Genomic DNA, 57,671 nt, shown 5'->3' with positions numbered 1-57,671 from the left:
CGATCGCCTCGCGTTCCAGAAGGACATCAGCGTGGCGGAGAGCCGGGTCCGCGCGATGCAGCTGCTCTACCGCGACGCCGTGGCACAGGGCTGGGAGATCGCGCGCACCGGCGCGGACGCCTCGGACGTGCTGGTCACGCGGCTGCGCGCCCAGCACACGCTGATCGTCGAGGAGTGCCTGGATGTGGTCTCGCGGATCTTCCGATACGGCGGCGGGCGCGCCCTCTCGCTGAAGAACCCGATGCAGCGCCACCTGCGCAACCTGACCGCCGCGATGCAGCACGTCTACATCTCCGACGAGAACTACGAGGTCGCCGGCCGGGCCCGGATCGCCGAGGTCGCGGCGGGGCGCCCGTGAGCACGGCGAGCTGCGACACCAGCGCCGTCCCGTTCGGTGACGACCACGGGGACCTCGACTTCTCCCCCATGTTCACGCCGGTCACGGTCCGCGGAATGACGCTCGCCAACCGTTTCGTCCTGCCCGCGATGCAACGCAAGTGGTGCGCGAACGGCGAGCCGATGCCCCAGCTCATCGAGTACTACCGGCGCCGGGTCCTCGGCGGCAGCGCGCTCGTGATCACCGAGGCCTGCGCCGTCGACCACCCGACGGCCACACAGGTGCCGCACTACGGGTGGATATCCGAGGCCACCCGCGACGCCTGGGCCGACGGCGTGCGGCGGGTCCGCTCGGCGGGCGGGCACATGTTCGTCCAGCTCTTCCACGAGGGTGCGTGCCGCTCGGAGGGCGGGGACGGGCCCCTCTCCGCGTACCCGACGCTCAGTCCGTCCGGGCTGGAGCACCCGGACGTGCCGAGGGGGCGCGCCGCGACGGGCCGGGAACTGGAGGAGATCAAGGACGCGTTCGTGCGCGGCGCCCGCATCACGAAGGAGATCGGCGCGTCCGGCGTCGAGGTGCACGCCTGCCACGGCTACCTGCTCGACCAGTTCCTCTGGGCCGGCACCAACCGGCGCACCGACGGGTACGGCGGACCGGACATCCGCGACCGCGTGCGGTTCCCGGCCGAGATCGTCGCGGCGATCCGTGACGCCGTCGGCCCCGGCTTCCCGATCTCACTGCGGTTCTCGCAATGGAAGGAGATCGACTACGGCGCGCGCATCGCCGAGACGCCCGGTGAGCTGGAGCTGATGCTCGGGATCCTGCGCGACGCGGGCGTGGACATGTTCCACGCCTCGGCCCGCCGGTTCTGGATCCCCGAATGGCCCGGCTCCGAGCTCGGCATCGCGGGCTGGACGAAGAAGCTCACCGATGCGGTGGTGGTCGGGGTCGGCAGCGTGGGCTACGACCTCGACGTCATGGAGAGCCTGCGCACGCAGAAGGAGGCGAACTCCACCGGGCGGGCGGGGCTCGCCGAACTGCTGCGCCGCTTCACGGCGGGCGAGTTCGACCTCATGTCCGTCGGACGCGGGCAGATCGCCGACGCCGAGTGGGTGCACAAGGTCCGCGAGGGCCGGTTCTCGGACATCCGCCCGTTCGTCCGTGCCGACGTCCGGTCGCAGGCCGAGCCCTGACCCAACCCCCTGCATCGGTTGACGCAACCCGTGAGTTGCTATAACGTCGCAACCGTTCAGTTGCTACTCACTGGAGGTTGCCATGGGTTTTCCCGATCGCATCGAGCGGACCGTGGAGGTCGCGCACCCACCGGCCAAGGTGTGGGCTGCGCTCACCACGGCCGAGGGGCTCGGTACCTGGTTCGGCAACGAGGCGACGATCGACCTGCGCCCGGGTGGATCGGCCCGAATGACATGGACCGACGGTCACGCCGCCGACATGCGGGTCGAACGTGTCGAGGAGCCGACGGTGTTCGGCTTCACCTGGCATATCTTCGGCCTGCCCGATGAGGATCCGCGCCGCACGTACGTCGAGTTCACGCTCGAACCGGCCGGTACAGGCACCCGGCTGACCGTGGTCGAGTCCGGCTTCGCCCAGCTGCCGGAAGACACCTTCCGCACTGCCTTCGACGGCAACACCAAGGGCTGGGCGAGCGAGCTGGGCGAACTGGTCGACTACCTCGATGCCGCCTGAGATCGAGGCGATCGCCGAGCAGGTCTTCATCGCCCTGGCCGACCCGAGCCGGCGCGCCATCCTGGCCGCGCTGGCGTCGGGGGGCCCGGCCACGGCCACGGACCTGGCCGATCGGCTGCCGATCACACGGCAGGCGATCGCCAAACACCTGGCCCTGCTCACCGAGGTCGGCCTGGTGACGGCCGAACCGGGCGAGCGGCGCCGGGTGCGCTACCGGCTGCGCTCCGCGCCGATGCAGGTGGCACAGCAGTTCCTGGCCGCGCTGGCCCGCGACTGGGACGGCCCGCTCGACGCGTTGAAGAACCACCTCGACCGGTCCGCGTCCGGGCCCGCCACGGACCCGCTCCACGAAAACCGAGGTGAATCGTGAGTGACCATGCATTCACGGCGGTACAAAACGGTAATACCGGTCAGCGCACGAGCGCGGCCCTGATCCGAAAGGTGGACTCGCGATGAAGACGCCCCCGATCGTCACGCCGCAGGAGTGGGAGGCAGCGCGCCAGCAGTTGCTGGTGAAGGAGAAGGAGGTCACCCGCGTCCGCGACGCACTGGCCGCGGAGCGCCGGCGGATGCCGTGGCTGGCGGTGGAGAAGAACTACGAGTTCGTCGGACCCTCGGGCAGGGCGAGCCTGCTCGATCTGTTCGAGGGCCGCCGCCAGCTGATCATCTACCGCGCATTCTTCGAGCCCGGCGTGCACGGCTGGCCCGACCATGCGTGCGACGGCTGTTCCCTCGTGGCCGATCAGGTCGCTCACGTCGCCCACCTGAACGCCCGTGACACCACGCTCGCCTTCGTCTCGCGCGCGCCACAGCCGGACATCGCGCGCGTGAAGGCGCGGATGGGCTGGTCGATGCCCTGGTACACGATGACCGACGAGTTCGACGCCGACTTCGGCGTGGACGAATGGCACGGCACCAACGCGTTCATCCGCGATGGCGACAGCGTGTTCCGCACCTACTTCATCAACAATCGTGGCGACGAGGCCATGGGCGGAACCTGGAGTTATCTCGACATCACCGCGCTCGGACGCCAGGAGGAGTGGGAGGACTCACCCGAGGGCTACCCCCAGACACCGCCGTACGAGTGGTGGAACTGGCACGACGCCTACGGCGATGCCGAGCTGTCACAGGAGCGGCTGGCCGAGGTCGCCGCGGCCGGCACCACCACCGGCCGGCCCCCGGAAGACCGAGGACCGGCCGGCTGCTGCTGATCGGGTGGAGCTACGAGGGCATCAGGGTGTCGAGGACTTCCAGGTGCCCGCCCAGAAGAGCTCGCTGGACAGATAGCGGGAGACACCCTTCACGTCCGGCTGTGCGATCGCGGCCTTCGCCGCACGGGAGAGCCACAACACCGGCAGGTCGGTGTTGATGAGCTCCTGCGCCTTCTGGTAGGCCGCGACCTGCACCGCCGGATCGGTCGAGCTCTTGGCCTCGTCGAGCGCGGCGTCGACCTGCGGGTTGGAGTACTTGCCGTAGTTGTTGATGCCGCCGGTGTAGAACTGGTTGAACATGAACGGGAACGGGTTCTCGTAAGGCCCGCTGATCCAGGTCGCGGTGCCGAACTGGGTGCCCTGGACCACCGGCCCGATGAACGTCGAGATGTCGTCGAACTGCAGGGTGACGTTCACCCCGATCGCGGCCCACTGCGCCTGCAGGAACTGGGCCATCTGATGGTCGTCCGGCGAGTTGCCGGTGTTGAAGGTGAAGTCCGGGTTCCCACCGGTGGCCTTGTAGTCGGAAATCAACTGCTTGGCCTTCTCGACGTCGAACTTCGGGTAGCTGTCGGCCGCCTTCTGGCTGTAGTACTGGTCGCCCTCGGCGAATGCCGTCGACGCGAGCTGGCCTGCGTTGTCGTACTGGGTGGCATTGAGCGCCTTCGGGTCGATCGCCCGGATGAGGGCCTCCCGGACGCGGCGGTCGTCGAGCGGCGCCTTGGTCAGGTTGAAGTAGAGGAACTGACCGTCGCCGCCTGCGCCGTAGTACGTCACGAGATCCTTGTTCGCCGACGACCGCGAGACCTCGCTGAAGAAGCCACCGATGTCGAGGTCGATGTCCCCGTTGACCACCGACACGTAACGGCTGTCGGTGTCGGGCAGCGGCCGGAACTCGATCCCGTCGAGGTAGGGCTTGCCCTTGTCCCAGTAGTTGTCGAACCGCTTCACCGTGATCTTGTTGTTCGGGATCCAATCCACGAAGGAGAAGGGACCGGCGCCGACGGGATGGCGTCCGTAGTCGTCGCCCCACTTCTGCACGGCGGCGGGCGATGCGATCGTGCCGAGGTTGCCCGAGGAGAACGGCAGCGCGAACGAGACGGGGAACGAGCCGGTCGGGCGCTTCAGCGTGAACGTGACCGTCAGGTTGTCGGTGGCGGTCATCGTGTCGATGGGTTCGGTGTAGAGGTGCCCGAGGGCGGTCGGGATGTCCCGCTGCCTCGCGACGTTGAAGATCACCGCATCGGCGTCGAGCGGTGTGCCGTCCTGAAAGGTCACGCCAGGACGGAGCTTCAGCACCCAGGTGGTGCCCTCGTCCGGCGTGGTCATCGACTCGGCCAGCAGTGGCTGTGGCACACCCTTGCTGTCCATCTTGAGGAGCGAGTCGTAGATCGCCGACGCCATGAGGTTGGACCCGATCGTCGGGTCGAAGGACCTTGCCTCGGTGTACATCCCGACGATCAGCGTGCCGCCCCGCTGTGGCGTGCCCTCCGTGGCCGGGTCCCCGCCGAACGGCTTCGACGTGTCGAGCCCGGCCGCGCTGGTCACCTGGGTACCGAGATCGGACCCGCACGCCGTGGCGACCAGCGCCAGCGCGAGCAGGAGGCCCAGGGCCGCCAGGCTCCGGCGAGGCCTCGTCCGCACACTCCGATGTGTGTTCATCGACCCACTTCACCCTACGTAATTCGCCCAGCAGCTTTGCCGGACGAATCTGTGATACATGGAAATTCAGGACAAAAGGGCTCTCACAGTGCCGAGTCCATTACCAGCCGCCGGATAGACGTCATGGCCCCTGCACCCGCGCTGATGCCGCGGACGGCCCAGCCAAGCACGACGTGCGACCCCAAGCTGGCCACCACGTGCACCGGAACTTGTCATTGCGTGCAGTGCCTCCGCGATCGTTTCCAGGGTGATATATGAGGCTAGCCTAACCTCCGCTAAGGTCCTCCTGATCACGCCAGAACCGGAGGAATCGCCGTGAGAGGGACAGCACCGTGAACCCGAGAGTCCTGCGAGCCGCTGCGGCCGTGCTGGCGCTGGTTGCGCTGACAGCCGCCTGCGGAGGCGCCCCGGCTCAACCAGCCGCACCGGGCGCGCCTGCCGCACCCGGCGGGTCCGCCACCGACACGTTTCCCGTCACCGTGACCGGCAAGATGGGCACAGCGGTGATCCCCGCCGCGCCGCAGAGGGTCGTCACCGTCGGCCTGCGCGACCAGGACTTCGTCCTTGCGCTCGGGGTCCAGCCCGTCGGGGTCGCCGAGTGGTACCCCGAGGTCGCCGGCGGAATCGGGCCGTGGGCGAAGCAGGCGGTGGGCACCTCGGCACCGAAGGTCGTCGCCTCGATCGACTCGGTGAACATCGAGGCGGTCGCCGCGTTGCAGCCGGACCTGATCCTGTCCATCTACGCCGCCTCCGACCCGTCGGTGTACGACAAGCTGTCGAAGATCGCGCCGACCGTCACCGCGCCCGCCGGCACCGAGGACTACGCGCTGTCCTGGGAGCAACAGCTCACCCAGACCGGTGCCGCGCTGGGGCAGTCGGCCAAGGCCGCCGCGCTGGCGACGGACCTGGGCGGCAAGATCGCGGCGGCCAAGGCCGCGCACCCGGAGTTCTCCGGCCAGAGCGTCATCTACGGCGGTCTCGGCGGCGAGCCGGGTGCATACACCTCCACGGATCAGCGCGGCCGGTTCATGACGTCGCTCGGGTTCACGATCCCGGTGGCGATCGACGGCCTCGCCACACCCGAGGAGGCGTACTTCGTCGGGATCAGCAAGGAGAACTACCGGATGTTCGACACCGACGTCGCGGTGATCGTCGGGAGCACGGCCGACCCGGCGGAGGCTGTCGCGGCCGAACCGCTCTACGGCGACCTCGCCAACGTGAAGGAGGGGCGGGCGGTCTTCCTCAACGAGCTCAACGGCGTCTGGGCCGCCGCGCTCGCCTACGACAGCCCGCTCAGCCTCCCCTACACCCTGGACAACTTCGTGCCCGCGCTCGCCGCAGCCGCGGACAAGAACCCGGCCACCGCCGTTCCCACGGAGCCGCTGCTCACCGCTGCCGGCTGACCCGCCGTCCATAACCCGAGAGAGAGCCCGACCCGGACGCCGGGTCGGGCTCTCCTCGTTCAGGTGCCGATCAGTCCGCTGCGCGCACCAGGGCAGTGAGCGCTCCGGACCAGGTGCGTGCCAGATCCTCGACGGCCTCCTGGTCGAGAACCCCGGCAGGCCACGACCAGTGCACGACGAGCTGCGGGCCGCCGGGCAGGTCCTGCGCCATCGCGGTGACGCTCAGGGCGTGCCCGAGCGGCATGCCGTCGTCCATCGACACCTCCGCCGCCTCCTCCTCGCCCGAGACGGCCGCCCACTCCTCCTCGAACCCGGATCGGGTGTAGCCGAAGCGGCCGAGGTAGTTGAACTCGATCTGCGGTGCCGGCAGTCCCGCGAGCACCGGCGCGGTGGACGAGTCGAGGTGGCGCAGCAGCCCGTATCCGATACCGCCGTCGGGCACCGTGGCTCGATGCTCACGGACGCGATCCACGGCGCGCGCCGCGGCCGACGGGTCGCCGGCGGCGGTGCCGAGATCGACGTCGCCGGTGTCGGGGCGCAGCGGGTGGACGCTGGTGAACCAGCCGACCGTCCGGGACAGCTCCGCCCCGTCGAGGAGCTCCTCCGCGCGGCCGTGGCCCTCGACGTCGACGAGGACCCCGTTGCCCGCGGCGCCGCCATGGCGGCGTCGCCAGTCACCGACGGCCAGCGCGAGTGCGGCGAGCAGGACGTCGTCGATGCCGGCGCCGTACGCCGCGGGAGCCGGCCCGAGCAGGGGCTCGGTCACCTCCCTGGGGAGCACCACCCGCAGGTCCCGCTGGGTCCCGACCGTGTCGACGGTGCGGTCGAGCGGCCGGTGCAACGGCAGCGGCGAGCTGTCTCGCAGCATCGACGTCCAGAGCGGCAGCTCGGCGGCCCGCCCGGCCGCTGATGCGGTGAGCGCGGTGGCCCAGCGCCGGAACGAGGTGCCCGCGTCCGGCAGGGTGGCGGGGCGGCCCGCGCGCAGCCCGCTCCAGGCCGCTGCCAGGTCGAGCGGAAGGATCCGCCACGAGACACCGTCGACCACGAGGTGGTGCAGGCACAGCAGCAGCCGGCCTGGAGCGGCACGTCCCGCGTCGAACCAGACGACCTGCGCCATCACCCCGCCGTCCGGGTCGAGCCGGTCCCTGGCTCGCTCCGTCTCGGCCGTGATCACCGCAGCGCGGGCGTCGAGGTCGAGGCCTGCGACGTCGACGCGGCGCACCCATTGCGCGGCGTCCACATCGGCAGGCGCCGGGACGTGCAACGACCAGTGGGTCCCGCCTGCGGAGCGCACGAGGCGGGCACGCAGCAGGTCGTGGTGCCCGGCCAGCGCCCGGATCATCGCGACGAGCGCTTCCATGTCGAGCTCGGCGGGGGTGCTGAGCAGCGCCACCTGGTGGTAGCGGGCGAAGGGGCCGCCGAGCTCACGCAGGTCGTGCATGACCGGGGTGAGCGGGACCGTTCCCGAGCCGTCGTCCGTCACCGGCGACGGGAGCTCTTCGAGGGCCGTCGCGACCTCCGCCAGCGCGGCGGCGGTGCGGTGCGTGAACACCTGCCGCGGCGTGACTCGCAGCCCCGCGGCACGCGCCCGCCCGACCAGTGCCATCGCGAGAATGCTGTCGCCCCCGAAGGCGAAGAAGTCGTCGTCGACACCGATCCGTGGCAGCTCCAGCACCTCGGCGACGGCCCGGCACAGCGCCACCTCCTGAGCGGTGCGTGGTTCCCGGTCCGACACCTGCGCGGCCAGGTCGGGCGCGCGCAGCGCGGCGCGGTCGAGCTTGCCGTTGGCGAGCAGCGGCAACCGGTCGAGCACCACGACCGCGGCCGGCACCATGTGCTCCGGCAGGGACGAGGCCACGTGCGCACGCAGCTCCGCTGGTTCGAGCGACATAGCGGCCTCCGCGGCTGCCTCGACGTGCGCGACGAGCGTGCCGCGGCTGCCCGCCGGCACCGTGACGACCGCGCGTCCGACGCCGGGGTGGCGTTCCAGCGCGGCCTCGACCTCGCCGGGCTCCACCCGGTGGCCCCGGATCTTGACCTGGTCGTCGGCACGCCCGCCGTAGGCGAGGATTCCCGCCTCGTCGAAGCGGGCGAGGTCCCCGGTGCGGTACATGCGCTCACCCGGGTACCACGGGTCGGCGACGAACCGCTCGGCCGTGGCGTCCGGGCGGCCGAGGTAGCCACGGGCGAGCCCGGCGCCGGCGAGGTAGAGCTCCCCCGCGACCCCCGGTGGCACCGGGCACAGCCCGGCGTCGAGGACGTAGGCGCGGGTGTTCGCCACCGGGCGCCCGATCACCGGCCGCTCGGCATCCGCGACGCTCGCCACCAGCGCGTCCACCGTGGACTCGGTGGGTCCGTAGAAGTTGAACGCCGCGGTGCCGTCCAGGCCTCGCAGCCGTTCCCACAGCGTCTCGCCGACGGCCTCGCCGCCGAACCCGACGACGGCGAGCGGGCAGCGTTCCCCGTCGAACAGTCCCAGGTCGGCGAGCTGCGCGAGATGCGACGGGCTGAGCTCGACGAAGTCGACCTCGCGCAGCAGATCCACGAAGTGGTGGGGATCGGCCCGGACCTCCTCGGTCACGACGTGCACGCAGTGGCCGTCCAGCAGCCACAGCTGCGGCTGCCACGAGGCGTCGAACGCGAACGACCAGGCGTGCGCCACCCGCAGGTGGCGGCGTGCGGTGCGCTCCCGCGCCGGGAGGTGCACCTGGGCGCGGTGGCTCGCGAACAGGTTGACCAGCCCGCGGTGCGGCACGACCACGCCCTTCGGGCGCCCCGTCGAGCCCGAGGTGTGGATCACGTACGCGGGGTGCTCCGGGAGCAGCGGCCCGGTCCGGTCGGAGTCGGAGAGGGGGTCACCCGACCAGCCGCCGAGGTCGAGGACGTCCAGGTTCAACCGGGGCGGCCCGTCCTCGGGCAGACCGACCCCGGAGTCCGTCAGGACCAGCAGCGGCGCGGCATCGGCGAGGACATCGCGCAGGCGTTGCACCGGGTACGCCGGGTCGAGCGGCACGTAGGCCGCGCCCGCGGTGTGCACCGCGAGGATCGCGGCGATCGCCTCCGCGGTGCGGGGCAACGCGACGGCCACGAGCTGTTCGGGGCCGGCGCCGTGCGCGACGAGCAGCCGAGCGAGGCGGTTCACGCGATCGGCCAGTTGCGCGAACGACCATGCGATGCCGGTCGAGGCGAGCGCGGGTGCGTCGGGAGTCGCGGCGGCCTGCGCCGCGAACAGCGAGGCGACGGTGGCCGGCTCCACGTCCCGTGCGGTGTCGTTCCAGGTCACGAGCACCCGGTGCTGCTCGGCCTCGTCGAGGACGCCGACGCTGCCGACAGGGCGGTCGGGATCGTCGGCCAGAGCCGTGAGCAGCGCGAGCATGCCGCTGCCCAGCCGCGCGGCCGTCACGTCGTCGAACAGGTCGGGGCGGTACTCAGCGGTGAGCCGGATCTGCTCGGCCACGATGCTCTCGCCGAGTGCCTCCACCTCCCACGTCAGCGGGTAGTGGGTGGCGTCGACGCTGTCGCGCTCACGCACGCGCACACCGTCGGATGCGCCCAGCTCGGGGTCGCCGCCGGGGTAGCTCTCGAACACCACGAGCGTGTCGAACAGCTCGCCGATCCCGGCCTGCCGGGCGATCTCGGTCAGGCCCAGGTGCTGGTGCTCCAGCAGCGCTGTTCCCTCGTCCTGGATGCGGGCGAGCAGAGCGCCGAACGCTTCCGCCGGACGGATGCGGGTGCGCACCGGAACCGTGTTGATGAACAGCCCGACCATGGTCTCGACCCCGTCGAGCTCGGGCGGGCGCCCGGCCACGGTTGCACCGAACACCACGTCGTCGCGCCCCGTGAGGCGACCGAGCAACACCGCCCACGCGCCCTGCACCAGGGTGTTCAGCGTGAGACCGCGGGCGCGAGCCAGCTCCACGAGACGCGCGGTGAGCTCCCTCGTCGTGTGCACGGTGTGCCGGCGTGGGGTCATCGGGTCGCGGGCCGGGGCGGCCGGCGCGAGCCTCGTCGGCTCCGTGATCCCGGCCAGCTGCGCTGCCCAGGCCCTCTGCGCGGTACCGCGGTCGCGTGCGGCGAGCCAACCGAGGTAGTCGCGGTAGGACGCCGGAGCCGGTACCGCGGCGGGGTTCCCGTCGTGGTCGTAGAGAGCGGCGAGGTCGGCGAGCAGCGGTGCGGTCGACCAGCCGTCGAGCAGCAGGTGATGGTGCGAGATCAGCAACCGGTGCTGCTGGTCGCCGGCGCGCACCAGCACCGCGCGCAGCAGCGGCGCTTCGGCCGGGTCGAAGCGGCGGCGTTCGTGCGCGCACTCCTGCTCCCAGGCCGCCTCGAGGTCGGGCCGATCCCGCAGGTCCACCTCACGCCACGGCGCGGGGCCCGCGCGGCCGACGAGCGCGACGGGACGACCGGAGCGCAGATACCTGAAGGACGCCCGCAGCTGCGGGTGCCGCACCAGCAACGCGTCGATGCAGCGGCGCAGGCGATCGGTGTCGATCGGCCCGTCGATGTCGAGGGAGAACTGGACGGTGTAGACGTCCGTGCTCGTGCCCAGCTCCATGGCGGCGTGGAACAGCAACCCTGCCTGCAGCGGGGCGAGCGGGAGCACGTCGACCAGGTCGGGCGCCACGGCGGACACCTCGGCGGCCTCGTCGGCGGTCAGCTCGACGAGGGTGAGACCGGACGAGCCGTCGGCAGGCACGACATCCGGCCGCACCCCGGCCACAGCGGCCAGCCCCGCCGCGCTGCGGTGCCGGAACACGTCGCGGGCGGTGATCACCAGCCCGGCGGCGCGGGCGCGTCCGACGAGCTGCATGCCGACGATGCTGTCGCCGCCGAGCGCGAAGAAGTCGTCGTCCACCCCGACCCGTTCCAGACCGAGCACGTCGGCCAGCACGGCGCAGAGCACCTCCTCGCGGGGGGTGCGCGGACGGCCCGCGGAGACGGCCGCGGCCAGGTCCGGCGCCGGGAGCGCGGCGCGGGCGAGCTTGCCGGCGGTGGTGCGCGGCAGCGCGTCCAGCACGACGACGGCGACCGGCACCATGTGGGCGGGCAGCAGGCGGGCGGCGTGGCGGCGCACCTGCTCCGGGTCGACCGGGCCGGTACCGGCGGCTACGACGTAGCCGACGAGCCGTCGCACGCCGGGGACGTCCTCGCGAACCACCGCGGCTGCGGACGCCACGCCCGGGTGCCCGGCCAGCACCGTCTCGACCTCGCCGAGCTCGATGCGGAAGCCGCGCAGCTTCACCTGGTCGTCGGCCCGGCCGAGGATGCGCAGCACTCCGTCGCGGGTCCACGTGGCCCGGTCGCCGGTGCGGTACATCCGCTCCCCCGGTGTCCAGGGATCGGCGACGAACCGCTCCGCGGTGAGGCCGGGACGGCGGTGGTAACCGCGCGACACTCCGGTGCCGGCCACGTACAGCTCGCCGACGACACCGGGCGGCACGGGGGCTAGCGCATCGTCGAGGACCAGCGTGCGCACACCGGCCAGCCGGTACGGCCGGCGGCTGCCGTCGACGTCGCCGTGCCAGCCGTACGCGTCCACTGTGGTCTCGGTGGGCCCGTAGAGGTCGTGCGCGGTGACGCCGGTGGCGCACAACCGCTGCCACAGCACGTCGTCGATCGCCTCGCCGCCGACGACGACCACGGAGGGCCGGTGCGCGCCGGCAGTCAGGAGCCCGTGGGCGAACAGCTCGCGCAGGTAGGTCGGGGTCAGGTCGAGGACGTCGATCCGCTGCTCGCTCACCCGCTGCACGAACGCCACCGGCTCGGTGTGGTCGTCGACGACGTGCAGCTCGTGCCCGGCCAGGAGCCACAGCATCGGGTCCCAGGACGCGTCGAAGGTGAACGAGGCCGCGTGCAGCACCCGAAGCCGCCCGCCGCTTCGGTCCATCAGCGTCGCGCGGTGCCCGTCGAGCAGCGCGGCCAGGGCGCCGTGGGTGCCGGTGACGCCCTTGGGGCGGCCGGTGGAGCCGGAGGTGTGGATCACGTACGCGGCCTGCGCGGGATGCGGTGTGGGCAGATCGACAAGCGCGGGGTCGGGCAGGTCGTCGACGTGCACGCGCTGCAGGTCGGGCACACCCTCGGCGTCGCTCGTGGTCAGCACCAGCGTGGGCGCGGCGTCGCTCAGCACCAGCGCGGTGCGCTCGGGTGGGGCGGTCTCGTCGAGCGGCAGGTACGCCGCGCCCGAGCGGAGCACGCCCAGAGCAGCGGGCACCATCCACGCGCGGGGCAGCGCGAGCGCCACGATCTGCTCAGGCCCGGCGCCGTGGCCGCGCAGCACTCGCGCGAGCCGGGCGCTGAACGCGTCGAGCTCGGCGAAGCTCCAGCTCCGCTCGCTGGTGACCAGCGCCGTGGCGCCACGGCCTGCCGCCACCGTCTCGGCGAACACCTGCACGATCGACGGCGCGTCCACAGGGGATCCGGTGGCCCACTCGTGCAGGAGCCGGTCGCGCTCCTCCGCGTCGATGATGTCGATGTCGTGGATGGGCCGGTCCGGAGCCGCCACGACCGCGGCCAACATCCGCTGCAGCCGCTGCGCGAGCGCCTCGGCCGTGGCGCGGTCGAACATGTCGGCCCGGTACTCGACCGCGCCGCTCAGGCCGTCGGTCTCCTCCACGACGTCGAACGAGAGGTCGAACTTCGCCGTGCGCTGCTCCACGATCTCGGGGCGGTCGCTCAGCCCGGTGAGCCCGAGGCTCGATGCGGCGCCCGCGGCAGGCAGGTACACGACCATCACCTGGAACAGCGGGTGCCGTGCCAGCGAGCGTGGGGGGTTGAGATGCTCCACCACCTGCTCGAACGGCACGTCCTGGTGGGAGAAGGCGGCGAGATCGGTCTCGCGGACCCTGGCGAGCAACGCGCGGAACGTGGGGTTGCCGGAGGTGTCGGTGCGGAGCACGAGGGTGTTGAGGAAGAACCCGACGAGGTCGTCGAGCTCGTCCTCGGAACGGCCGGCGATGGGGCTGCCCAACGGGATGTCGGTGCCCGCACCCAACCGCGTCAGCAACGCGGCGACGGCCGCCTGCACCAGCATGAACATGCTGACGTCAGCGGAGCGGGCCAGCTCTCGAAGACCTGCCTCGATACCGGCGTCGAGGGTGAAGGTCACCAGACCGCCGCGGTGGTCGCTCTCGGCCGGCCGGGCACGGTCGGCGGGGAGGACGAGCTCGTCGGGAAGGTCGCCCAGCGCCGCACGCCAGTACGTGAGCTGGCGAGCGGCGAGGCTTGCCGGGTCGGTGCGGTCGCCGAGCAACGTGCGTTGCCAGCTGGCGAAGTCGGCGTACTGGACGGGGAGCACCGCCTGCTCCGGGGCGTGCCCGGCAAGCCGGGACGCATACGCGGAGCGCAGGTCCTGGATCAGCGGCCGCGCCGACCACTCGTCGGCGGCGATGTGGTTCACCACCAGCAGCAGGACGTGCTCGTTCTCGTGCAGCCGGTACAGCGTGGCGCGCAGCGGGATCTCGGCGTCGAGGGCGAACGCGTGCTCGGCGGCAGCAGCCAGCCGGGCAGGGAGGTCGTCCTCGTCGACGGGTTCGACCACCAGCGGCACCGGATCCGGCTCGAGTACGACCTGGGTCGGCACGCCGTCGTGCTCGGCGATCACGGTGCGGAGCACCTCGTGCCGGGTGACGAGGTCGACGAGCGCCTCTCGCAGGGCTGCGACGTCGAGCCCGCCGGTCAGCCGCCATGCCGTGGGGATGTTGTAGGTCGGACCCGGGCCCTCGACCTGGAACAACGCCCACATCCGCTGCTGGGCGAACGACAGCGGGAGCGGCGCGGTCCGGGGCGCACGGATGAGCCGGGGCCGTGGGGATTCGGCGCCCGTCTCGCTGTCGATCACCGCTGCCAGGCCCTCGACCGTCGGGTGGTCGAACACCGCACGCAACGGGAGCGCCGCGCCCAGCTCCGTGCGCGCACGCGCGATCAGGCGCATCGCGAGCAACGAGTGGCCGCCCAGGCCGAAGAAGCTGTCGTGGACACCGACCCGCTCCACACCGAGCACGTCGGCGACGATCGCCGCCAGGACCCGCTCGGTCGGGGTGCGCGGTTCCCCGCCCGCCGACGGCCGGGCCGTCGGAGGCGCGGGCAGCGCGGGGCGGTCGAGCTTGCCGCTCGGGCTCAGCGGTAGCGCGTCCAGTTCGAGGATCGCTCCCGGCACCATGTGTTCGGGCAACCGGGCTGCGAGGAGCTGCCGCAGCTGCTCCGGGTCCGTCATGGCGCCGTGGGACGGCACCACGTAGCCGACGAGGCGCTGATCGCCGGGCCGGTCTTCGCGCAGCACCACCGCGGCCTGGGCCACCGAGTCGTCGGCGAGCAACCCGGCCTCGATCTCGCCGAGTTCGACGCGGAACCCGCGCAGCTTCACCTGGTCGTCGGCCCGGCCCCGGTACTCCAGCACCGGCCCGACCCAGCGGGCCAGGTCACCGGTGCGGTACAGACGCTCACCCGGCGACCAGGGATCCGCGACGAACCGTTCGGCGGTGAGCCCCGGGCGTCCGAGGTAGCCGTGGGCGAGCTGGCTTCCCGCGAGATAGAGCTCTCCCACGACGCCGTCCGGCACGGGCGAAAGCCGCGCGTCGAGCACCAGCGTGCGCGTGTTCCACACCGGTGCTCCGATGGGGACGGTCGCGCCGGGGGCGGCCCCGTCGCTCCGGTGCCAGGTGACGTCCACCGACGCCTCGGTGGGCCCGTAGAGGTTGTCCAGCCGGACTCCCGGCAGAAGGGTGTGGAACCGGGTCGCCAGCTCGGCGGGCAGCGCCTCTCCGCTGCAGATCACGCGGCGCAGCCCGGTGCAGTCGCCCGCGGCAGGGTCAGCGAGGAACTCCGCGAGCATCGACGGGACGAAGTGGACGGTGGTCATCCGCTCGCGGCGGATGGTCTCCGTCAGGTAGGCCGGATCCCGATGGCCGTCGGGACGGGCGAGCACCAGCGTCGCCCCGGCGAGCAGGGGCCAGAAGAACTCCCACACCGAGACGTCGAAGCTCGACGGGGTCTTCTGCAGCACCCGGTCGTCGGCACCGATGCCGTAGGTGTCCTGCATCCAGGCCAGCCTGTTGACGATCCCCGACTGCGGCACGACCACGCCCTTGGGCCGCCCGGTCGAGCCCGACGTGTAGATGACGTACGCCGGGCTCCCGGCCCCGTGGCCGGATGGGCGCTCGTGCGTGTGCAGGCGTCCGGGCGCGTGGCTCTCGAGCTCGGCGGCGAAGGCCGCGGTGTCGATCCGCAGCGCGCCGGGCAGGTCGGAGGCGGCGAGGACCACCGTCGGCCGGGCGTCGTCGAGCATGAACCGCAGGCGCTCGGGCGGGTAGGTGGTGTCGAGCGGCAGGTACGCGGCGCCTGCCTGATGCACGGCGTGCAGCGCGACGACCAGCTCGGCGGACCGCGGCAACGCCACACCGACCACCGAGCCAGGTCCGACCCCGCGATCGCGCAGCAGCCGGGCCCAGCGGCCGACCAGGGCGTCCAGCTCGGCGTAGGTCAGCGCTGTGCCCTCGGCCAGCACGGCGACGGCGTCCGGTGTGCGGTCCACCTGCTCGACGAACAGCTCGGGCAGTGTGCGGTCGGGCACCGGATGAGCGGTGCCGGGATCGAGCACAGCGGCCCGTTCGACGGGCGTGAGCATCTCGACGGCGCCGATCGGGCGGTCCGGGTCGGCCGCCACCTGCTCCAGCAGGCCGACGAGCCGGGCGAGCAACAGCTCGGCGCCGGTGGCGTCGATGCGGTCGAGCGCGTGGTCGAGCAACACGGTGACCGCGCCGTCCGGGTGGTCGACGACCGTGACGTGCAGATCGAACTTCGCGTGGGTGGTGGCCAGCGCGAACCACCGGGCGGGCAGCCCGAGCCGGGTGCCGCCGTGGTCGGCCAGCCGGTGGTAGCCGCTCATCACCTGGAAGAGCGGGTTGCGACCGGCTTCGCGCGGCGGGTTCAGCGCCTCCACTACGAGGTCGAACGGGACGTCCTGGTGGTCGAACGCCGCGAGGTCGGTCTCCCGGGTGCGCGCCAGCAACTCGGTGAAGGTGGGGTCGCCCGCGAGGTCGCTGCGCAGCACCACCGTGTTGACGAAGAAGCCGACGAGGTCGTCGAGAGCAGCGTCGGCGCGTCCGGCGACGGGCACCCCGAGCGGGATGTCGTCACCGCCGCCGAGCCGGTGCAGCCAGGCGGCCGTCGCTGCGTGGGTGAGCATCGACATGCTGGTACCGGTGCGCGTGCACAGCGAGCGAAGCGCGTCGGCGGTGCCGGCAGGCAGCTCGGCACGCACCTGCGCCCCGAAACCGTCCCGCATGCGGGGCCGCGGGCGGGGTAGCGGGAGCGCGATCTCGTCGGGCACCCCGTGCAGGGCCCGCGCCCAGAACGCGAGCTGGGCGGCCGCGGTGCTCGTCTCGTCATCGGGATCGCCGAGGAGGAGCTGCTGCCACACGGTGTGGTCGGCGTACTGCACGGGGAGCGGCAGCCAGCCGGGCGGCGAGCCCGCCACGCGCGCCGCATAGGCGGTGTCGAGGTCGGCCAGCAGTGGGCGGTCGGACCATTCGTCGGTGGCGATGTGGTGCAGCACGAGGACCAGCACGTGCTCGGACGCCGTGTGCTCGGACGACGGAAGCTCGACGACCGTCACGCGCAGCGGCAGGTCCGTACCGAGGTCGAAGGGGCGCCCGGCGAGGTCGGCGACCAGCTCCGGGAGCTGCGCCTCCGTGGCGGCCACGACCGCGACCTCGGGCTTCGGGTCGTCGAGGATCCGCTGGTACGGCGTGCCGTCACGGTCCTCGACGACGGTGCGCAGCGACTCGTGGCGGGTCACGACGTCGATCACGGCGGCCTGCAGAGCCGTGATGTCGAGGTCGCCGGTGAGCCGCACGACCAGCGGATAGTTGTAGGCCGTGTTGCGGCCCGCCTCGAGGCGGTCGAGCAGCCACAGCCTGACCTGTGCTGGACTCAGCGGGACGAGCGCGGGCCGCGCACCTGCCTGCAGCGGCGGCCGTGCGGGCGCCGACACGACGGCACGCAGGGCCAGGAGTGCGGGCGTGCGCGCCTCGAACAGGTCCCGGATCGCCAGCTCCGCCCCGAGCGCGGTGCGGGCGCGGCTGATCAGGCGGGTGGCGAGCAGCGAGTGCCCGCCCAGGTCGAAGAAGTCGTCCTCCACGCCGACGCCCGGCAGCCCGAGCACCTCGCCGAACAACGTGCAGAGGGTCGCCTCCGTCTCGTTCTCCGGCGGTCTGCTCGCGGAGCGCCGGACCGTCGGCTCCGGGTCGGGCAGCGCGGCGACGTCGAGCTTGCCGTTGGCGGTTAGCGGAAGATCGGCCACCGGGACGAGCGCCGAGGGCACCATGTAGTCGGGCAGCCGCTGCTTCAGCACGGCACGCACGTCGGCCACCAAGGCGCCTGCTCGACGGGCCGAGGCCGGGTCGTTGGCGAGAGGCGTGTCGGTCTCGCCTGCCACGTACGTCCCGACCGGTGTTCCCGGCCCACGGAAGAACACGGCGTCCACGGCGCCGACACCCGACCACGTGACCGCCACCCGGTAGCCCAGCTCCGCGGCCAGCGCCTGCACGTCCTCCTGCTCGACGGCCTCCGGCACGGTGCTGACCAGCCTCGTCCGGGCCCGGGCCACGGGCTCTCCGTCGGCCAGCGCACGCAGGGCGGCGCGCTCTCCGGCCACGCGCACGTCGGGAATCCTGGCGACGCGCAGCAGCTCGGGCCGGTGGCTGCGCAGGTGGTCGGCCAGGCCGTCGAGATCGCCGATCTGCAGCCCCCACAGCAGTGTCGGCGCGTCGGCCACCGGCCGGGCGTCGGTCGGCTCGCGGTGCAGCACCGCGTCGTAGCGGTGGCGGGTCAGCTCGTTGTGCGCGCGGCCCCGCCGGGTGCGGATCGAGACCGCCGTGCCCGGCACCTGCGCCGCGAGGTCGTCGAAGAACTCCGGCGCGAGCAGAAGCTCCTTCTCCATCGCGACCGTGCGCTCGACGGTGCGCGTCACCGTGACGGCATCCTCGGATCCGTCGCGGCGCAGCTCGATGGCCGTCCGCAACGTCGGTAGCAGGCCGAGGTGGCGCACGTCGCCGACGAACACCGCCCCGCCGGGCACCACCAAATCCAGCGCACCTCGGACCACGCGGGCCAGGTAGCCGGCACTGGGGAAGTACTGGACGACCGAGTTGATCACGACGGTGTCGAAGAACCCGGCCGGCAGGCCGCTCAGGTCGTGCGCCGGTCGGGCCATCAGCTCGACGCCTGCGAACCGATCGGGATCGGCTGCGACGTCCGCGCGCAGCTTCGCGATCACCGGCGGCGCCAGGTCGGTGGCCCAGTAGGCCTCGCAGTCCGGCGCGAGCCTGCCCATCAGCAGACCGGTGCCGACACCGATCTCCAGGACACGCCGCGGTGCCAGTTCGCGAATCCGCTCGACGGTCGCCTCGCGCCACTCCCGCATCTCCGCGACCGGGATCGGTTCACCGTCGTAGCTCGAGTCCCAGCCGGCGAACTCCCTGTCCCCGTAGTCGTCGTCGCCGACCACGGTGGGGATCTCGGTGTACTCGTCGGAGTAGACCTCTTCCCACTCGGCGACCTGCTCGGCCTCGACCGCCGCGCGCACCGTGTCGTCCAGCGGCGCGGGCACGACGTAGCCCACCAGCTTCTTCGTCCCGGAGCCCGCAGCGGCATCAGCAACCGCGACCACGGCCGAGCGGGCCACTCCCGGGTGCTCGTCGAGCGCGGCCGCGACCTCGCCCAGCTCCACCCGGTAGCCGCGGATCTTGACCTGGTCGTCGGTGCGGCCGAGGAAATCGATGATCCCGTCGGGACGGCGGCGCACCAGGTCGCCTGTGCGGTACATGCGCTCGCCGGGGCTCCAGGGGTCGGCCACGAATCGTTCCGCGGTGAGCGCCGTGCGGTTCAGGTAACCGCGGGCGAGCCCGATGCCGGCGATGTAGAGCTCGCCGGGCACGCCGTCGGGCACCGGCCGCAGCCAGGCGTCGAGGACGTGGGCACGGGTGGCCCGGATCGGCCGCCCGACCGTAGGGGAGGCGCTGTCGTCGGTGCCGCCACCCAGGGTGTTGATCGTGTACTCGGTGGGGCCGTAGAGGTTGTAGCCGGTGGTGTCGCTCGTGTCGCGCAGCCGGTTCCACACCGCGTCGGAGACGGCCTCGCCGCCGAGCAGCACGAGCGGCGGCCGGTGCGCGCCTACCCGGTCGTCGGCGTCGTCGAGCAGGCCGGCGTCGAACAGGTGGTGGGCGTAGGTGGGCGTCACGTTCACGACGTCGACGGCGTGGGCGTCGCAGTAGGCGACCAGGGCGGCGGCGTCACGGCGCAGCTCCTCGTCGCACACGTGCACCTCGTGGCCCTCGACGAGCCACAGCAGCTCCTCCCACGACATGTCGAAGGCGAACGACACGGTGTGGGCGATGCGCAGCCGCCGCCCGCCGGCCAGTGCGACCGCAGGATCGAAGATCTCGGCGCGGTGGTTGAGCTGCATGTTGGTCAGGCCGCGGTAGGGCGTGACGACGCCCTTCGGCCGCCCCGTCGAGCCGGACGTGAAGATCACGTAGGCGGGATGCTCCAGACGTCCTTCCCGCGAGCGCGCGAACGCGCCCAGCTCGTCGTCGCGAAGCGGCCCGGCGGGCAGCGCGGCACGCTCCGCCAGCACCGCGGGGTCGTCGAGGACCACCGCGGGGACCTCCGCCGCCGCCAGCGCCGCGGCCGTGCGCGAGGTGGTGAGCATGCAGATCGGGTCGGCGTCGAGCAGGATGTCGACGAGGCGTTCGGTGGGGTGATCGAGCTCCAGCGGCAGGTAGGCGGCCCCCGTGCGGAGCACCGCGAAGAGCGCCACCACCATCTCGGTGGAGCGGGGCAGCGCGAGCGCGACGAGCCGCTCCGGGCCGGCCCCGCGGGCGAGCAGCAGCCGCGCGGTGCGGTCGATCGCGGCGTCGAGCTCGGCGTAGGTCAGCCGCTCCCGGCCCGCCACGAGGGCGATGGCGTCGGGTGTGCGGGCGGCCTGCGCCGCAAGCAGGTCGGCGACGGTCTCGGTGGTCGGCAGCTCGGGCAGGGGCGTGCGGTCCGCCCGTTCGGTGGGCAGCAGTGCGTCGACCCGCGCGACGGGCGCGGACGGGTCGTCGAGCAGCTGTTCGAGGATCCGGGTGAACCGTGCGAGGTGGGCGTCGGCGGTGGCCGGCTCGACGACGTCCGGACGGTGGGAGACCATCACCTCGAACCGCTCCCCCGGCGTGACCACCAGGTTCAGCGGGTAGTGCGTGGCGTCCACATTGGACAGACCGGTCACGCCGAAGCGGCGCAGGGCTGCGCGCTGCGCGTCATCGGCCCCGCGCATCACGAACAGCGTGTCGAACAGCCTGCGGTGCCCGGACTCACGCTGGATGATCCCGAGTCCCATGCTCTCGTGCTCCGAGAGCGCCAGGCGCTCGTCCTGCACACGGCGGAGCAGGTCGAGCACCGGCTCCTCGGGACGGAACGACATGCGTGCGGGGACGGTGTTGAGGAACAGACCGATGGTGTCCTCGATGCCGGGGACCTGCGCCGGGCGGCCGGCGACGGCCGTGCCGAACACGACGTCGGTGCGGCCCACGGCGGCGGCGAGCGCGAGCCCCCACGCCGTGGAGAACACGGTGTTGGCCGTGAGGCCGTGCCGGTGCGCGAGGGCACGCAGCCGGTCGCCGGTGTCGGCGGGCAGCACGGTGTCCACCACCCGGGGCGGCCTGGTGGTGGTCGCTGCGGCGGGGTCGACGAGGGTGGGTTCGGCCAGGTCCGCAAGCGCGGCACGCCACGCCGCGGCACCGCGGGCGGGGTCCTGCCCGGCGAGCCAGGCGAGGTAGTCGGCATACGAACCCGGGGCGGGCAGGGCTTCGGACTCACCGGCGTAGTGGGTGAGCAGCGCGGTCAGGAACAGCCACGCGGACCAGCCGTCCCAGAGCAGGAGGTGCCGGTTGACGACGAGCCGGTCGACGTCACCGAGGCGCACCACGAGCAGCCGGAACAGTGGCGGGCTCGCCAGGTCGAAGCGGCGCGCACGGTCGGCCGCCATGACCTCCTCCAGGCGGGCGGAGCGCTCGGCGGGGGGCAGTGCGGACAGGTCGATCTCGGTGACCGGAGGGTCGAGTCGCTCCGCGATGAACTGCACAGGGCCGGGGAGCCCGTCGCTGGTGAACCCGGCGCGGATGCTCGCGTGGGCGGCGAGCACCGCGGCGCAGGCCTCACGCAGGCGGTCGATGTCCACCCGGTGGTCGAGATCGACGGCCTCCTGCACGGTGTAGGCGTCCCCCGCGCCGGAGTCGAACCCGGCGTGGAAGAACAGGCCGTCCTGCAGTGGTGACAGTGGCCAGACCTCGGCCACCGGCACCGGGCTGATCCGGGCGACCTGCGCGAGCTCGGTGTCCGACAGGCCCGCGAGCTCACCGGGGGCGGCCGTCGCCGGTTCCTCGTCGCCGAGCAGAGCGGCGATGCCCGCAGGCGTACGGCCGGTGAACACGTCGCGCGGCCCGACGGCCAGCCCGGCCCGCCGGGCGCGGCTGGACACGCTGATCGAGGAGATGCTGTCGCCGCCGAAGCGGAAGAAGTCGTCGTCGACACCGGCCTGGTCCAGCCCGAGCACGTCGGCGAATACGGCACACAGCACGCGCTCCGCCGTGGTGGCCGGCTCCCGCGACGGGGCGCCGGACCGCGGTGCGGCCGGGGCTGGGAGCGCTGCCCGGTCGAGCTTGCCGCTCGGGGTGACCGGCAGATCGTCGAGCAGCACGAACGCGGAGGGCACCATCGGCTCGGGCAGCGCGGCCGCCAGGTGGGCGCGCAGAGCGTCAGGGTCCGGCCGGCTTCCCGCGGCCGGCACCACATAGGCGACGAGCACGGCCGCCGCGCTGTCCCGGCGGGCGAGCACCGCAGCTCGGGCCACGTCCGGATGCGCGACGAGTGCGGCCTCGATCTCACCCGGCTCGATCCGGTTGCCGCGGATCTTGACCTGGAAGTCGGAACGCCCGAGGTACTCCAGCTCCCCGTCGGGCAGCCTGCGCACCAGGTCGCCGGTGCGATACATCCGGCCGCCGACCTGCCACGGGTCGGCGACGAACCGGTCCGCGGTCAGCCCCGGCCGCGCGTGGTAGCCGCGCGCCAGCTGGACGCCTGCCAGGTACAGCTCGCCGGTCACGCCGTCGGGCACCGGGCGCAGGCAGCCGTCCAGCACGTGCAGCCGGGTGTTCCACACCGGTGCTCCGATGGGGACGGACACACCGTCCTCGTCGGCACACGGGTGGAAGGTGACGTCGACGGCCGCTTCGGTCGGGCCGTAGAGGTTGTGCAATGGGGTGCCGGTGAGCGTGTGCCAGCGCCGTGCGGCGTCGCCGGGCAGGGCCTCGCCGCTGCTGAACACCCGCCGCAGGCTCGCCGACCAGCCCGGACCGGGGTCGCTGCCCAGGTCGGCGGCGAGGAATGCCGTCAGCATCGAGGGCACGAAGTGCATCGTGGTGATCCGCGCGTCATGGACGAGCCCGGCGAGGTAGGCCGGGTCGCGGTGTCCGTCCGGGCGGGCGAGCACCACGGCGGCGCCCTCGCACAACGCCCAGAAGAACTCCCACACCGACACGTCGAACGTGGCCGGGGTCTTCTGCAGCACCCGGTCGTCGGCGTCGAGGCCGTACTCGTGCTGCATCCACGCCAAGCGGTTCACGATCGCGCGGTGGGTGACGAGGACGCCCTTGGGCCGCCCGGTGGAGCCGGAGGTGTAGATCAGGTACGCGGCCTGGTCAGGGGTGGCGCGCCGGACGGGGGCCACCGGCCCGGCACCGTCGACGGCCACTGCGGCGACTCCTGCCAGCGGAGCACCGTCGAGGGTGACCACCGTGTCGACGCCCGCATCGTCGAGCGTCGCCGCGATGCGGTCGGCGGGATGATCCAGATCGACCGGCAGGTAGGCGGCGCCCGACCCCAGCACGCCGAGCAGGGCCACCATGAGCTCGGCCGAGCGAGGCACCGCCACTGCGACCACGCGGTCGGGCCCCGCACCGCGCGCAGCCAGCCTGCCCGCGAGACCGCGGGCCCGTTCGCACAGCTGCGCGTAGGTCAGCTCGGTGCGCTCGTCGACCACGGCGGTCGCGTCCGGAGTGCGGGCCGCCTGGGCCTCGATCAGGTCGAACAGCGTGGCGGACGGCAGGGCATGGCTCGTGTCGACCGGTTCCGGTGCCGCGCCGAGCGGGAGCGAGGCCACGCTCGAACCGAGGTCCGCCGCCATCGCCGTGAGCACCCGGCGCAGCTGGCCGGAGACGAGCTCCGCGACCGCGGCCGGCACGCGGCCTGCGTCGTACTTCAGCGTGAGACGCAGTCGCTCTTCGGCGTCGACGATCAGAGCGACCGGGAAGTGCACGGCGTCGAGCACGTCGACGCCCTCGACATGCAGTCCGGCCGCCGGTGCCTGCGTGCGCGGGTAGTTCTCGACCACGACGAGGGTGTCGAACAGATCGGGTAGGCCTGCGGCTCGCTGCAGCTCGCCGAGCCCGATCTGCTGATGGTCGAGCAGCCCGGTCTGTGCGTCCTGCAGCCGGCGCAGGACGTCGGACAGCCGGTCACCCGGCAACCAGCGCAGGCGCACGGGCAGGGTGTTGATGAACAGGCCGACGGCCGACTCGATCCCGTCGACGGCGGCGTCGCGGCCGGACACGGTGCTGCCGAACAGCACGTCACGCTGACCGGTGAGCTGGCCGAGCAGCAGCCCCCACGCCCCGTGCACCACGGTGCCGAGCGTGATCCCGTGTGCTCGCCCACCCTCGACGAGTGCGGTGGTGACCTCCTCGTCCAGCACGGTGCCGAGCTGGGCGTGTGGCCCGCCGGCAGGAGCACCGGCCCGCGCGATCGCGGGCACCAGGTGTGTCGGACCGTCGAGCCCTGCCAGCTCCGCCTGCCAGGCTGCCCGCGCGACAGCGTCATCGCGGCCGGCGAGCCACCGGAACCAGTCCCGGTGCCTGTCCAATGCGGCCCGGTCCGACAGCGCGCCGTCCGACTGGGCGTCCTCGGTGCCCGACACCCGGCGGCCGTAGCGCTCCAGCAGATCGCGGATCAGCACCACCACCGACCAGCCGTCGACAACGATGTGCTGGAACGTCACCACGAGCCGCGCCGCGCCGCCGCCGAGGTGCACCAACGTCATCCGCAGCAGCGGTGGCCGCGCGAGGTCGAAGCGGCGGGAGCGGTCGGCGGCCAGCAGCTCGTCGAGGCGCTCGGCCTGGCGGGAGGCGGGCAGCCCGGACAGATCCACTTCCTGCCAGGGCAGCGTCACCCGCGCGGCCACCGCCTGAACGACCCGCCCGTCGGCGAGCTGGCTGAACCCGGCGCGCAGCTGCGGGTGCGCGTGCAGCAGATCCTGCGCGGCGGCCCGCAGCGCGCTCGCATCGATCGGCGTCCGCCCCGCGGTGGCGAGGTGCAGGACCTCCTGGATCAGGTAGACGTCCGGGCCGTCGCCGTCGAGGGAGGCATGGAAGAAGAAGCCCTCCTGCAACGGCGAGACCGGCCAGACCTCGGCGGCGTCGGCCAGTGGGTGGGTGGCGGGGAGCGCCACGAGCGGACCGGCCGCCGGCGCGGCGCCGTCGGGCCCGGCGTCGTCGCGCACCTCGACGACCGGGGCCAGCTCGGCCACGGTGCGGTGGGTGAACACCTGTCGCGGTGTCACGGTCAGGCCCGCGGCACGAGCCCGCCCGACGAGCTGGATCGAGATGATGCTGTCGCCGCCGAACGCGAAGAAGTCGTCGTCCACGCCGATGCCCGGCACGTCGAGCACCTCGGCGAACAGCGCGGTCAGCAGCTCCTCCCGGGCCGTGCGTGGCTTGTGCCCGGTGACCTGCGCGGCCAGGTCGGGCACCGGCAGCGCGGAGCGGTCGATCTTGCCGCTCGTGAGCACCGGAAGCGCGGGCAGCGCCACGACGGCGGGCACCATGTACTCGGGCAGCCGGGCAGCGAGGTGCGCCCGCAGGTCCCGGCGCAGCGTGGCGATGTCACGGAACGGGGCGGGCACGTTCGCCGGCGGTGCGGCGGTGGCACCGGGCCGGTAGACCGGCCCCGCCGACACGCCCGGCCGGTACAGCAGCGCGTCGAAGCGGCCGTCGCTCGCCCCGGCCGTCCAGGTGGTGGCCACCCGGTAGCCGAGGCGCTCGCCGAGCGCATGCACGTCCTCGGGGTCGACGCCGGCTTCCGGCTCGGGCCCACCGTCCACTGTGGCCAGCACGGCCAGGTCGGGGCGCAGCCGGGCGTTGGGCACTCCCGTGAGCCGCAGTGCGGCGGGAGCGTCGTTCTCCAGGTACGCCTCGAGCGCGGGGAGGCTCTGCCACGCCCGTTCGTCCGGCGCCGAGCCGACCGCCGGCTCGTCCGCACGCAGCACGACGTCGTAGCGGTAGCGGCTCAGCTCGTCGTGCGCGGTGGCGCGCTTCAGCCACAGGTCGACAGCCGCGATCCGGGGGATCTCCGCCTGCAGGCCTGCGAAGAAGTCGGGCTCACAGAGCAGCTCTCCCTCCCACGCGACGGCGCCATCGAGAGCGAGACGGTCGACCCTCCCGCTGCGGGCCTGCTCCACTCCGGCGCGGAAGGTCCGCAGCAGGCCCGCGTGCCGGACGTCGCCGACGAACACGGCACCACCGGGGGCCAGCAGCTCGACGGCGCGGCGCAGCACGCCCGCGAGGTAGCCGGCGCCGGGGAAGTACTGCACCACCGAGTTGATCACGATGGTGTCGAAGGGCCCGCCGGGGAGACCGTCGAGGTCGTCCGCCGGTCGGGCGGCCAGCTCCACCCGCCCGGCCAGCTCCGGATCCGCAGCGACGCGGCGACCCAGTGCGTCGATCGCCTCCTCCGACAGATCCGTTCCGACGTAGTACTCGCAGGTGGGAGCCACTTCCGAGAGGATCAAGCCGCTGCCGACGCCGATCTCCAGCACCCGCCGCGGCGCCAGCTCCCGGATGCGCGCCACGGTGGCGGTGCGCCAGGCCCGCATGTCCTCGCGCGGGATCGGGGCGCCGTCGTAGGTGGAGTTCCAGCCCGCAAAGTCCTCCCGGTCCGCGCTGTAGAGCAGCTCGTGGACCTCCTTCCAGTCGTCCACCCTGGCCTGGCGCGGCCCGTCGAGCCGCGGCACGACGTAGGCGACGAGCCGCCGCTCCCCCCGCTGGTCCTCCCGGACCTGCACCGACGCCTGGGCCACGGACTCGTGCGCCCGGACGACCGACTCGATCTCCCCTGGCTCGATGCGGTGGCCACGGATCTTGACCTGGTCGTCGACTCGGCCCAGGAAGTGCAGATCGCCCTGGTCGTCGCGGCGAACGACGTCACCGGTGCGGTAGAGGCGCTCCCCCGCCGTCCAGGGATCGGCGACGAACCGTTCCGCAGTCAGGCCGGGCCGTCCGAGGTAGCCCCGTGCCAGGCCGGGCCCGCCCAGGTAGAGCTCGCCCTCCTGCCCGTCTGCCACCGGGCGCAACCTCTCGTCGAGGACGTGCGCGGTGGTCATCGGGTCGGCCACGCCGATCGGCACCGACGTACCGCGCAACCGGTCGGGGTGGGCCTCGCCGAGCGTGGAGTTGACCGTGGCCTCGGTCGGGCCGTACGCGTTGAACATGCGTCGGCCGCGCCCCCACCGCGCCACCAGCTCGGGGGCCACCCGCTCCGTGCCGGCCAGCAGCGTGGCAGGTGGCAGCGTCAGGCCGGCGGGCATCGCCGCGAGCAGGGTGGGCGGAAGGATCATGAACGTGATGCCGTGGCGGTGCGCGTACTCGGTGAGCTCCGCGCCCGGCACGCGGCGCTCTGTGGGCACGACGACCAGCCGTCCGCCCGAGAGCAGTCCCAGGCACAGATCCCAGAACGCGACGTCGAAGCTCGGCGACGCGAACTGCAGCACCCGGCTGTGCGGACCGATGCCGAACCGCTCCACCTGCGTCGCCAGGAGCTTGGCCACGCCGGTGTGGGACAGCACCACGCCCTTGGGACGGCCCGTCGAGCCGGACGTGTAGATGACGTACGCGGCGTTGTGGACCGCCAGTGCGGGGCGCGGGTCGTGCTCGGGCGCGGCGGCCAGCGCCACCACCACCTCCGGCGCGTCAAGCACGATCTGCGGGGTCGCCGCCGGCAGGTCCGCCGCCACCTCGGCCGTCGTGACCAGCACCGCGGGTGCGGCGTCGGTCAGCATGTACGTGATGCGGTCGGCCGGGTGGTCGGCGTCGACGGGCAGGTACGCGGCGCCGGACTTCAGCACCGCGACCTGCGCGACGATCATGTCGATCGATCTCGGTATCGCCAGCGCCACCACCTGTTCCGGGCCGGCGCCGTGCGCGGTGAGCAGGTGCGCCAGCCGGTTCGCCCTGGCGTCCAGCTCTCCGTAGGTGAGCTCCTCGTCCTCCAGCACGAGCGCGACGGCCTGAGGCGCGCGGCGCACCTGCTCGGCGAACAGAGCGGGCCAGGTCTGGGCGTGCGGGCGTGATCCAGGCATGCGTGTACCCCGGGAGTCGCGAGTGAGTTGTGAGGAGGTGTGCGGGAGGAGCCGGAGCTCAGTCGGAACGGCCGGCGTCGGCGGGTTCGTCCATCGCCATCGCCAGGCTGCGCGGCCGCATGTCGGTCCAGTGCTCCTCGATGTGGTCGAGGCACGCCCGCCGGGCACCCGGCCCGTGTGTCACGGTCCAGCCTGCCGGAACCGGCACGAACGTGGGCCACAGTGAGTACTGGCCCTCGTCGTTGACGAGTGCGTAGAAGGTGCCGTCCTCGTCGTCGAAGGGGTTGGTGGACATGCGTGTCTCCTCTCGGTCGGGGGTGACGAGCGGCGCGGCGCTCAGGCGCGCCGGCTGGAGTCGGCCAGCCGCGGCGGAGGGGACGTCACACGGGCGGCGATCGACGCGGCGATCTCACCGGCGCGTACGGAGACGTTCGACAGCAGCGTCGACGAGAGTCCGTGCGTGTGTTCGGTGGGCCCCTGCACGTAGACGCCCGCGGTGATCTCCGGCCCGGTCGACACCCGGTAGTCGCGGCCGATCTCCAACCCGCCGACCGCATCGCGCCGGCAGTGTTCGGCCACCTCCCCGAGCAACGCGCAGGGATCCGACGGCCGGTAGCCGGTGGCGTAGACGACCAGGTCGGCAGTCAGCACCTCGCGGCTGCCGTCGAGCATCGACTCGACCGCCAGCTCGACGCGTCCGTCGACCTCCCCGCCGACCTGGATGGCGTCGGCGACCCTGCTCACGTTGAGGAACCGCAAGCGCTCCCGGCCGCTGACCTTCTCGTGGTAGTGGCGCCGGTAGAGCGCCTCGATGAGCTCGGGGTCCACCACGGAGTAGTTGGTGTTGCCGTGGTAGCCCATGATGAGGTCCTTGACCTCGGCGGGCGCGCCGAAGAATGCGTCGACGGCATCCGGGTCGAACACACGGTTGGCGAAGGAGCTGTCGTCGGCCGGGCTGTAGCCGTAGCGGCTGAAGACCGCGCAGACCTCGGCGTCGGGGAACGATCGGTGCAGGTGATCCACGGCCTCGGCCGCGCTCTGCCCCGCCCCGACGACGACCACCCGGTGCGGGTGCGCGAGCGAGCCGATCCGGGTGAGCAGCTCGCTGCTGTGCCACACGCGGTCGCCCCGCTGCACCCCCGTCGGTAGGTGCGGCACGAGCCCGGTGGCGAGCACGACGTTGCGGGTGCGCAGCACGGTGCCGCGCGAGGTGTGGACGTCGAGCAGATCCGGGTTGTCGACCACCAGCTCGATGCGCTCGACCGATGTGCCGTAGTCGACGCTGTCGGCGAACGAGGCCGCCGCCCATTCCAGGTAGTCGTGGAACTCCAGGCGAGTCGGGAACGAGCTGCCGTAGTTGATGAAATCGACGAGCCGGCCACGATCCTGCAGGTAGGACAGGAAGCTGAAGCCGCTCACCGGATTGCGCAGCGTGACCAGATCCTTGAGGAACGAGATCTGCATCGTCGCGTCCTCGAGCAACATCCCGCGATGCCAGCCGAAACCCTCCTGGCGCTCGACGAACCTGGTCGTCAGCCCGGATCCCTGCTCGTCGAGCGCGATCGCCAACCCGAGGTTCGACGGCCCGAACCCGACCCCGACGAGATCGTGGACTGGACTCGGGGGCGGTACCTCTTGCGGCATCGTCGTCCTCTCTTCGGCGGTACCAAAGTGACCCATTTGTACTGTTGCGTGAGGCTAGCCTAAGTTCAAGGGGTGATGTCCGCGATCTTCCCCGGCTCCCCCTTCGGCCCCCTCGGCACCCGCCCCGACTCGTAGCCCCGCGGCGAGCACGGTGAGTATGGCTAGGCAAACCTTACAAAGTCGAGAAGAAGGATCCGATGCCTCGATCTCGCTCCGGCAGCCGTGCTGTGCTGACCGGCTCCGTCGGCGCGTTCCGGCGACACGTCAGTGCCGCAGCGCTGTTCCTCTGCGGCCACCAGGCAGGCGAGGCCCTGGTCCCGGTGCTCGTCGGCGTGATCATCGACGAGGCGATCACCACCGGTGACCCTGCGGCACTCGCCTTCTGGCTGCTGGTGCTGGGGCTCGACTTCGCGATGCTGTCGTTCAGCTACCGGTGGGGGGCGCGCCAGGCCTGGCTGGGGGATGTCCGCGCTGATCAACGCCTGCGGCTGATGGTCACCGCCCGCGTGCTCGACCCGCGCGGCGGCGCCGAGGTGGGCAGGCTTCCCGGCGCTCTCGCGGCGATCGCCACGTCCGACACCAAGCGCGTCGGCATGGTCAACTTCGTGCTTCCGCTGGGGATCGCGAGCGCGGCGGCGCTGGTGGTGGCCACGGTCTCGCTGCTGCGGATCTCGGTGCCACTCGGGCTGCTCGTCCTTCTCGGCACGCCGCTGCTGCTCGTGCTGGTGAGACTGCTCGGGCGACCGCTCGAGCGACGCAGCGGACCGGAGCAGGAACGCGCCGCGCACGCGTCGGGCGTGGCCGCCGACCTCGTCACCGGCGTGCGGGTGTTGAAGGGCATCGGCGCCGAGCCGGCGGCGGTACGCCGCTACACCGGCACGAGCCGCGACGCGCTCACCGCCACGCTGCGGGCCACCAGTGCGCAGGCCTGGTACGAGGGCGCGGTGCTGGCCGCGAACGGGCTGTTCCTCGCGCTCATCGCGCTGGTCGGAGGCCGGTTGGCCACAGCAGGCGAGATCAGCATCGGCGGGCTCGTCGCGGCCGTGGGGCTGGCGCAGTTCCTCGTGGAACCGCTGCAGATCTTCGGCTGGGTCAACGGGAAGTTCGCGCAGGCCCGTGCGTCCGCCACCCGCATCGCGGAGGTGCTCGCCGCGGCGCCCGCCGTGCGCGACGGATCGCGGGCCCTGCCCGCGCATGTCCCCGGGGCGCTGGCGGTGCGTGATCTTCACCACGGCAGCCTGAACGGCGTCGAGTTCGACGTCTCACCGGGTGAGCTGGTGGGCGTCGTGGCGTCGGATCCGGCCGCCGCGGTCGACCTGCTCGCCTGTCTCGGACGCGAGGTCGACGCGAAGGGCGACGTCGAGCTCGACGGCGTGCCACTGGCCGACTACCCGCCCGACACCGCCAGGGCGACGGTCCTCGTGGCCATGCACGACGCCCAACTCTTCGCCGGCACCGTGGCAGAGAACGTGCGGGCCGATGGGCGGGCCGACCGGGACCTCGCCCCGGCGATGGCGGCGGCACAGGCGGACCAGGTGGCAGACGCGCTACCGGCGGGCATCGACACCCCCGTCTCCGAACAGGGCCGCTCGCTGTCGGGCGGACAGCGCCAGCGCCTTGCGCTCGCGAGAGCACTGGCGGCGGACGCCCCGGTGCTCGTGCTGCACGACCCCACCACGGCGGTGGACCCGGTCACCGAAGCCCGGATCGCTTCCGGTCTGCGCGAGGTGCGCCGCGGTCGTACGACAGTCGTCCTCACCACCAGCCCGGCGCTGCTCGCCGTGACCGACCGGGTCGTGGTGCTCGACGACGGGGTGGTCACCGGCGCCGGTACCCACACCGAACTGCTCGCCCGCGACGACTACCGCGCGCTGGTGCTGGCATGAGTGCACCGGCCGGCCCCACGGTGCGAGACCTCCTGCCCACCGCCACCACCAGCCGGATTCGCGCCAGTCTCGGCGAGCTGCTGCGGCCCCGGCGGGCCGTCGCAGCGGCCGCGGTAGCGGCACTGGTCGCCGGCGCGGCGGTGAGCCTGGTCGCCGCGCCGCTGCTGGGCCGCATCGTCGACCTGGTCGCCGCCCGCAACCCACCGGACACGCTCTACGGTCCGGTGCTTCTGCTCGTCGTCGTCGCGGTGGCCCAAGGGTTGCTGGCCGTACTGGGCATCGCCCTGGTCGCGCGGGTCGGCGAGAGCATGCTGGCACAGCTGCGCGAGCGGTTCGTGGAACGCGCGATCGGGCTGCCGCTGGAACGGATCGAGGCGGCCGGCTCGGGCGACCTGACGTCCCGTGTCACGTCTGACGTCGCGCAGGTCGGAGAGGCCGTGCGGGAGGCCGTTCCGGAGTTCGCCAGGTCAGCGCTGATCATCGCCCTCACGCTGGTCGGGCTGGCGGTTCTGGACTGGCGCTTCATGGTGGCGGCGCTGTGCGCCGTGCCGGTCCAGGTCCTGACCGCGCGCTGGTACCTGCGCCGCTCCACATCGCTCTACGCGCAGGAGCGGGTGGCCGGCGGAGCACAACAGCAGCAGCTTCTCGACACGGTCAGCGGGGCCGCCACCGTCCGCGCCTTCGGGCTGCGCGGTGAGCACGCCGAGCGGGTGCGCTCGCGTTCGGAGGACGTGGTGCAGATCGCGCTGCGGGTCGTCCGTCTGCAGACCGGGTTCTTCGGCCGGCTCAACCTGGCCGAGTTCATCGGCGTGGCCGCGGTGCTGACCACCGGGTTCCTGCTCGTCCGCGGCAACGTCGTGTCCATCGGCACGGCGAGCGCAGCAGCGCTCTACTTCATCAACCTGTTCGGCCCCGTCAACCAGGTCCTGTTCCTGCTCGACACCGTGCAGTCGGCTGCGGCGAGCCTGGCCCGGATCGTCGGGGTCGCCGACCTGCCCGGCGAACAGCAGCCCGCCCGACCCGTCCACCCGGCCGATGCGCGCGTGCACACCACCGCGCTCGGCCACGCCTATGTCGACGGCCACGACGTGCTCGACGGCGTCGACCTCGACATCGCGCCCGGGCGGAGGGTGGCCCTGGTGGGTGCGAGCGGCGCGGGCAAGACCACGCTGGCCAAGCTGGTGGCCGGGGTGCACTCCCCCACCCGCGGTGTCGTCCGGATCGGCGGGGCGGCGCTGCGCGAGCAGGGGCCCGCCGTCGTCCGGCAGACGGTCGCCCTGATCACCCAGGAGGTGCACGTCTTCGCCGGCCCGCTCGCCGATGACCTGAAGCTGGCGAAGCCCGATGCGACCACCGACGAACTGCTCGACGCACTCGCCGCCGTCGACGCGCTCGGGTGGGCGAAGGCACTGCCCGACGGTCTCGACACGGTGGTCGGTGCAGGCGGCCACACCCTGACGGTCGTGCAGGCTCAGCAACTGGCGCTCGCGCGCCTGGTGCTCGCCGACCGGCCCGTCGCGATTCTCGACGAGGCCACGGCCGAGGCCGGCAGCGCGGGCGCCCGGGTGCTGGAGGTCGCGGCACAACGTGCGACGGCCGGGCGGACCGGGCTGCTGGTGGCCCACCGGCTCACCCAGGCGGCCACGGCCGACACCGTCGTCGTGCTCGACTCCGGGCGGGTCGTCGAACGCGGCACGCACGACGAGCTGGTCGCCGCAGGTGGGCGTTACGCACAGCTGTGGGCGGCCTGGTCGGGCAGTCGCTGATCGTCATCGCTCGACGGCTGCGTGGAGCGGGTCGGCGAGCAGGCCTGCCATCGTGGTGCTGTAGGTCGCGCTGAGGTGGTTGTCGTCCATGTAGACCAGGACGTTCCCGATCACGGCCGGGCAGCGTTCGGGGTCGCAGACGGCGTCGGCGATGTCGACGAACGTGACGTTGGACGGGACGTCCGGCAGCAGGGTCCACGGTGGAGCCGGGGTGTAGACGTCGGCGCGGGCGATCCCGCAGGAGTCGAGGTCGTCGGGCCGGGTCTGCACGCAGTCCGGAACGGAGTGGGCGAACCGGGGCGTGTCGCGCAGCGCCACCACGGCGATCCCGGCAGCGTCGAGCCTGCGCCACTGGTCCACGAACCCGGGCGGCGTCTGCTCGGTCAGCCCGGCGCGCGCGTCGCGGCTGGCGAGGGTGATGACGGTGTCGGGGTGCATGGCGAGGATCTCGTCCATCGCAGCGGCGTTCCAGGCCAGGCAGTCGGCTTCGTCGGGAACCACCTCGGAGGCGGTGGAGAACGGGCAGGCTCCGCGGATGATCGCGGTCAGCTGCCAGTTGCTCTGCTGGGCGATCGGCACGACCGCGCCGGAGAGCTGTTGGACGTGGGAGTCGCCGACGAGGACCACCCGCCGAGCGGGCGGCTCGGTCGCCGGCAGGGTGCACGTGTTCATGGGGAAGTCGGCCATGGACCTGCAGTCCCAGTGCTCGATACGCACCCAGTCGTCGTAGATCGAGACAGGCGGTGGGAGCAGAGGCGCCGGTTCCACGGCTCCGGTGCGGAGGGCCGTCGCGCCGGGGTGGGCGGCGTCGCCCGGCATCGCGTCGGGCTCCGGCGGCCGGACCCCGACGACCTGCCAGGTGACTGCCACGAGGAGCACCGCCGCGGTGCCGGCCGCGGCGATCCGGTAGCCGGTTCGCACATCGGCCGGTCGGCGCAGCACCGGTCGTTCGACGAGGTGATGGGTGAGGACGGCGAGCCCGAGCGAGGTCAGGATCACGGCGGCACCGCCGACCGGCCCGACCGTCTGCTCACCGGTGACTGCCAGGTACCCGACGAGCAGCACCCAGTGCCAGAGGTAGAGGGCGTAGCTGATGTCGCCGAGGTAGCGGGCGGCACCGCCGGCAAGGAGCCGGTCGGCGCCTGCGCGTGAACCGGTCCGGCCGGCGACGAGCACGAGCGCCGCGCAACCGGTGGGCCACAGCGCAGCGACGCCGGGGAACACGTCCGCGACGGGGATGGCCACGCCACACGCCACGAGGCCGACGACACCGAGCCACCCGGCTGCGATCCGCGCGCGCGGCGAGAGCGCGATCCGGTCGATGGTGAGGGCGAGCAGCCCGCCGAGAGCGAACTCCCAGAGCCGGGTGAGGGTGTGGAAGTACGCGAGCGGCTGGTTCGTGATCGTCAGCTCCACCGAGTACGCGAGGGAGGCGACGAACAGGCTCGCCAGAACCGCGGTCATCCGGGGACGCAGCCGGGCCGGGGAGCCGACGCAGCTGACCGCGACGACCGCGACCAGGAGCGGCCACAGGAGGAAGACCTGGCCCTGGATGGACAGCGACCAGAAGTGCTGCACCACGCTGGTCATGTTGGTGCGGGCGGCATAGTCGACCGAGTCGGCGGCCAACTGCCAGTTCTCCACGAACAGCGCCGCAGCGGCGATCTCCCGGATCGTCTGCGCCCAGCGCCCTTGGGGCAGCACAGCGATGCTCAGCACTGCCGTCGCCACGAGCACGACCGCCGCGGCCGGGATCAGTCGGCGCAGCGTCCGGCTCCACTGCAGCCTGACGTCGAGCGCGCCCCGTTCCGCGGCCCGCACCAGCCCTCCGGTGAGCAGGAACCCCGTGAGCAGGAAGAACACGTCGACGCCGCCGGACACCCTGTCGATCCACACGTGGTAGACCACGACGAGGCTGACGGCCAGCGCGCGCAGTCCCTGCAGCTCGGGCCGATAGGCCGCGCCCGCCGGCGCCTGTGCACGTGGGCCCGATGGCCCAGGCCCCGTCACAGCACGGCTCCCGTGCTGCGGCGCCGGGCGACCGGCCGCCGAGGTGCCGGCGGTCGTCTCCCGCGCTGCAACTCGATCGCGAGGGGAGCCGCCACGCTGATCGTCGACGCCGTGCCGACGACGATGCCCACGAGCAGCGCAAGGGCGAAGTCGACGAGCGTGTCGCCGCCGAGCACGAGCAGCGCCGCGAGGATCACCAGCGTGGACACACCGGTGTTGACGGTGCGGGGAAGCGTCGCCAGCACCGCCGCCCCGACGAGCCTGCGCAGGGCCGGGCCGTGTTCGGTCGTCCAGCCCTCGCGGATGCGGTCGAACACGACCACCGAGTCGTTCACGGTGTAGCCGATCACGGTGAGCAGCGCCGCGAGGAACACCCCGTCCACCGGCCTGCCCCACCAGGCGAACACCCCGACGACCACGGTCACGTTGGCCATCAGCGCGACGACCGCACCCACGCTGAAGACCCAGCGGAAGCGGACGGCCAGGTAGATCAGCTGCGCGGCGAGCGCCACCCCGAGCGCGATGAGGGCACCTCTGCGTAGTTCCTCGCCGAGGCTCGGGCCGATCCGCTCGTCGCGTAGCAACTCGGCGCCACCCGCCGCATCCGCCAGCGCTACGCGCACGGCAGCGACGTCCTCGTCCGTCAGATCGCCGCTGCGGACGGACAGCCCGCCCGTCCCGGTGGCCTGCACGGCGAGGGTGGGGAACCCGGCGTCGGCGACCGCCTCGCGTGCAGCCTCGGGTTCCATCGGCCGGGCCGTCGAGAACTCGACCGCACGGCCCCCGGTGAACTCGACGCCGAACTCCAGTCCGCGGGCCACGACCCCGGCGATCGCGAGCAGGACGACGATCGCCGAGCAGACCAGCAACCGCCGGTGCCGGCGCAGCAGGTCGGGATCACGGCGACCGAGCCAGGTGCGCACGGGCCCGAGCGAGGCGAGCCCCGACCACGCGGGCCGCTGCCGTATCCACCGCCGGCGCACGAGCCAGATCGTCAGCATCCGGGACAACACGAGCGCGGAGAACAGCGAGACGAGCACGCCGAGCGTCAGGGTCACCCCGAACCCGCGCACCGGCCCGGATGCGAGGCCGAAGAGCAGGCCTGCGGCGAGCAGCGTCGTGACGGCCGAGTCGGCCACGGCGGGCAACGCGCTGCGATAGCCGATCTCGGCAGCCCGGTCCAGCCGCCGCACGCGCTGGTACTCCTCACGGGCCCGTTCCGCCACCAGCACGTTCGCGTCGACGGCCATCCCGATCGCGAGCACGAAGCCCGCGAGCCCCGGCAACGTCAGGGTCGCCCCCAGCGCGGTGAGACCCGCGTAGCTGATCACCACGTATGCGGCCAGCGCGAGCACGGCGGCCAGTCCCACGAGCCGATAGACCGTCAGCAGGAACACGCCGGTCAGCGCCACCCCGATCGCCGCGGCCACCGCGCTGGCCTCGATCGCGGCCGCACCGAGCGTCGGACCCACCGTCCGCTGTTCGATGATCTCGACCGGTACCGGCAGCGCTCCCCCGGAGATGAGCACGGCGAGATCGCCGGCCTGTTCCCGGCTGAACGACCCCGTGATCGTCGTCGAGCCGCCGGGGATCCCGGCTCCACAGGCGATCGACGGATCGAGCTGCGGGGAGGAGATCACGCGATCGTCGAGCACGATCGCGATACGACGGGCCGGATCACCCGACGGAGCGCAGGCCGCCTGCGCGGTGAGCTGCTGCCAGCGCTGCCGTCCCTCCCCGGCGAACGCGACGTCCACCACCGATCCGATGACACCGGGCGTTCCGGTGGAGGCGCGGGCCCCGGAGACGTCCTCACCTGCCAGGGCGGGCGGGCCGAGGGCCAGCGCCGTGCCGTCCTCGTCCGGCAGGACCCGGGCGGTGCCGGGACTCGCCGCGCCGAGCACGGGATGGATCGTCAGCTGCGCGGTGCGGCCCAGGACGTCGGCCGCCTCCGCAGGGTCCTGCACCCCGGGCAGCTCGACGACGATGCGCCGCTCCCCCGAGCGCGACAGTGCGGGTTCGGCGACGCCGAGGCCGTCGACGCGATCGCGGAGCACAGCGAGAACACGGTCGGTGGCCGCGGCGTCGGCCACGGTTCCGGGCGCGTCGCGGGTCTCCAGCACGATCTGCGTGCCGCCGCGCAGATCGAGGCCGAGGGTCGGGCGGAGGGTCACGGCCGACCAGATGGACGGGACGAGCACGGCGAGCGCCACCAGGGCGCGCACCACTACGGATCGGGGCACACGGGTCCTCGGAACAGGGCCACCGCGCATACGCGCGGGGCCAGGGGATCAGAACGTCGGCTGATCCCCGGCGGGCGGCGCCCGCCCCGGTATCGCGGTGGACTCGCCCGTCCGCTGGGAGATCGTGCCGCGCACGGGAGCGTGGGAACACGCCGCCGGCGCGACGGGCACCGGCGAAACGGGTTCGACCGCCGGGTGACTGCCGATCGCTGTGCAGGCGATCGGGACGCGACCGATACGCACCGTGGCGTCGCCGGGCGGCGTCTGTTCGACACCCCAGCCGAGTGCGGCGGGCGCGGACGGCGCCGGCGCGGACGGCCCTTCCGAGTGCGCGGTGGGCAGGGCCGCGGCCGTGAGGACGAGCGCTGCGAGCAGCGCCAGCAGCGAACCGAGGAGGCGACGGACGAGCGCAGCCTGCTGCCCCACGCGCCCACCTCCCGACATCTGCCCCCAGCCCAGGCGAAACCGAAACCCTACCCGGCCCGACGCCCCGGCCTACTGCCGCGCGCTTCTCCCACTGGGACGCGCGACCGCGGAACCGTCGCGGGCCGCTGCGCGCCCGGCGGCCCCGGTGGCCTCCCCCGCGCCGTCGGCGAACGCCCGCGAGACGGCCGTCAAGGCGGCGGTGACCTCGGTGGGGACCATCCAGAACGTGGAGCCCGGCCCCTGGGCGAGCTGGGGAAGCACCTGTAGGTACTGGTAGGCGAGCAGGTTCGGGTCGGGGTTGTTGCGGTGCACGGCCTGGAACACCTCGTCGATCTCGCGGGCACGACCCTCCGCCTTGAGGATCGCCGCCGCGCGTTCGCCCTCCGCGCGGAGGATGGCTCCCTGCTTGTCGCCTTCGGCGGTCAGGATCGTCGCGCGTTTGTTCCGCTCGGCGCGCATCTGCTTCTCCATCGCGTCCGTGATGCTGACCGGGGGGTCGATCGCCTTGATCTCGACCCGGTTGACCCGCAGGCCCCACTTCCCGGTGGCGTCGTCGAGCACGGTGCGCAGCTGGGAGTTGATGCTGTCGCGGGAGGTGAGCGCGCGCTCCAGATCCATCGACCCCACGACGTTGCGCAGGGTGGTGACGGTGAGGTGCTCCACGGCCCGCAGATGATCGGCGATCTCGTAGGCGGCCGACCGGGGGTCGGTCACCTGGAAGTAGAGCACGGTGTCGATCTCCACCACGAGGTTGTCCTCGGTGATCACCGGTTGCGGGGCGAACGACACGACCTGCTCGCGCAGGTCCATGGGCGGGTGCACCCGGTCGACGTAGGGGATGACGATGCTCAGGCCGGGCTGCAGCGTCCGGTGGTAACGCCCCAACCGCTCGACGTTACGGGCACGCGCCTGCGGCACGATGCGCACCGCCCGCACGACGGTCACGACCACGAGAAGGGCGACGAGCAGCCCGGCGGCGAGCAGCGGCGGAAGGCCCATGATCACTCCCGCGCGTGCACGACCGCTGTCGCGCCGTCGATCCGGATGACGTCCACGGCCCGCCCGGCGGGGATCGTGCCGGTCTCGTCGAGGGCGCGGGCCGTCCAGTCCTCGCCGCCGATGCGGACGGTTCCGGCCCGCCCGGTCACGTCGTCCACGACGTAGCCGGTGCGACCGGGGAGCGCGTCCACCCCGAAGCGGACCTCGTCGACGCGGGGACCGTGCCGGGCGGTCGCCCGGCGGAGGACGACGATCCCGGCCGTGGCGGCCACCGCGAAGACGATCACCTGTAGAGGCGCCGGCAGCCCGGCGGCCGCCACCACCGCCGTGACGAGCGATGCGCCGGCGAGCAGCCCGGAGACCGCGGTCAGGGTGAAGGCCTCGGCGACACCCAGCACCACGGCGCCGGTGAGCCAGAGGATCCACGGATCCATCCGTCAGCCCTCCTCGGTCGCGATACCGCTGTCCGCTCGTCGCCCGGCCCGAGAGCGGGAACTGAGCGGGTGGGCGTGGGTCAGCAGGCGCCGGACCGCCCGCGGGTCGTCGTCGAGATCGACACCCGTCGGCGGAACGGACGACCCGTCGAAGCCACTCGTGGCCCAGTCCAGGACCTCGGCGGAGGTGGGCACGAGGTCCAACGCGGATGCCCGGGAGTCGGCGAAGTGGCTCAGGGCGGCGCTCGCAACGCGGTGGGACGAGGACCACCCGTGCGACGGGCACCAGCGCAGTGTCCGGCCGGCGAGGTCCGGCCGGCCCGGGCAATGCAGGAACGTCAGGCGGATCTCGAGCGGGTCGGGCCTACCGCGCTCGGCCAACAGCCGTCCGAGGTCTGCCACCAGATCGTCGACCAGACGCAGATCGCGCCGCCCCGCCTCCAACATGACCTCCAGCCGGTACCCGTGCACGGCCGCGGACGCATCCGGACCGAGCGCGGCGACCAGCGCGTGGGTGTCCATGTGCAGCCCTTCGTGGTCACGTCCTCCCGGGCAGGAGTGCTCCCGTCAGCCTGGCGCGGCGGGATGCGGGTGGCCATCGGGTCCGACACCCATCTCCGCGTCCTGTGGCATGCAGCGGGACCGGGTCACGGTTCGACGAGACCTGCGCGGATGGCGTAACGGGTGAGGTCGAGCCGATCGCGCATACCGAGTTTCTGCAGGATGTTGGCACGGTGCCGGTCGACGGTCTTGCTGCTGATCACGAGCGTCTCGGCGATCTCCTTGGACGAGTGCCCTTCCGCGATGAGCTTGACGATCTCCTCCTCGCGCGGGGTGAGGATGGTGTCGGGGAGGCGGTCGCCCTGCCTGCTGCGCTGCAGGTAGTCGCGGATGAGCGCGGTGATCGCGCCGGGGTAGAGGAAGGGCTCGCCGCGCATCGCTGCGCGGCAGGCCTCGAGCAGGTCGCGATCGGCCACCGACTTGAGCACGTAGCCGGATGCGCCCGCCTTGAGGGATTCGAAGAAGTACTGCTCGTTGTCGTACATCGACAGCATCAGGATCCGGATGCCCGGGGCCCGGCGTGAGATCTCCCTGGCGGCCTGGATGCCGGTCATCCGCGGCATGGCGATGTCGAGGATCGCGAGGTCCGGGCCATCAGCCGAGGCGGCACCGGCCGAGGCGGCGACGATCTGCACGGCCTCCGCACCGTCGGACGCCTCCGCCACGACCATGAGGTCGGGTTCGGCGTCGAGGATCAGCCGCAACCCCCGCCGGACCAGCGCATGATCGTCGGCGAGCAGGATCCGGGTCTTCGAGGAGTTCACGGGTTCCGCCTCTGCTGGGTGACCGTCGGCACGACGAGTCGCACGTCGGTGCCGCCGCCGTTCGGTGTGGTGATGGTCAGGTCGGCGCCGATGAGCAGGGCACGCTCGCGCATCCCGCGGATTCCGGCGCCCTCGTGGAGCACGCCGCCGCGCCCGTCGTCGGTGACGCGAAGGGTGACCGCCTCCGGGGTGGCGTGCACGGCAAGCTCCACGTGGGTCGCATGGGCGTGGCGGGCGACGTTCGTGAGGCTCTCCTGCGTGATCCGGAAGAGGACGAGCTCGACGTCGCTGCTCAGCACAGGCAGCTCCACGTCCGCCACCCGCTTCACGGGTATGCCGCTGACCTGCGTGAACTCGGTGACGAGCGCGCTGAGCGCGCTGGCCAGACCCAGGTCCTCCAGCACGTCGGGCCGCAGCCGCCTCGCAACCTGCCTGACCTCGTCGAGACTGGACCGGACGGTCTCCTGCACCGCATGAAGCTCCTCGGCGAGATCCGCCGGGGCGCGGTCGACCGCGCGCTTCAGGCTCAGGAGCGCCGCGGTGAGGCTCTGTCCGATCTCGTCGTGCAGCTCACGCGCGATGCGCCGCCGTTCGCCTTCCTGCGCAGCGAGCGCATCCGCGCTGCTCGTATCGCGCTCGGTCTCGAGCCGGTCGAGCATCGCGTTGAACGTCGCGATCAGGTGCGTGAGGTCGCCGTTCCCACGCTCCGCGAGCCGGTCGCGGGAGCGCAGCAGATCCACCCGCTGCATGAGCGCGGTCAGGGCGCCCAGCGGCGCGAGGCTCCGGCGCACCAGCAGGGTGTTGGCCGCAAGGATCAGCGCCAGGCCGACGATCAGCACCGGCAGCTCGGTGAGCAGCACCGGCGAGGACACGGTGGCCGGAGAGACCGCCAGCACGAGCGTGCCGACGGTGAAGACCGTGCCGTTGATCAGGGCGAGCCGGCGGAACAGCGCGTGGGCCGGCGCGCGCGTGCCGGAACCTGCGGCTAGGCGTGCAGTGCGCTCGCTCATGGCAGCAGGGTCTCCGCCCGACGGTGCTCCCGTCCATCCGGGGCGGACACCAGCAGCTACGCACCGGGATGAGGCGCGGTCACCGGATCTACATGCCGTGCCCGGCTCCAGGTGAGTGCTGGACCCGATGGTGCGTCGGCCCGGCCCTGCCGAGACTCGGGTGGCGGCAGCGGGACGGGAGGTACGGAGATGGGCGCGAGTGTGCCGACGTCTGTTCCGACATGCGGAGGACGCTCGGCCCGCCCCGCTGCCGCCACTCGTTCACATCACGTCCGGGAGAGGCGAGCCTTCCACGGTGGACATCACCCGTTCCACGGTGCCGGGCGGCGGGACCGTGCACCACGTGCACACCCGCGGCGGACGGCTGCACATCGTCATCGAGCCCGATGAGGCCGATGAGCTCGCGGAGGTCCTGCAGAGCGGTCCGATGTCCGATCGTCTCGCCGAGGTCGAACGCCGGTTGGCCGACCTCACCGGCCCGGGGGGCCGACGAACGCGCGCCCGGCACGCACGCGGGCAACCGAGGCAAGGAGGTGGCATGTGACAACGCTCGGGGTGGGCACAGGACCCGTAGGGTCGGGCGATCGCCCGCCGCGGACGGGCCGAGCGCAAGGGGGCGGCGCCATGAAGGCAGGCGACATCGTCGAGCAGCTGCCCACCGTGACCAGCGCGGACCTGGTGTCCGCCGCGGTACGGCTGATGGCGCAGGCCCGCCTCCCCGGCCTGATCATCGTCGACGAGCGGTCGAGACCGCGCACGGTGCTCCCCGGGACGCAGGTCCTGCGGCTCTCGGTCCCCAGAACGCACCAGGAGGACCCGGCGCTGGTCCGGACCATCGACGAGCCCCACGCGGACGCGTTCTGGCAGGAGCTCGGCGACCTGACCGTCGGCGACTGTCTCCCGCGCCCACCGGCCCGCCCGGCGACCGTGCCGCCGGAGGCGACGCTGCTGGAGGTCGCCGCGCTCATGGCACGCGTCCGCAGCCCGCTCGTCGCGGTCGTCGACCGAGCCGGCGTTCTCATCGGGGCCATCACACTGGACCGGCTGCTCCGCACCCTGGCCGCCGCCGAACCCGGCGGCTGACCAGCGGGAATCCGAACCCACCGCCCGCCGACCCGCGGACGGGCCGGCATTCGGGGTGCCCGCGATGAGCGCGGTCCTCGCCCTGGGCATCTTCGTCGTCGCGTTCTTCTACATCGCCACGGAGAAGGCGGACAAGGTCAAGACCGTGCTGATCGCCGCCGGGGTGATGGCGGTGCTCGGGCTCACGCCCGGGTCGGAGGTGTTCTTCTCCGAGCACGAGGGCATCGACTGGAACGTCATCTTCCTGCTGTTCGGGATGATGGTGATCGTCGGCATCATCAAGCAGACCGGGGTGTTCGACTTCCTCGCGATCTGGGCTGCCAAGCGGTCGCAGGGGCGCCCGTACCGGCTCATGGTGATGCTGATGGCCATCACGGCCATCGCCTCGCCCTTCCTGGACAACGTCACCACGATCATGCTCGTCGCCCCGGTCACCGTCGTGGTGTGCAACCGCCTGCGCATCCCGGCGCAGCCCTACCTCATCGCCGAGGTGCTCGCCTCCAACATCGGCGGCGCCGCCACCCTCATCGGCGATCCGCCCAACATCATCATCGGAAGCCGCGCCGGGCTGTCATTCAACGACTTCCTCGTCCACATGGCGCCGATCGTCGTCGTGATCTTCGTCGTGTTCGTGCTCTTCACGCGGGTGCTGTTCCGGCGGTCGTTCCAGTACAACCCGGACCGCGTCGCCGAGGTGATGACGCTCAACGAACGACGCGCCATCACCGATCCCCGCCTGTTGGTGCGCTGCCTCGTCGTGCTCGCTCTCGTGATCGCGGGCTTCGGGCTGCACTCCGTGCTGCACCTCGAACCGTCGATCATCGCCCTGGTGGGAGCCGGGGTGATGCTCCTCGTCTCGGGCGCCGACGTCTCCGACACCCTGCGCGAGGTCGAGTGGCCCACGCTCGTGTTCTTCATGGGGTTGTTCGTCATGGTGGCCGGGCTGGTCCACACCGGGGTCATCGCCACCGTCGGCACGTGGACCGTCACGATGGTGGGCGACAACTGGTTCGGCGCAGCCACGGCACTCATCTTCGGCTCCGCCGTCCTCGGCGCCTTCTTCGACAACATCCCCTACGTCGCCACCATGGCCCCCGTGGTCGAGAGCCTCGTCGCACAGGTTCCCGACCCGGCCACCGGTCAGGCGCTCTGGTGGGCGTTCGCGCTCGGCGCCGACTTCGGCGGCAACGGCACTGCCGTTGCCGCCAGCGCCAACGTGGTCGCCATCGGAATCGCCGCCCGCACCGGCCACCGCATCTCGTTCTGGCAGTTCACCAGGTACGGAATTGTCGTCACCGCCCTCAGCACGACGATGGCCTGGGTCTATGTGTACCTCCGCTACTTCATGTAGCTCCGGCCGTGTGGGTCAGCCGCTACGGTCCAGCCACAGCGACGCGTAGAACATGTCGCGCGAGAGGTAGCGGTCCACGCCCTTCACGTCGGTGCGCGTCACGGTGGCGAGGTACGCCCTGCTGAGCCAGCAGACCGCGAGCTCCTGGTTCACCAGCAGCTCCAACTGCTGGTACGCCTTCGTCCGCGCGCCCTCGTCAGCCGTGCTGGCGGCCTCGGCGAGCAGGGCGTCCACCTGCGGGTTGGAGTACTTCCCGTAGTTCGCGCTGCCTCCGCTGCCGAACAGCCGCTCGGTCGCCGGATAGGGCGAGTCGAACGAGCTCACCGTCGTGGTCAGGTCGAAGTCACCGCTCTGCACGACCTGGGCGGAGTACTGCGCCAGGTCGTAGAGCTGCACGTCCACGGTGATCCCCACCGCGGCGAGCTGTGCCTGGACGAACTCCCCGAACTGCCCGCGGGCGGTCGTCGACTTCAGCGTGATCGAGGTGCTGCCGCCCTCGGCCCGGTACTCGTCGACGAGCTGCTTGGCCCGTTCCAGGTCGAAGGAAGGCCAGGCCTGTGTGGCGGCGTCGGTGTGGTACGGGCTTTCGGGGCCGAAGAGGCTCTGTGCCGTGACCAACTGGTTGTTGTAGAGGCTCGCGCTGAGCCCGCGCAGGTCGAGAGCTCGGACCACCGCCTCGCGCATGCGGCGGTCGGTGAAGGGGGCTCGGTTGAAGTTGAAGTACAGCAGCTCACCGCTGTCGCCCGGCCCGTAGTACACGTTGAGGTTCGGCTCCTGCAGCGCCCGCACCAGTTCGGTGTTGTAGGCCGCGAGGATCACGTCGACGTCGCCGTTCTGGACGGAGGCGTACCGGCTCTCCGTGTCCGACAGCGGACGGAACTCGAGCTCGTCGAGATACGGCTTGCCCTGCTGCCAGTAGCTGCCGTTGCGTTCGAGTTTGACGTGCGAGCCGGGCACCCACTCCGCGAGCGTGAACGGCCCGGCGCCGACGGGGTGGCGGCCGATGTCGTCGCCGTACTGCTGCAGCGCGGCCGGGGAGATGATCATCCCGAGGGTGCCGGTGAAGGTCGGCTGCGCGAACACGACGGGGAACGAGCCCAGTGGCGAGTCCAGTGTGAACTCGACGGTCATCGGATCGACCGCGCGCATCGAGGCGATGCGCTGCGCGGTGAGCCGGGCGGGAGAGGTGGGCTTGTCGATGTGCCGCTGCACGTTGAGGATCACGGCGTTCGCGTCCAGCGGCGTCCCGTCGGAGAACATCACGCCGGGACGGAGGGTCATGCGCCAGGTGAGCCCGCCGTCGGACGTGTCCATCGACTGCGCGAGATAGGGCTCGGCGCCGCCGTCGGACGTCAGCTTCATCAGCGAGTCGTAGACGGCGAACGCAGCCGGGTTCGCGTTCTGCACCGTCGGGTCGAAGCTCGCGATGTCCCGGTCCATCCCGACCCGCAGGCTTCCACCCGCCTTCGGCGTCCCTTCGGTCGCGGGATCGCCCCCGAACGGATTGACCGCCTCGATCGCGGATCCGCCCCCTGCCCCGGGCGCAGGCGGACCTGCACTCCCGCAGCCTGCGAGCACCACGAGGCTGATCGCCATGACCAACGCACCGAGGGCTCGTAAACAACGGCCCGACACCTGCACCATGCGCAACTCCTCGTTGAGTTCTGGTACGCAGTCACGCGGGGCGGAGCGACCGCCGGCATCTCGAACGCCGGCGAGAGCACCTCGTCCCCGATCCGGTCGGTGGCCGACCCTGCTGGTCGGTCATCACGATGTGGAGTGCGGATCCGGCTCGGAAGCACTGCAAGACACCCACGACGCCGCCGAGTGGCCGGACTCATCGCGGCAACGACCCTGACCAGCGCGTTTCGATATCTCAGCATCCCGCTGGGACACCATCGTCCCTCCTCCGAGAAGCAATAAGGCGGAGTTCGGCAACGGTAACCGGACGTCGCAGAGGACCTGAAACTCCCATTGCTTCTACCGAGACATCAGCATTGCTGATGGCGGCGTGCCGCTGGTCGCCTAGAGCAATCGTCAAGACCTGTGGATGAAGATCTTTTAGGCTGCTTCGGGTTGATGGGTTTCGTCGGGTCGTTCGACGAGCTTGCCGTTGACGAACACCGCGCCGGCGCGGACGAGCGCGACGAGGTGCGGGGCGTTGACCGCTCGCCAGCGGTCCTGGGCGGCCTCGATGAGCTTGAACGCCATCGCGAGCCCGGCCGCGCGTGAGCCGGGACCGCGAGTGATCTTCGTGCGGTGCCGCACGGTCGCGAAGGTCGACTCGATGGGGTTCGTGGTTCGCAGGTGGATCCAGTGCTCGGCCGGGTAGTCGTAGAACGCCAACAGCACCTCGAGGTCATCAGTGATCTTCGCGACCGCCTTGCCGAACTTCGCGCCGTAGACGGCCTTGAACGACGTGACGGCGTCGAGGGCGTGCTGCTTGTCCTCGGCGTTCCAAATCTCGGCGAGGGCCTTCTTCGCCCCGGGATGCGCGCTCTTGGGCAGCGCACCCAGAACGTTGCCGATCTTGTGGAACCAGCAGCGCTGCTCCCGCGTGGTCGGGAACACCTCGCGCAGCGCGCCCCAGAACCCGAGCGCGCCGTCGCCCATCGCGAGGACCGGGGCGTGCATACCGCGCCGTGCGCAGTCGCGCAGCAGATCCGCCCAGGACTCCATAGATTCCCGGTAGCCGTCGGTCAGCGCGACGAGCTCCTTCCGCCCGTCCGCGCGAACGCCGATCATCACGAGCAAGCACAGCTTGTGCTCCTCGAGGCGGATGTTGACGTGGATCCCGTCAACCCACAGATAGACGTAGTCCACACCCGACAGATCCCGGGTGGCGAACGCGCGCTGCTCGGCCTTCCATGTCTCGGTCAACTTCGTGATCACCGGCGCCGACAGGCCGGCCGAGGAGCCGAGGAACTGCCCCAGGGCGGGCACGAAGTCTCCGCTGGACAGGCCGTGCAGGTAGAGCAGCGGCAGCACCTCGGTGACCTTCGGGGTCTTGCGGCACCAAGCCGGCACGATCGCCGAGGAGAACCGGGCCCGCTCGCCCGTCTCGGGATCGACGCGCCGATCGTTGACTCTAGGCGCGATCACCTCCACCGCCCCGGCGCTGGTCAGGACCTCGCGAGCCTGGTGGGAGCCGTTGCGCACCACCAGCCGGCGCCCGCTGGAATCGCGCTCGCCGATGTGGCGGGCGATGTAGTCGTCGACCTCGGCCTGCAGTGCTTCGGCCAGCATCCTGCGGGCGCCTTCGCGGACGAGCTCGTCGATCAACGACGCACCACCGCACCGGCGGTCGTCATCGGCGTCGGCAGCTCCAGGAACTACGGTGAGCACGGGTCGTACCTTCCCGACCGGCGTTGGCGCGCCGGCCTTGCTTGAGAGCCTCAAGATCACCGGGAGGGTACGACCCACCCTCGTGATCCACAGGTTTCAAGCATTGCTCGTCGCCTACCTGTGACGAGCCTGCTCATCAGATCATGGAACGCACAGAGGCTCGCTGTGATCCCGGCTTTCTGACACCCTTCGCCCGTGGCGTGGACGCCGGATCGTGAGGCGCTTCGTGATCGGGTCGCCGTGGTCGCCGGGGCGACCCGCGGTGCAGGGCGCGGAATCGCCGCGGCACTGGGCGAGGCAGGCGCCACGGTCGTCTGCACCGGACGCAGCAGCGCGACCGGCGTCGGGACGATCCGGTCCGACTACGACCGCGCCGAGACCATCGAGGAGACCGCCGAACTGGTCACCCGACTCGGCGGGGTCGGGATCGCGATGCAGGTCGATCACCTCGAGTCCGACCAGGTGCGACGCCTCGCCGATCGCGTCCGCGACGACCACGGCCACATCGACGTGCTCGTGAACGACATCTGGGGAGCGGAGGTGCTCAAAGGCCGGCCCCAGGAATGGAACACCCCCATCTGGCAACACGACCTGGACCGCGGTCTGCGCATCCTGCGGCTGGCCATCGACACCCACCTGATCACATCGCATCACCTGCTGCCGCTCCTGATCGAGCGCCCTGGCGGGCTGCTCGTCGAGGTCACCGACGGCACCACCGCCTTCAACGCCGACCGGTACCGGATCTCGGCGTTCTACGACCTGGCGAAGGTGGCGGTGAACCGGCTGGCCTTCTCCCAGGGTCACGAGCTCGCAGACCACGGCGCGGCCGCCGTCGCCATCACCCCGGGCTGGCTGCGGTCGGAGATGATGCTCGACAACTTCGGCGTCACCGAAGACAACTGGCGCGATGCCCTGGAGCCCGGTCTCGTCGAGGGCTACCCGTCGGCGCCCGACGGGTTCGACTCCTCGGAGTCGCCCCGATACGTCGGACGCGCAGTCGCAGCGCTCGCCGCCGACCCCGACCGGGCACGCTGGAACCAGCATTCCGTCACGTCCGCGGATCTCGCCCGCGAATACGGCTTCACCGACATCGACGGTTCCCGACCCGACAGCTGGGCCACGCACCGCTGACCGGATCGCGATCGGCACCGGGCGCCACCACCCTCACCGGGTATCAGGCCGCGCCCTCATTCAGTTCCGGGAACGCCGGCATCACCTCGTCGGCCAGCAGCGCAACCGATCGCTTCGACACCTCCAGCGGCAGGTCACCGAAGGCGAGGCGGCAGAGCACGTAGTTCACCCCGGCCTCCGCGGTCTCCCTGAGCGCGGCTTCGCGGACCGTCGCCGCGGAACCGACCAGGCACATTCCCGTGGAGACGGCGGCCTCGAAAGACGGCGCGAAGGGCAGCGGGAAAGGGACGTCGTTCTCCCGCCACAACAGCGTGAGGTGGTCGTACCACAGCTCGTACGCCGGGCGGGCGGCGTCACGTGCCTCGGCGTCCGTGTCGGCGATGACCACGTGCCGGCTCATCCCGAGCAGCGGAAGCGCGGACGTCTTCCCTGCTCGGGACCATGCTGCGCGGTAGGCGTCGGTGAGCCGTCGGATGTCGGAGGGCGTGGCACCCCCGACGACGATGTTGACGTCGCGTTCCGCGGCCCACCGTGCCGACTCCGGCCGGGAAGCGCCATACCAGAGCGGCGGGTGGGGACGCTGGACCGGCGTCAGATGCAGTGGCACGCCGCGGAGCACGAACCGCGGACCGTCGGCGCTGATCCGCCCGGAATCGGCGCCGGCGAGCAGGATCTCGACCGTTTCCCGGTAGATCTCGGCAGCGTCGTCCGGGGTGACGTCGAAGAAGCCGAGCTCGAGCGGAGAGGCGCCGCGCCCGATGCCGAGCTCCAGGCGGCCACCGCTGAGCTGATCCAGCATGCACATCTCCTCGAGAATCCGCAGGGGATGCTGAAGGCCCAGGATGGAGACCAGCGGGCCGAACCGCAGACGGGTGGTCCGCTGGGCAACCGCGGCGAGGAACAAGCCCGGCGACGGCGCCATGCCGAGTGGCGTGCCGTGGTGCTCGGCCACATGGTAGGCGTACAACCCGGCCCGATCGTAAATCTCGGTCAGCGCGAGCCGGTCGGCATACTGCTGCCCGATATCGGTATCGGGCCCACCCGCACGGTCGAGATGGTCGAATACTCCGAATTTCACAAACCGTCTCCTTTGCCGCAATGTCCGAAACCCGCTGTCCGCCGCAGTATCCAGCATCCGTGGACGACTCCGGCAGAGTGAGATCGAGGTTGCCGGAATCGCATTCACGTGCAATCGAGGCGATCCGCAGCAACTGATCGGGCCCGCTACTTTCAGCGAGATGATCGACGGTGCGCCATGGGGTCGACGCCACCGGAGGAAGAGCGGCGGAGCTGCCTGCGTGAGGTGATCTGGAGCTTTCCGAAGATGTTGGTCATGTGCCACTCGATGGTGCGAGGGCTGAGGAAGAGCCGGGCGGCGATCTCGGAGTTCGTGAGGCCCTCCCGCACGAGGCGTACGACTTGCATCTCCTGGGCGGTGAGCTCGCTGGTGGTCTCGGCTGCCTGTCGTGGGGCGGGCTCGCCGCTCGCCTCCAGCTCGCGCGCGGCGCGCCGGGCGAACGCCTCGGCGCCCATCGCCGCGAACATCTCGTACGCCGTGCGCAGGTGCCGGCGCGCGTCCGTGCGACGTTGTTCGCGGCGTAACCATTCGCCGTAGACCAGGTGTGCGCGGGCAAGCTCGCTCCGGACACCGGCACGGGCGAGACGGTCGATCGCCTCGCAGTAGGCATCCTCGGCCGCGGGGCCATCGATCATCAACGCCCGTGAGCGGGCAGCCATGCCCAGCCCCCAGTCGGTGCCGCAGGCGCCGGTCGTCTCGGTGATGCGTTCGAGGGACGCGATGGCCTGTTCCGGCTTCCCGCTGCGAGTGGCCGCCTCGATCAGCTCGACCTCGGCGGCCCAGGTGGGCATGCCCAGTTCCTCGGGATGTTGCTCGCCGATCTCCCTGGCCGCGGCCAGCGCGTCGTCGTACTGGCCGAGGCTGTTGCTCAGCAACGCCTTCGCCCAGCCGGTGATGGTCAACCCGAGTGCGTAGCCGCGGCGCCGCCCTTCCGCGGTGGCGATCTCGGTCAGGCGGCGGGCCTCCTCTTCGCGGCCGCGCCACGCGGCAACCAGCGACGCGGCGTAGGGAACGGGCGGGCCTGCCGTCGCCTCCGTGACCGACTCCAGCTCGCTGCACAGCGAGGCTGCCGCCTCCAGTTCGCCCGCGAGGGTGTGCACCAGAATGCGGGAGCTCATGGCCTCGGTGAGTACGGCGAGCGCGCCGGCCTCCCGGGCGAGCTGGACGAAATCAGCGGTGAACACGTCCCAGATCTCGAAGTCCCACGCCAGCGATGCCGAGGGGCACGCGAGCCAGTGCCAGCGGAGCGCGTCCTGCGCGCAGATGTGCTCGCGAAGGGCGCGGAGCGCGTCGCGGATCAGCGGCATCCCGGCCGCGTAGCCGTCGGTGAACCGTGCCACCAGACCGTCGAGAAGGAGATCGACGGGCCGTGGGGGCGTTTCCGCGGGAGGAGCGGACCGTGCGGCCTCGGTCACGTCCTGCAGGCTCGTGCCGCCGCCGGTTGGATCGGCGACCATCGCCGTGGACAGCGCCTCGAGACAGGTCTCGCGCGACAGCCGCACGTCCGACGACCGGAGCTCGCCGGCCGCCTCGAGAAACAAGGGAGGAGCGTCGCTGCAGCGCACGGTGAAGGCGATCCGGGCGTGCAGCAGGTCGGCCTGTGCCAGCTGCAGCGGCGTCAGCGGGCCGGCCTCCGCCACCGACACCAAGCCGAGGGCTGCGCTGGGCAGACCGGCCTGCTGTTTGGCCTGCGCCGCAGCGAGTGCCCGCCCGGCCCGGCGCGCCGGCTCGGACGTCAGCTCCGCCGCACGTTCCAGGAACGCCGCCGCCGCGGCCAGTCCGCCGCGCTCCCGCGCTCGCCCTACCGAGCGCTCGAGGTCCGCCGCGACATCTTCGTCCGGTTCCGCTGCGGCCTGCGCGGCATGCCAGGCCCGCCGGTCCGGATCAGCCTCAGCATCGGTGACCTCCGCGAGGACACGGTGAGCGTTGCGCCGATCCTCCGCGGACGCGGCCTGGTAGACCGCCCAACGCTCCAGCGGATGACGAAACAGCACCTGCTCCCTGATCTCGACCAGGCCCGCTCTGATCGCCGCCGCCTTGGCCGCCATGCCGATCTGCAGTCGCTGGGCAGCGCGCCACACCAGTAGCGGCTCACCCGGCGGCTCCGCGGACGCAACCAGCAAGTACCGCTGCGTATCCGCCCCCAGCTGCCTGAGCTGCCGTCGGAAGCCCGCCTCGATCCGGGACGGCAGGGCCGCCGTGCTCACCGGCCCGAACCCGCCGGCCAGCTCGCCCTGTGCAAGTCCCCGCGACAGCTCCACGAGGGCCAGCGGGTTCCCCCGCGTCTCGGCCACGATCCGATCCCGTACCTGCTCGTCCACCGGCCAGACGAGTGCCGAGCTCAACAGCGCCCGCGCCTCCTCGTCGGGCAGACCCGTGACCGCCAGCTCGGGCAGACCAGCGAACTCCGGCACGTCCGCGGACTCGCGAACCGCCACGACCACCGCGACCGACTCCACTCCCAGCCGACGCGCCACGAAGGTCAGTGCCTGAACCGATGCCGTGTCCAGCCACTGCACGTCATCGACGACGCACACCAGCGGCCGCTCCCTGGCCACCTCGGCGAACAGATCCAGCACCGCCAGACCCACGCGGAACCGGTCCGGCGGCTGCCCGCCGCACAGCCCGAAAGCCGTGGACAGCGCCTCCTGGTGCGGACCGGGCAGCCGCTCCACCCCGCTCAGCATCGACTCGCACAGCTGGCGCAACCCGGCGAAGGCCAGCTCCATCTCCGCCTGGACACCCGAGACGCGTTCTACCCGACAACCCCACGCCTGATCGACCAGATGGTCCAGCAGCACCGTCTTGCCCACACCGAGCTGACCGTGCACCACCAGTGCCCGGCTCTCGCCCGACCTCACCGCGTCGAGCAGCTCGTGGAGCACCCGACGCTCGCTGCGCCGGTCAAGCACGACGAGACAACCGGATCCGTCGGCTTGTGCATGCCAGGAGAACAGCCGCAACATCCGGCGGCCTACGACAACAAATCGGGTATTGCCCGATAATGCGGATCATGTCGGCGCCTCCCACTGATCTCGGATACGGCAGCCACCGTTTTCGCAGTATTCGCGGCCCGGTCCCCGGATACAACCGCCATGGATCGAACTGAGTGGCCGGCGTTACCGGCCGATCTCGCCTGTTCCGGAGTTCACCGATCCATATCGCCGACGATCCCCCCGAGCCCGGCCCGGCTGGATCGGAACTGCGACGGCGAGACTCCCGCCCACGCCACGAACGCCTGCCGCAAGGATTCAGCGGAGGCGAACCCGCACCGGCGGGCGATAACCGCGACCGGCTCGCGGGTTCCGGTGAGCAACTGGGAGGCCGCCTCCAGGCGCGCATCGCGGACCAGCCGTGAGGGGGTCCGGCCGACGTGTTCGACGAACAGGCGGCTCAGATGCCGCTCACTCACCCCGGCGAACGCGGCCAGGCGGGCGACGCCGAGATCGCCGTCGAGGTGACTGATCACATGGTCGATGACCCGCTGCACGAGAACCTGGTCGGAGCGCAGGGTCGTGGTGAACAGGCTCACCTGCGCCTGACTCCCGGGACGCTTCAGGTAGGTGACCATGCCGACGGCGACGCGGCGGGCGATCTCGGCCCCGTGGTCCTCCTCGATGAAGGACAGCGTGAGATCCAGAGCTGCCGTGACCCCGCCGGACGTCGCGACCGCGCCGTCCCGGACGAAGATCGGCGCCGGGTCGACGTGCACCTGGGGATAGCGCGCGGCGAGCCGTCCGGCCTCGTGCCAGTGCGTTGTGGCCCGGCGGTTGTCGAGCAACCCGGTGGCGGCCAGCACGGTCGCCCCTGTGCACACCGAGGCGACCCGCCGTGACAGCCCGGCGAGCCGCAGCACCTGGCCCACGAACCGGGGGTTGGTGGCGGCGGCCTCGTGTCCTTGTCCACCCGAGACCACCAAGGTGTCGATCGGGCCGCCCATCGCGTCGATCCGGCCCTGCCCGCTCAGCTCGAGCCCGGAGTCGCACCGCACCGGCCGGCCCAGCGGCGTCGCGAACACGACCTGGTACGCCGGGTCGGCACCCATCCGGTTGGCATAGTCGAACCCGGTCGTCACACACGCGACGTCGACGAGCTCGATGCCGTCGAATCCGACGACGACGATCAGCCGCCCCACCATGGCAACACCGTACGGGCGATCGGTGATCGCGCTGTACGGCTGATCCCTCCGAATCGGCCTATCCGATCAGTACGGACAGGAATCCCAGCGAATCGGACGAGCCGCGCGCGCCCCGATCACCGAACCTCCGGACCCGTCGATGCTCCCGGCAGGCGCTGCGTCGCAACTGCGCGACGGCCCCTCCGGCGACGACAGGGAGATGGCAGGGATGCACGACACGACTCCGTGGCCGGACGTCCGGGAGTGGCACCGGCCGCTGCTGCTCGTCGCGGCCGCGACCACGCCGTTCGTCGTGATCTCGCTCGCCGGGATCGCGTTCGACGGTCGCGTCCTGGTCGGTGCGCCGATCTGGTACAAGCCGTTCAAGTTCGCGGTGTCGATCGTGATCTACGCCCTGACCTGGTCGTGGCTGGTGGCCTACCTGCCCCGGCGCCGGCTCGTGCGGTGGAGTGCGGCGATCATCGCAGCGGCTCTGGCGATCGAGTACGTGATCATCGTCGGCCAGGTGGTGCGCGGCCGGCAGAGCCACTTCAACGTTGCCACCGCACTCGACGCCGCCTTGTGGGGAACCATGGCCACGTCGATCATCGTGCTCTGGCTCGCCAACCTCGTGGTCGCTGTCTTCCTGGTTCGTAGGCAGATCGGCGGCCGCCCGCTCACCTGGGCCGTCCGCGCCGGCACCGTCATCTCTCTGTTCGGAATGGGCATGGCCTTCCTGATGACCCGGCCGACCGCCGCACAGCAGGACTCGCTGCGCGACGGCGGTTTCGCCGGGATCATCGGAGGGCACAGCGTGGGCGTCGCCCACAGTGGACCGATCATGCCGGTCACCGGATGGAGCACCACCGGGGGCGACCTACGGATCGCGCACTTCGTCGGCATCCACGCGCTGCAGGCGCTGCCACTGCTCGCCATGCTGCTGTCGCTGGTGGCCGGGCGGGCCGTCCTGCTCCGCGCAGAGACCGTCCGCACCCGACTCGTCGTCGTGGCCTCCGCCGGGTACGCGGGGTTCACCTGCCTCACGTTGTGGCAGGCGTTGCGCGGCCAGCCGCTGCTGCGCCCCGACGGACTCACGATGGTGGTCGCAGGCCTACTGGTGGCGCTCGTCGTGGCCGGTGCCGCGGCAGTGGTCGCCGCGGGCAGGCGAGATGCGCGGCGCCTTCAGCGGATGGACACGTGATTCTCATCTGGGGTGGTCTCCATTGGTGAGCGTGCCGACACTGAGCCAGCCCCAGTAGACGCGGTGGTGGGCGATGAGACCGTCGCGGATCTCCATCATCTCGACGATGTCCATCTGGTCTCCATCCGGAGACTCCCGCGGGTACTCCCAGGTGAGCCGGGAGCCGTCGGTCAGCAATCCGCCACGGAACCGGCGGCGCTTCTCGGGCTGGTGGGAGAACACCTTCTCCACGAACCGCCGCAGGTTCTCTCGGCCGCGCACGATGCCCTCGTCGGTGCCCAGCAGGTAGCAGACCAGTGGGCTCTCCAAGGTCGCGTCGGGCTGGTAAAGCGCCATCGCGGCGTCCAGATCCTTGGCTCCGAGCGCCTCGTCCCAGGCGGTGAAGATGTGCTCGATTCGCCCCTCGGCCGTCGTCGGCTCGGCCATGGTCGCCACCCTCTTCCTGTCGTTGATCAGCTGACGAGTTCGACGCTAGGCGCGCAACGTTTTGCTCCGGACCCAATCGTGGCTGTGGCACTGTGATGGCATGACGAGCGAACCGACGGCGGGGCGCGTTCTCGATCGGGATCTGGCGCCGGTGGCGTCGCTGATCGGCGACCCGACGCGGATCGTGATGCTCGCCGCGCTGGCCGAGGGCCGCTCGCTACCCGCCGGCGATCTCGCCCGTCGTGCCGGCGTGCATCCAGCCACCGCGACCGCGCATCTGCGACGGCTGGTCGAGGGTGGCCTGGTCGTGGTGCGCTCGCAGGGCCGGCACCGCTATCACGAGCTGGCGGGACCACAGGTGGCCGCCGCCGTGGAAGCAGTTGCGCAGCTCGCGCCGGCCACACCGGTTCGCTCGCTGCGAAGCGATCGAGCCGCCCGGACGCTCGCCGAGGCGCGCACCTGCTACGACCACCTCGCCGGGCGGCGCGGAGTCGAGCTGCGCGACCGCTTGCTCGCCGTCGACGCCCTCCGGATGCTCGACGACCGTGATCACGAGCTGACCGCGGCCGGACGTCGCCTCATGGCGGATATGGGGGTCGAGCTGCCGGAGCTGGACAGGACGCGGCGGGTCTTCGCCCGGACCTGCCTGGACTGGACCCAACGGCGCCCGCACCTGGCCGGCGCGCTTCCCGCCGCGCTCACTCGCAGGATGCTCGATCTGGGATGGGTCAGCCGGGCGACCGGGCGGAGCCTGCGCGTCGCTCCGGACTACGACCGCCGGCTCGACGCGTGGTTGTCGAGTTCGGACGGATCGCGCTGACCGACTGACTGCATCTCGCCGCGCAGACGTACCAGAGTGGCGTGCACGTTCCTCCGGGTCGCCACGACGGCTGCATCGGCGTCGCCGTCGGCGATCGCGTCGACGAGTGCATGGTGGGCGGCTTCCACTGCGGCGACCTCGTCGGGGGTTCGCAGGGTGCTGTCCGCGACGATGTCCTCCGCCGCATTGCGCAACGCTCCGAGGAACGACCCGAACACCTCGACGAGCACGTTGTTGTGGGCGGCGGCCACGACCGCGGTGTGAAACTTGAGGTCGGCTTCGACAAGCTCGGCCGCGGACGTCGCGGCGTCCCGCTCCGCGAGCGCATGGCGCATCCGATCGACGTCCTCGGGGGTGCGGCGCTGTGCCGCAAGCTCGGCCGCCTCGACTTCGAGTGCGGCCCGCACCTCGTAGACCTCGGCGATCGCAGCCCGCCGCAAACGCTGTTCCAGCGCGGGGAGCGGGGTTGCCGAGACCACGATCGTGCCCAGCCCGTGCCTGGTCTCGAGCTGGCCCGTCGTGATCAGAGCGCGCATCGCCTCACGCGCCGTCGGCCTGCTCACGCCGAGCTGCCTGCTCAACATCACTTCGCCCGGCACTCTGCTACCCACCGGCCATTCGCCGGAGGCGATGAGACGGCTCAGCTCGCTGGTCGCCTGCTCGACGAGAGATCGGCGCCGCACCGGCTGAACCGCCACCATCGCCTCCGTCACCATTCGTAGCTCGCCCCCGGCGTGAACCTATCGTTCGGCATCGAGCTTTTCGGGCGCGGCGCGGTTCACGGCGGCGATCACGGCGTGCACCGACGCAGTGAGCACCGACGCGTCCAGCCCGACGCCCCAGGCATCGACCCCGTTCACACGGCACAACGCGTATGCGGCCGCGACGCTCTCCCGCCCGGGTGACGTGGTCTGCTCCTGGAAGTCGAGGACGTCGACGTCGATGCCCACTGTTGCAAGGCCCTCGGCCAAGCCCGCGAGCGGGCCCGCGGAGGTCCCCTCGACCGCGCGCACCGGACCTCCGGTGCTCACCTGGGCGGCGAACAGGTGCTGACCTGTCCGCAACTGCCATGTTCCCCAGTCGTGGAGGTCGACGGCACCCGGCCCGGACGTCGTGCCGGGCTCCACGTACTCCTGCTGGAACACGCTCCACAGCTCCTCCGGGCCGATCTCCGCGCCGGTGCGGTCCGTGAGGCGTTGCACGACCGCGGCGAAGTCGATCTGGAGGCGGCGGGGCAGCACGAGGCCGGCGTGGGACTGCAGCAGGTAGGCGATGCCGCCCTTTCCGGACTGGCTGTTGACCCTGATCACCGCCTCGTACGTGCGTCCCAGCTCCGCGGGGTCGATCGGCAGGTAGGGCACGTCCCACGCAAGCTCGTCCTCGGCGATCCCGCGCTCCGCGGCGAGAGCCGCATGCCGGGCGAACCCCTTCTTGATCGCATCCTGGTGTGTGCCCGAGAACGCGGTGTGCACGAGATCGCCCCCGTAGGGATGGCGTTCATGGACGGAGATCCGGTTGCACTGTTCGACCACTCGCCTGATCTCGTCGATGTCGGAGAAGTCGATCTGCGGATCGACGCCCTGGGTGTGCAGGTTCAGTGCCAGCGTCACC

33 protein-coding genes and 2 pseudogenes (2 of these 35 only partly in view) are annotated in these 57,671 nt (G+C 71.7%); 14 read left to right on the top strand and 21 right to left on the bottom strand.

Going from position 1 to position 57,671, the window contains the following annotated elements; translation table 11 throughout:
* The 5 genes from ACQPZQ_RS19295 to ACQPZQ_RS19275 all read left to right on the top strand — a co-directional run.
* Positions 1 to 358, top strand: partial view of an acyl-CoA dehydrogenase family protein gene (locus ACQPZQ_RS19295; protein WP_433297711.1) — the end only. The gene continues 809 nt to the left of window position 1, outside the view; 358 of the gene's 1,167 nt are visible here — the last part of the coding sequence; its start codon lies off the left edge, out of view; it ends in the stop codon at positions 356 to 358.
* Positions 355 to 1,530 (top strand): 12-oxophytodienoate reductase, encoded by a 1,176-nt coding sequence (locus tag ACQPZQ_RS19290; RefSeq protein ID WP_433297709.1) that lies wholly within the window; start codon positions 355 to 357, stop codon positions 1,528 to 1,530. Before ACQPZQ_RS19295 ends, ACQPZQ_RS19290 begins: the two co-directional genes overlap by 4 nt.
* 82 nt (positions 1,531 to 1,612) lie before the next feature.
* A complete protein-coding gene (locus tag ACQPZQ_RS19285; protein ID WP_433297707.1) occupies positions 1,613 to 2,044 on the top strand; it encodes an SRPBCC domain-containing protein in 432 nt (143 codons plus the stop codon).
* Positions 2,034 to 2,414: an ArsR/SmtB family transcription factor gene (locus ACQPZQ_RS19280; RefSeq protein WP_433297705.1), complete on the top strand. Its 381-nt coding sequence runs from the start codon at positions 2,034 to 2,036 to the stop codon at positions 2,412 to 2,414. Before ACQPZQ_RS19285 ends, ACQPZQ_RS19280 begins: the two co-directional genes overlap by 11 nt.
* An 82-nt stretch (positions 2,415 to 2,496) precedes the next feature.
* Entirely contained in the window at positions 2,497 to 3,255 is a 759-nt protein-coding gene (locus ACQPZQ_RS19275) for a DUF899 domain-containing protein (RefSeq protein ID WP_433297703.1), read from the top strand.
* 21 nt (positions 3,256 to 3,276) lie between these two features.
* On the opposite strand, the gene ACQPZQ_RS19270 is transcribed toward ACQPZQ_RS19275, so the two are convergent.
* Positions 3,277 to 4,899, bottom strand: a complete 1,623-nt coding sequence (locus ACQPZQ_RS19270; protein WP_433297701.1) for an ABC transporter substrate-binding protein — start codon at positions 4,897 to 4,899, stop codon at positions 3,277 to 3,279.
* A gap of 350 nt (positions 4,900 to 5,249) precedes the next feature.
* Between ACQPZQ_RS19270 and ACQPZQ_RS19265 the strand changes: the two genes are divergently transcribed.
* Entirely contained in the window at positions 5,250 to 6,320 is a 1,071-nt protein-coding gene (locus ACQPZQ_RS19265; protein WP_433297698.1) for an ABC transporter substrate-binding protein, read from the top strand.
* A 70-nt stretch (positions 6,321 to 6,390) separates the two neighbouring features.
* On the opposite strand, the gene ACQPZQ_RS19260 is transcribed toward ACQPZQ_RS19265, so the two are convergent.
* The 4 genes and pseudogenes from ACQPZQ_RS19260 to ACQPZQ_RS19245 form a co-directional block, all read right to left on the bottom strand.
* Entirely contained in the window at positions 6,391 to 18,258 is an 11,868-nt protein-coding gene (locus ACQPZQ_RS19260) for an amino acid adenylation domain-containing protein (RefSeq protein ID WP_433299289.1), read from the bottom strand.
* A gap of 129 nt (positions 18,259 to 18,387) precedes the next feature.
* Positions 18,388 to 27,765, bottom strand: a pseudogene (locus ACQPZQ_RS19255) (amino acid adenylation domain-containing protein); the annotation flags it as partial.
* 58 nt (positions 27,766 to 27,823) lie between these two features.
* Complete coding sequence (locus ACQPZQ_RS19250; protein ID WP_433297695.1) at positions 27,824 to 28,060, bottom strand: MbtH family protein; 237 nt, start codon at positions 28,058 to 28,060, stop codon at positions 27,824 to 27,826.
* Between the two features lie 41 nt (positions 28,061 to 28,101).
* On the bottom strand, positions 28,102 to 29,409 hold the full coding sequence (locus ACQPZQ_RS19245) for a lysine N(6)-hydroxylase/L-ornithine N(5)-oxygenase family protein (RefSeq protein WP_433297693.1): 1,308 nt from the start codon (positions 29,407 to 29,409) through the stop codon (positions 28,102 to 28,104).
* Positions 29,410 to 29,606: 197 nt separating this feature from the next.
* On the opposite strand from ACQPZQ_RS19245, the gene ACQPZQ_RS19240 reads away from it, so the two are divergent.
* Both ACQPZQ_RS19240 and ACQPZQ_RS19235 read left to right on the top strand, forming a co-directional pair.
* Positions 29,607 to 31,295, top strand: a complete 1,689-nt coding sequence (locus tag ACQPZQ_RS19240; protein ID WP_433297691.1) for an ABC transporter ATP-binding protein — start codon at positions 29,607 to 29,609, stop codon at positions 31,293 to 31,295.
* Positions 31,292 to 33,061, top strand: coding sequence for an ABC transporter ATP-binding protein (locus ACQPZQ_RS19235; protein WP_433297689.1), 1,770 nt, complete (start codon positions 31,292 to 31,294; stop codon positions 33,059 to 33,061). The genes ACQPZQ_RS19240 and ACQPZQ_RS19235 overlap by 4 nt, the downstream gene beginning before the upstream one ends.
* 3 nt (positions 33,062 to 33,064) lie before the next feature.
* On the opposite strand, the gene ACQPZQ_RS19230 is transcribed toward ACQPZQ_RS19235, so the two are convergent.
* The 8 genes and pseudogenes from ACQPZQ_RS19230 to ACQPZQ_RS19195 form a co-directional block, all read right to left on the bottom strand.
* On the bottom strand, positions 33,065 to 35,071 hold the full coding sequence (locus tag ACQPZQ_RS19230) for an acyltransferase family protein (protein WP_433297686.1): 2,007 nt from the start codon (positions 35,069 to 35,071) through the stop codon (positions 33,065 to 33,067).
* On the bottom strand, positions 35,068 to 37,314 hold the full coding sequence (secD, locus tag ACQPZQ_RS19225) for a protein translocase subunit SecD (protein WP_433297683.1): 2,247 nt from the start codon (positions 37,312 to 37,314) through the stop codon (positions 35,068 to 35,070). Before secD ends, ACQPZQ_RS19230 begins: the two co-directional genes overlap by 4 nt.
* Positions 37,315 to 37,362: 48 nt before the next feature.
* Positions 37,363 to 37,740: a hypothetical protein gene (locus ACQPZQ_RS19220; protein WP_433297680.1), complete on the bottom strand. Its 378-nt coding sequence runs from the start codon at positions 37,738 to 37,740 to the stop codon at positions 37,363 to 37,365.
* 171 nt (positions 37,741 to 37,911) lie between these two features.
* Positions 37,912 to 38,739: pseudogene (locus tag ACQPZQ_RS19215) on the bottom strand (SPFH domain-containing protein); the annotation flags it as partial.
* Between the two features lie 2 nt (positions 38,740 to 38,741).
* Positions 38,742 to 39,173, bottom strand: a complete 432-nt coding sequence (locus ACQPZQ_RS19210; protein WP_433297678.1) for an NfeD family protein — start codon at positions 39,171 to 39,173, stop codon at positions 38,742 to 38,744.
* Positions 39,174 to 39,176: 3 nt separating this feature from the next.
* Positions 39,177 to 39,695: a hypothetical protein gene (locus ACQPZQ_RS19205; protein ID WP_433297676.1), complete on the bottom strand. Its 519-nt coding sequence runs from the start codon at positions 39,693 to 39,695 to the stop codon at positions 39,177 to 39,179.
* Between the two features lie 125 nt (positions 39,696 to 39,820).
* Positions 39,821 to 40,498: a response regulator gene (locus ACQPZQ_RS19200; RefSeq protein WP_241036489.1), complete on the bottom strand. Its 678-nt coding sequence runs from the start codon at positions 40,496 to 40,498 to the stop codon at positions 39,821 to 39,823.
* A complete protein-coding gene (locus ACQPZQ_RS19195; protein WP_433297674.1) occupies positions 40,495 to 41,508 on the bottom strand; it encodes a histidine kinase in 1,014 nt (337 codons plus the stop codon). The genes ACQPZQ_RS19200 and ACQPZQ_RS19195 overlap by 4 nt, the downstream gene beginning before the upstream one ends.
* Before the next feature lie 295 nt (positions 41,509 to 41,803).
* Between ACQPZQ_RS19195 and ACQPZQ_RS19190 the strand changes: the two genes are divergently transcribed.
* The 3 genes from ACQPZQ_RS19190 to ACQPZQ_RS19180 all read left to right on the top strand — a co-directional run bounded on the left by ACQPZQ_RS19190 (position 41,804) and on the right by ACQPZQ_RS19180 (position 43,942).
* Positions 41,804 to 42,052, top strand: a complete 249-nt coding sequence (locus ACQPZQ_RS19190) for a hypothetical protein (protein ID WP_433297672.1) — start codon at positions 41,804 to 41,806, stop codon at positions 42,050 to 42,052.
* Positions 42,053 to 42,132: 80 nt separating this feature from the next.
* Complete coding sequence (locus tag ACQPZQ_RS19185; RefSeq protein WP_433297670.1) at positions 42,133 to 42,591, top strand: CBS domain-containing protein; 459 nt, start codon at positions 42,133 to 42,135, stop codon at positions 42,589 to 42,591.
* A 64-nt stretch (positions 42,592 to 42,655) separates the two neighbouring features.
* Positions 42,656 to 43,942, top strand: coding sequence for an SLC13 family permease (locus ACQPZQ_RS19180; protein WP_433297667.1), 1,287 nt, complete (start codon positions 42,656 to 42,658; stop codon positions 43,940 to 43,942).
* Positions 43,943 to 43,957: 15 nt separating this feature from the next.
* On the opposite strand, the gene ACQPZQ_RS19175 is transcribed toward ACQPZQ_RS19180, so the two are convergent.
* Together ACQPZQ_RS19175 and ACQPZQ_RS19170 are read right to left on the bottom strand one after the other, a co-directional pair.
* Complete coding sequence (locus ACQPZQ_RS19175; protein WP_433297664.1) at positions 43,958 to 45,586, bottom strand: ABC transporter substrate-binding protein; 1,629 nt, start codon at positions 45,584 to 45,586, stop codon at positions 43,958 to 43,960.
* Between the two features lie 417 nt (positions 45,587 to 46,003).
* Complete coding sequence (locus ACQPZQ_RS19170; protein WP_433292910.1) at positions 46,004 to 47,287, bottom strand: IS256 family transposase; 1,284 nt, start codon at positions 47,285 to 47,287, stop codon at positions 46,004 to 46,006.
* A 195-nt stretch (positions 47,288 to 47,482) separates the two neighbouring features.
* On the opposite strand from ACQPZQ_RS19170, the gene ACQPZQ_RS19165 reads away from it, so the two are divergent.
* Entirely contained in the window at positions 47,483 to 48,418 is a 936-nt protein-coding gene (locus ACQPZQ_RS19165) for an SDR family oxidoreductase (protein WP_433297661.1), read from the top strand.
* A 43-nt stretch (positions 48,419 to 48,461) separates the two neighbouring features.
* Here the strand turns inward: ACQPZQ_RS19165 and ACQPZQ_RS19160 are convergent, their stop codons facing one another.
* The 3 genes from ACQPZQ_RS19160 to ACQPZQ_RS19150 form a co-directional block, all read right to left on the bottom strand.
* Complete coding sequence (locus tag ACQPZQ_RS19160; RefSeq protein ID WP_433297658.1) at positions 48,462 to 49,496, bottom strand: LLM class flavin-dependent oxidoreductase; 1,035 nt, start codon at positions 49,494 to 49,496, stop codon at positions 48,462 to 48,464.
* Between the two features lie 152 nt (positions 49,497 to 49,648).
* Entirely contained in the window at positions 49,649 to 52,462 is a 2,814-nt protein-coding gene (locus ACQPZQ_RS19155; protein ID WP_433297656.1) for an AAA family ATPase, read from the bottom strand.
* A gap of 182 nt (positions 52,463 to 52,644) precedes the next feature.
* On the bottom strand, positions 52,645 to 53,634 hold the full coding sequence (locus ACQPZQ_RS19150) for a GlxA family transcriptional regulator (protein WP_433297653.1): 990 nt from the start codon (positions 53,632 to 53,634) through the stop codon (positions 52,645 to 52,647).
* A 208-nt stretch (positions 53,635 to 53,842) separates the two neighbouring features.
* On the opposite strand from ACQPZQ_RS19150, the gene ACQPZQ_RS19145 reads away from it, so the two are divergent.
* Positions 53,843 to 54,814, top strand: coding sequence for a hypothetical protein (locus tag ACQPZQ_RS19145; RefSeq protein WP_433297650.1), 972 nt, complete (start codon positions 53,843 to 53,845; stop codon positions 54,812 to 54,814).
* A gap of 3 nt (positions 54,815 to 54,817) precedes the next feature.
* On the opposite strand, the gene ACQPZQ_RS19140 is transcribed toward ACQPZQ_RS19145, so the two are convergent.
* A complete protein-coding gene (locus tag ACQPZQ_RS19140; protein WP_433297647.1) occupies positions 54,818 to 55,240 on the bottom strand; it encodes a nuclear transport factor 2 family protein in 423 nt (140 codons plus the stop codon).
* 100 nt (positions 55,241 to 55,340) lie between these two features.
* Between ACQPZQ_RS19140 and ACQPZQ_RS19135 the strand changes: the two genes are divergently transcribed.
* Positions 55,341 to 56,060 (top strand): ArsR/SmtB family transcription factor, encoded by a 720-nt coding sequence (locus ACQPZQ_RS19135; protein WP_433297645.1) that lies wholly within the window; start codon positions 55,341 to 55,343, stop codon positions 56,058 to 56,060.
* On the opposite strand, the gene ACQPZQ_RS19130 is transcribed toward ACQPZQ_RS19135, so the two are convergent.
* Positions 56,009 to 56,776, bottom strand: a complete 768-nt coding sequence (locus ACQPZQ_RS19130) for a FadR/GntR family transcriptional regulator (protein ID WP_433297642.1) — start codon at positions 56,774 to 56,776, stop codon at positions 56,009 to 56,011. The genes ACQPZQ_RS19135 and ACQPZQ_RS19130 overlap by 52 nt on opposite strands.
* Before the next feature lie 24 nt (positions 56,777 to 56,800).
* Positions 56,801 to 57,671: the end of a 2-isopropylmalate synthase gene (gene leuA / locus ACQPZQ_RS19125; protein ID WP_433297639.1), read on the bottom strand. 947 nt of this gene lie beyond the right edge of the window; the window shows 871 of its 1,818 coding nt (coding positions 948-1,818); its start codon lies beyond the right edge, outside the window — the gene reads right to left on this strand; the stop codon is at positions 56,801 to 56,803.

Source organism: Pseudonocardia sp. CA-142604 (assembly GCF_050948475.1).
Lineage (GTDB): Bacteria > Actinomycetota > Actinomycetes > Mycobacteriales > Pseudonocardiaceae > Pseudonocardia > Pseudonocardia alaniniphila.
The sequence above is the reverse complement of the archived record's forward strand: the minus strand, read 5'-3'. Positions and strand labels throughout refer to the sequence as shown.

Coding starts and splice junctions, on each gene's coding strand:
- ACQPZQ_RS19150 (WP_433297653.1), bottom strand. CDS start 53,634: ATGGTGGGGCGGCTGATCGTCGTCGTCGGATTCGACGGCATCGAGCTC.
- ACQPZQ_RS19210 (WP_433297678.1), bottom strand. CDS start 39,173: ATGGATCCGTGGATCCTCTGGCTCACCGGCGCCGTGGTGCTGGGTGTC.
- ACQPZQ_RS19140 (WP_433297647.1), bottom strand. CDS start 55,240: ATGGCCGAGCCGACGACGGCCGAGGGGCGAATCGAGCACATCTTCACC.
- ACQPZQ_RS19245 (WP_433297693.1), bottom strand. CDS start 29,409: ATGCCGCAAGAGGTACCGCCCCCGAGTCCAGTCCACGATCTCGTCGGG.
- ACQPZQ_RS19185 (WP_433297670.1), top strand. CDS start 42,133: ATGAAGGCAGGCGACATCGTCGAGCAGCTGCCCACCGTGACCAGCGCG.
- ACQPZQ_RS19280 (WP_433297705.1), top strand. CDS start 2,034: ATGCCGCCTGAGATCGAGGCGATCGCCGAGCAGGTCTTCATCGCCCTG.
- ACQPZQ_RS19195 (WP_433297674.1), bottom strand. CDS start 41,508: ATGAGCGAGCGCACTGCACGCCTAGCCGCAGGTTCCGGCACGCGCGCG.
- ACQPZQ_RS19250 (WP_433297695.1), bottom strand. CDS start 28,060: ATGTCCACCAACCCCTTCGACGACGAGGACGGCACCTTCTACGCACTC.
- ACQPZQ_RS19205 (WP_433297676.1), bottom strand. CDS start 39,695: ATGGACACCCACGCGCTGGTCGCCGCGCTCGGTCCGGATGCGTCCGCG.
- ACQPZQ_RS19240 (WP_433297691.1), top strand. CDS start 29,607: ATGCCTCGATCTCGCTCCGGCAGCCGTGCTGTGCTGACCGGCTCCGTC.
- ACQPZQ_RS19260 (WP_433299289.1), bottom strand. CDS start 18,258: ATGGAGAAGGAGCTTCTGCTCGCGCCGGAGTTCTTCGACGACCTCGCG.
- ACQPZQ_RS19155 (WP_433297656.1), bottom strand. CDS start 52,462: ATGTTGCGGCTGTTCTCCTGGCATGCACAAGCCGACGGATCCGGTTGT.
- ACQPZQ_RS19285 (WP_433297707.1), top strand. CDS start 1,613: ATGGGTTTTCCCGATCGCATCGAGCGGACCGTGGAGGTCGCGCACCCA.
- ACQPZQ_RS19145 (WP_433297650.1), top strand. CDS start 53,843: ATGCACGACACGACTCCGTGGCCGGACGTCCGGGAGTGGCACCGGCCG.
- ACQPZQ_RS19130 (WP_433297642.1), bottom strand. CDS start 56,776: ATGGTGACGGAGGCGATGGTGGCGGTTCAGCCGGTGCGGCGCCGATCT.
- ACQPZQ_RS19180 (WP_433297667.1), top strand. CDS start 42,656: ATGAGCGCGGTCCTCGCCCTGGGCATCTTCGTCGTCGCGTTCTTCTAC.
- ACQPZQ_RS19135 (WP_433297645.1), top strand. CDS start 55,341: ATGACGAGCGAACCGACGGCGGGGCGCGTTCTCGATCGGGATCTGGCG.
- ACQPZQ_RS19275 (WP_433297703.1), top strand. CDS start 2,497: ATGAAGACGCCCCCGATCGTCACGCCGCAGGAGTGGGAGGCAGCGCGC.
- ACQPZQ_RS19235 (WP_433297689.1), top strand. CDS start 31,292: ATGAGTGCACCGGCCGGCCCCACGGTGCGAGACCTCCTGCCCACCGCC.
- ACQPZQ_RS19175 (WP_433297664.1), bottom strand. CDS start 45,586: ATGGTGCAGGTGTCGGGCCGTTGTTTACGAGCCCTCGGTGCGTTGGTC.